The sequence below is a fragment of the Myxococcus eversor genome, from assembly GCF_010894455.1.
In the GTDB taxonomy this organism is placed as follows: Bacteria; Myxococcota; Myxococcia; order Myxococcales; family Myxococcaceae; genus Myxococcus; species Myxococcus eversor.
In genome coordinates this window covers 1-57283 of the sequence record NZ_JAAIXY010000005.1, presented here as the reverse complement: position 1 = coordinate 57283, position 57283 = coordinate 1, and the positions used below count along the sequence as shown (strand labels likewise).

The following is a 57283-nucleotide window of genomic DNA, read 5'->3' as shown; positions in this document are numbered from 1 at the left end:
GGTCGTCATCACCTGCTCTCCCTTGCGCGCGTGCTCCATCGTCACCTGCGTGCTGCCCCCCACCTTCGTCGCCGTGCTGCGCACCGGCTCGAAGCCCTGGCGCGTCAGCTCCGCCCCCACCCGCTGCTGCACGTCCGACAGGTCTCCCGTCACCAGCGACGTGCGGTTGCGCGAACCACCCGGGTCGTCCCGCGTCTCCAGATCCTGGCTGTAGAGCGTGCCCTCCAGCTTTATCAGCCCGGACGGAGTGGACTTCGGGGGGCGGGTCCACAGGTCGCGCAGCGCCGTGAAGCCCACCGTCTTGCCCAGGTGCGTGCGCAACACCACGCCCCGCTGGAGGCCCTCTCGCGTGAAGAGCGCGGAGACGACGGCCTCGTCCTCCAGGTCGCCCTCCACCACAGTGGGGTAGCCCTCGTCGCGCCACTTCTGCGCGAAGTAGGCCGCCACCTTCTTCATGGGGTCCGTCGTCGTGAAGTAGGCCAGCCGGTAGTACTCGCCCCCGATGATGAGGTCGTTGCCGATGCGCGTGTGGATGGTGCCCGGATAGACGGGCACCTCCTGCTCGGCGAGCGCCGGCCAGACGGCCAGGAGCGCGAAACCGAGCAGGAGCCGGCGGGCCACCACGTTACTGCTCACAACGAATCTTGTTGTCCTGCTCATCCTTGTTCGTCGCCTCTTGGGTGGCGTCCGGATCCGACGGGTCGTCGGCCATGGCCCTCTTGCACCCCATGAAGTGCGGACCGCGCGCCAGGAACACCTTGATGTAGTTGCTGTCCCCGTAGGTCATCTCGTCGCGGAACGGCGCGGTGTCGAAGCAGTCCGGCCGGTCGTTGTCCAGCAAGTCCCTCATCGCATGCAGGCCGCTGCTGGCGGCGCCGTCATAGCCCGTGAGGCCGTTGCAGTTCCCCTTCTGCTGGGGATCGATACCGTAGTTTCGCGCGACGACAAAGGTGCCGAAGAAGTTCGGCAGGAAGCTCCCCAGGAAGTCGAGGATGCCGCCGACACTTCCATCCAGGGCCTTCGTCAGGCCGAGGAACACCATGCGCTCCACCTGCACGTGGAGGCCGTGACGGTCGCTTCCCGAGCGGTGGTTGCCTGCTCGCCTGTCGCGAACCACTGCATCACCGCCGTCCGGCATGTGCCAGCCGTTCGCGTACATCGAGAACTTCGACCGCAGGGGGACGCTGGACAGGTTCTGGCCGCCGAACGTGTCCGACTTGAAGAAGCCGCCAGGGCCGGAGTTCTCGTCGAGGTAGCTGCGGGGGATGATGACGTTGTCGAAGTTCATCGTGACTTCGGACTCGACCCAGCCCTTGTTGTTGAAGCCCCAGCCGTTGAGCACCGCGCCCGCGCCCCGGTTGAGCATGCTCAGCACCCCGGCACCCAGGCTGCCACCCTCGCCCGTGCTGCCAGGGTTGCCCAGCATCCCGGACTCGAGGAAGGGAATCTCCTTGTTGGTGATGGTGCCCTGCACCGAGCTGTAGCGCGCGATGAACGACCCAGCGGGCCCGTTGGGCTCCACCGAGTCCATGTCCTTGAAGCGCTCGAGGAGCTCGGTATGCGCCTCCTGCCGCGCGTCCTCGAACGCGGCGTCGTGGTCGCCCTTCGCGAAGTCGGTGAGCGTGTAGCTGGTCATCTCCCAGACGGCGTAGTGCGCCATCTCCTGGAGCTTCAGCTTCGCCCGGACCAACTCCGTCAAGTACATGCTGAACATCAGAATCATGACGAGCAGCGGCACGGAGAGGGCGAACTCCACCGTGGCGGCTCCGCGACGAAAACTCTTTCGGGACATGGGGGTTCTCATCGCGGTCCTCAGTGCGTCATGACCTTCGGGGCGAAGCCCTGGAGCGCGCCAGGCAGCGCGTCCAGCATGGACCCGACCACCGGAAGCTGGTTGCGGCCCTGGTACACGGACGCCAGACGCGGACGCCAGTACGGGTTGAAGAAGTTGGGCTGCTCGGTCCAGTTGCCCGGCCGGTGGTAGTAGCTCTGGCCGCGGGAGATGACGTTGAGTCCCTCGGTGAGGCTGAGGAACTTCTTGCGGTTGTTCAGCAGTTCCAGGCCCTCCGAGTCCGGCGAGAAGGCGAACTTCACCTTGCCCTCGTCATTGAGCAGCGCGGGCGCGTTCGACCCCGTGCCGTCCGTGTTGGCCTTGTTCACGACCTCTTCCGGAGACTTGTTCAGCGCCACCCAGGCGGAGGGCTGGTTGAAGTCCATCGTGCGCTTGGCCATGGCGGCCTTGTCCGCGTTCGCCATCGGATTGCAGGTGCTACCGCCATACTGACCGGGCTCGAAGTGCATGAACGGCGTGACACCACCCCAGGGGTGGTTGCCGTCCTGGGCCGGGCGCACGTTCGCCGTGTAGACGTCCACCTTGAACCAGCAGATGATCAGCTTGAGGACGCAGATGTTCTCGGTGTGGACGCCCACCTCCCGCTCGACGCCCCTCGGCGCCGTGTGGTTGCGCCACCCCTCGCTGTTCTGCGGGTAGTGCACGCGCCAGTGGACGCCACCCTTGACGCCGCCGGTGTCCGTGTCGTTCAGCGCCCAGACGCTGGGCTTGACCGTGTGACGGTACGGCAGCTTGATGCCGCCCTTGTCGTTGAGCCCCTTGCGGTTGTCACCGAAGCAGCGCGTGTACGGGTCCTTGTTGTTGCAGGACAGCGGGTTGTCCGCCTTGCCCACGCCCACGTCGACTTCGGCGGGGCCGAGCTTGAGCCAGTACAGGTCGTCCGCGCCCATGTTGTCGCCCTGAGCCGTCATGCCCCACGGGTTCAGGTTGTCATTCCAGTCACGGATGAAGTTGCGCGAGTCGATGATTTGCCTCGACGAGGGGAACGTCGCGGACAGCATGCGCGTCTGCCCCATCTTCTTGAACTCCATGATTCCGGGGGCATTCACGCCGTTGTTCAGCATGTCGCGCAGGAAGCCGAGCGCGTCCGGCAAGGGCAGGATGTCTCCCAGCTCGCGCGAGGTGGTGAAGCGCTCGGGGCACATGCCGCCGTCGCGATCACACGCGTAGCGGGTCGCGTTGGTGATGCCGCCCATGGACCGCTTGACGCGGGCGATGTCGTCGTTGCGCTGGTACTTCGTCACGTCCAGCGCGCCGAAGGGGTTCTTCCACGTGCCCGGGTTCAACGGCTTGCCGCCGGCGTGCGCGCTGTGTGCCTGGCTGAAGAGACATTGGCTGTAGAAGCCCGTCGCCAGCTGGCTGGCCATCGAGTTGAGGTTCTTGTCGTTCGCGTCCAGCACCCCCTGCGCCGTCTGAATCACGTGCGTGGTGGCCGACATCATCACCGCCTGGGACATGAAATACATGGCCCCGTTGAGCACCCGATGCGCCGGCACCATGTACTTCCCCAACCATTTGTCGGGGTTGGCCCCCTTCAAGAGGCGCTGAAACGGCTGGAGGAAGGCGGTCTTGTACAGGGTGATGATCTTGTTGATCGCCTTGATGACCTGCCCCACGTACGGAATCACCTCGAGGATGGGACAGAGGACGATCCACAGCTTCTTCCTCTTTCCGCCACACGGGTTGAGCGTCTTCATGAACCCGAACAGGTCCGTGAAGAACGCCTCCGCCGAGTAGATGAGCGAGATGAGCGAGTGCCACATCATCGCCGACACGTAGTGGGAGACCTGCGTGCGGTTGGCGTACGCGTAGAAGTTGAACGCGCGCGCCTCCATGGCGGCCATGGAGTAGGCGGCGGCGTCCGAGGTGTTCTGCAGGCGGACGCGCTCGTGAACGGTGTGGCCGATGTTCACGGTGGTCAGCACCGCGATGGACATCACCAGCACCATCAATGCGGCCAGGATGAGGGCCTGGCCCTCCTGGCGCTGGAAGCTCTGTCGGAGGATTCGAGTGAACATGGTGCGTGCGTCCTCTTACAGGCCCCAGTCGGGGTTGAGGTGCATGATCCACTTGCGGTGGAAGTTGGACTGCATGCGCATGGTGTAGGTCGCGGACAGGGGTATGAAGTAGCGCTTGCCCACGAGGCTGGAGACGAGCGGGATGCTGCCAGTGGCCAGGCCCCAGAGCACCCACATCTCGGCGGGATACAGGGAGTTGTAGCCCTGTTCGTGGTCAATGCCCTTGGCCATCGCGGCCAGGGGCGTGAGGTTGCCACCATCCGCCATCATGTTGGAGCGGGGGACGAGGGTGGCCCGGTCGATGGCGCCTCGCAGCGCCACCTGCGCGTTGGAGGCGTACCACGCGGTGAAGATGATCCAGTTCGCGAACGGAATCTTCATCTCGTAGAAGTAGCGCAGGCGGATGGTGAGCCGCGTCGCCTTGCGGTAGACGAGCTCGGAGTCATCCGGCTCCGGCAGGTTGAAGAACTTGCGGATGTTGTTCTCCAGCGACGGCACCTCCGGGAAGCTGTCCGCGCCGTCGAAGTCCAGCTCCTGCCAGTTGTAGCCGGTGCGCAGCTTCCAGATGGTGTCGATGGGCGTGAAGTACGCCGGGTTGATGGTGTCCACCCGGATGAGGCCGAACAGGTTCGAGCCGTTCACCGTCCGAGGCACCACGCCGCCGCCGAAGTTCAGCGTGCGCATCGCGGAGTCGTAGATTTGATGGATGGCGAAGGTCTTCGCCAGATTGCCGATGTCGTCGGTGCGGCCCAACGTGGGAAGCAGCGCGACGATGGCCGCGTCATGCATGCGCTCGTTGTTGCCGTTCCACACGACGCCGGCGCGCGCCGCCTGATACGCGGCGTACTCGGTCATCAGCTTGGCGTGCTGAATCAACGTGAGCTGGATGATGCCGAGCGTCATGAAGACCGCCAGCGGCATGATCATCGCCGCTTCGACCATGGCCTGACCGGATTGCCGGCCTGCCGCCCCCCGCGGCCGCGATTCCTGTTCCATTCCCATGGTGCCATTATCTCGATCAGCGCCCACGAGACGCATCGGTCAAATGGCCAGCTCCACCTGCCTACACCCTCCCATTTACTGAAAAATCGCGGGAGTTTACGGCGCGGGCTGAGAATCCACCGCCGGTGTTTCACCTGAGCCTGGCTCACGGCTCAGCCGACGACGGGCCGCCTGAGCCGCGCTGGAACCCGGGGCTTCCGTCAAAACCTGATTACACGCGGCCAGCCCTTCCCGTCTATGCCCGAGGGCCAGCTCCGCGTCGCACAGGCGATTGAGCAACCCCAGGCGTTCGGCGCTGGAGGCCCCCGCGTCCAGGGCGAGTCGCAACAGCCTCGCCTCCTGGTCCCGGTCTCCAGTCCGGTTCGCGGCCTGGGCCTGAAGCGACAGCTCCGCCACGGACAGCCCCGAGGACCGCTCCTCGGCCTCGGCCTCGGCACGGCGCAGCGCCGACGGCTCGGGCATGGGCAGTTGAGCTCTCGCGGGAGCCTTCGCCGGCTTCATGGTGGACTTGGCACGGGTGGTGGGCGCCTGTGCGAAGTCATCGCTCGCGCCACCGGACGGCGGAGCCACCCCACCCCGGCCTCCGTAGGAGCCTGAAGGCGCGGGAGCGCTGGCGACAACACCCTGGGCCATGGGCTCGGTGACGGCTTCCAGCGCCGGCGCTCCGGGCCCCTCATCCCACGTTCCCCCCTTCGACGAGGCGCCGTCGCTGTCCTTGACCGACTCCTTCTTGGCGAGCGCGCCCCCCAGTCGAAGAGGCTCTTGGGGAGGACTCGCGGGAGCGGGGGGCTGCGACAGGATGGGTGCCCCCTCCGCGAGGGCCTCCTCGTCCAGGTTCGACACCTCGCGCTGGGCCTTCTCGGCGGGCTCGGTCTTCGAAGCGGACGGCTTGCCGCGCATGACCTCCGCGCTCGTCATCTTCTTCGACTTCAGCTCATCGGAGCGGCTCCCGGTGCCGAGGCCGCCGCCGCTGCCCGCCATCTCCCAGCCCTCCGCGCGCCGGGACTCCTCGCTCCGCGACTTCCGCACGTCCCTGGCGCGGGAGTCCGCGGCCCCGCCAATCGTGTCGGCGGGAGGCGGCGGCGCTTCCGCGACGGCCTGGGCCGGCGCGACGGCGGAGGGAGGCACGGGCTTCGGCGCGGGAGCCATCGAGGGCGAGGCCTTGCTCGACTGCACCTCCGCCGCCGCGAGGTTGGGCCGCGTCAGCTCTGGTGACTGCGCGTTGAGGGTGAGGATGCCCAGCGTGCCCACCGAGGCGAGCCCGACGACGGGCAAGAGCCACCGGCGCCAGCGCGACGGCGTGGGAGCGGGCCCGGCGGCGGCGCGGCGCGCGGACTGCTGCGCGTACGCCAGGAGCGACTCCAGCCCCGCGTCGGGCGCGGACTCCTCGGAGAGCTGGGACATGGTGACGCGCACGCCGCGGATGTCATCCAGGGCCTGGGTGCAGCGAGCGCAGCCCTGGAGATGCGACTCCACCACCTGGGCCTCCGGGGCGGGCAGCTCGCCATAGGCGAAGTCGAGGAGCCGGTCCTCGTGCGCATGGAGATTCTGCGGCTTCATCCCACCACCGTCCTTCCATCGTCGGCGAGATCGCCATCCACGCCCAGCTCCGCCAATCGGCGGCGCAAGCCGTCGAGCGCATAGCGCATCCGGCTCTTCACCGTGTTCTCCGAGACACCCGTCACGTCGGCGATATCCTTGAAGGGGATGCCGCTGTACTCACGCAGGATGAACACCTCCCGCTGCTCCTCGGGAAGGGAGGCCAGGGCGCGCTCCAGCAGGGGCCGCAGGCGGGCGTTGTACGCGCCCCGCTCGGGACTGGCGCCGGAGTCCGGCAGCGCCTCCGACAGCGGGCGGCCTTCCTCCCCGTCCACACCACTCACTGGAGACTCCAGGGACGTGGCCTGGCGGTAGCTTTCCTTGCGCGCGCTGTCCACACAGAGGTTCCTCGCGATGGTGTAGACCCAGGTCGTGAACCGGGCCTTCGCCTGATATTCGCCGGCGCTGCGTACCACCTTCAGCCATGTCTCCTGCAGCACGTCCTCCGCCCGTGCCCGTTGCCCGACGAAGCGCAGGATGAAGTTGAACACCGGTGTCCGGTGCCTTCGCACCAACGCCTCGAACGCGCGAGCGTCCCCCGCCTGGAAGGCGAGCATCAATCGCTCGTCTGAGGTCTCCGGTCCCAACTCTCCCCCATCGCTCGTGGAGCCACGTTCACTCCGGCCCACCCTCAACCCGTGCCCTCTTAACGGGCGACGGGCCACCAGGGTCTAATCCGGACGTGGCTTCCGGTAAGTGGCGAGAATGACAGGGAGCGCGACGGCTGTCACGAGCGCCGCCTGTGCCAGCAGCACCCCCGGCAGGGGGCGCTGGACGTGGACGTACAGCGAGCGGCCGAGCGCCATTCCCAACAGGACCCCCGTGGCCGTCCGCACCGCGTTGGAGCCCGAGGCCGGGCGGAAGCGCCCCACCGCCCAGTCCACCAGCGCCGGCAGCGTGAGCAGCAGCACCGCCGGCACATCCCAGGCCCACGCCAGCGGCGCGCGCGCGATGAAGAGCCCCACCAGTGTGGCCATCAGCACCGGATAGGTGCCCAGACATCGCGCGCAGACGCGGAGCCCACCGAGCACGTAGGTGCGGTTGTACTCATCCGGATGATGGTGACTGAGCCAGAACACCGTCGGCACCTCCGGACCGCGGGGCGGTCGATGATTGCTGGGACTCCCCTTCCGCCAGGAAGCACGCGGCGAAATGTCCGGAGCCCAGCGGATACAGCGGCGGCGACTCGCGGCGACACCGCTCCATCGCGTGCGGACACCTCGGGTGGAACGTGCACCCCGGCGGTGGCGCGAGCGGCGAGGGCGGCTCTCCAGGGACCAGCAGGCGCGTACGCGCCCGCTCGGGGTCCGGCACCGGCACCGACGCGAGCAGCGCCTGCGTGTACGGATGACGGGGGCGGCGGTACAGCGGGGCCGACGGTGCCAGCTCCACGATCCGCCCCAGGTACATCACCGCCACCCGCGTGGACACGTGCTCGACGATGTTCAAGTCGTGCGCGATGAACACGTAGGTGAGGCCGCGCTCACGCTGCAGGTCCACCAGCAGGTTGACGATCTGCGCCTGGATGGAGACGTCGAGCGCGCTGATGGGCTCGTCGGCCACCACCAGGTCCGGCCGCAGCGCGATGGCTCGGGCGATGCCAAGCCGCTGACGCTGGCCTCCGGAGAACTCATGCGGATAGCGCCCCAGCGCCTCGCGCGGCAGCCCCATCGCATCCAGCAACGCGGCGACCTCGCGCTCCCGTTCGCCCGGCCCCCGTGCGAGGCCGTGGATGTCGAACGGCTCGCCCAGGATGTCCCGCACCGTCATGCGCGGGTTGAGCGAGGCATACGGGTCCTGGAAGACGAGCTGCATGCGACGGCGCAGCGGCCGGAGTCGTCTCTGGGACAACCCGGTGACGTCCTGCCCATCGAAGTGGATGGAGCCCGCGGTGGGAGGCACCAGACGCAAGAGCGCGCGCCCCAGGGTGCTCTTCCCGCAGCCACTCTCCCCCACCACGCCCAGCGTCTCGCCCCGGAAGACGTCGAACGTCACGCCGTCCACGGCCTTCACCGCGCCGCGCACGCGCCCCAGCCAGCCCCCCCGCCCGGGGAAGTGGACCTGGACGTCCTTCGCCTGGAGGAGCGGCTCGGCGCTCATGACGCGGGCACCGGATGGTGACACGCCGCGAGCTGTCCGCCGCGCTTGCGCTCCAGCACCGGCGTCACGCGCGAACACTCTTCTCGCGCACGCTCGCACCGCTCGCGGAACGCACAGCCCGACGGCAGCTTCCCCAGGGCGGGCACCATGCCGGGGATGGCGCGCAGCCTCCGCCGAGGCCCCTGAGGCGCTTCGCTCACCTCGCCCCCCAGCGACGGGAGCGAGCGCAGCAGGCCCGCGGTGTAGGGATGCGCGGGGCTCGCGAACAGCTCGCGCACCGGCGCGTGCTCCACCACCTTCCCCGCGTACATCACCACCACCGTGTCGCAGCTCTCCGCGACGACGCCCAGGTCGTGGGTGATGAGCATCACCGCCATGCCGCGCTCGGCCTGCAGGCGCTTGAGCAGATCCAGAATCTGCGCCTGGATGGTGACGTCCAGCGCGGTGGTGGGCTCGTCCGCGATGAGCAGCGATGGGTCGCAAGCGAGCGCCATCGCGAGCATCACCCGCTGCCGCATCCCGCCCGAAAGTTGATGGGGCCACGCGTCCACGCGCTCACCCGGAGCGGGGATGCCCACCTGCCGCAGCATCTCCACCGAGCGCTCCCGCGCCTGCGAGCGCGAGGCCCCCAGGTGGAGACGAACGCCTTCGGAGATCTGCTCGCCCACCGTGAAGACGGGGTTGAGCGACGTCATCGGCTCCTGGAACACCATGGCCGCGTGGCGTCCGCGCACCCGCCGCAGCTCTTCATCGGAGAGCTTCAGCAAGTCGCGGCCCTGGAAGAACACCTCGCCCGCGGCCACTCGCACCGGAGGCTGGGGCGCGAGCTTCAGCAGGGACAGCGCGGTGAGGCTCTTGCCGCAGCCGCTCTCCCCCACCACGCCCAGGGTTCCGCCGGGAGGCACCGCGAAGGACACGCCGTCCACCGCGCGCACCCTGCCCTCGTCCCGTGCCAGCTCGACGGCGAGCCCTCGGACCTCCAGCAGGGACCCGTCCCCCGAGGGCGACGCGCCGGGCGTCACTTCTTCGCCAGCTCCTCCAGGAACTCCACCTCCTGGATGAGCCCCTTGCGGATGAGCAGGCGGATGAGGCTGGCCACCATGCGCGCGGGCTTCACCTTCTCCGTGTCCAGCACCGCCTCGTCGCCCCGGGACATGCGCTCCAGGTCGTCCAGGATGGCCAGGTCGTCATCGGAGAAGTCCGGCGTCGGCGTGAGCGCCAGCGCGGGCAGCGAGCCCTTCGCGGCCCCACCGAACATCACCACCGGCACGCGGGGCTTCTCCTCCTCGTCCGCCTCGAAGATGGGCGGAGGCGGCGGAGGCGGCCGGGCCGCGGCGGGCTTCACGCCCAGCAGATCATCCAGCGCATCCCCCCCAGGCCCCTGCCGCAGGGCTTCCGCGGGCGGAGGCGGCGGCGTCCCGGGCCGACGGGCGGCGGGCGCGGCGGCGGGGGGGGGTCTCGCTGCGGGGGGCTTCGGCGTCTCCGGCATCTCCCACTCCAATGGCGTCCCCGCTGTCACGGGAAGAGGGCCGGAGCCATCCTCCTCGTAAAACGGCTCGGCCTCGACGATGTCCAGCGGCTCTCCCCGCGCCCGGGCCAGCGCGGCGTCCAGGTCGTCCGACGCGACGACGAAGACCCGCACCTGCTTGCGGAGCTGGAAGCGCAGCTCGTCCACCAACGTCAAATCCCCTGGGTCTTCCACCGCGACATGGATGCGCTCGCTGCGCCCCTCCACTTCCGAGCGGAAGAGGAGGACGCGGTGCTCCGCCTGGAAGTCCAGGGACACCAGCGAGACCACCGCGTGGGGAATCTCCTCGGGCAGCTCCATGAAGGGCAGCCCGTGCTGCACCGCCAGCGCCCTGGCCACGTGCAACGGCGCGCACAGGCCCTGGGCCACCAGCGTCTCGCCCAGCCGCAGGTTCCCCGGCGCGCCTCGACGCCCGAGCGCCACCCGCACCTGCTCCTCCGTCACCACTCCCGCCTCGACGAGCAGCTCACCAATCTTCTTGCGCATGAGGGCGGGCTACCGCTTGACCTTCGCGAGGTACTCGTCGCGGGAGAACACACCCTTTTCGATGAGCAGTTCCACCATGGCCTTGAGCGCGGCGACTTCCTTGCGCTGCACCTCTTCCACGCTGCGCAAGAGGTCAGCGGGGCTGCCGGTGCCCGCGGTGCTGCGCGGGGCCTCTTGAACCGGCGGCGGCGGACGCGCCACCGGGGGCGGGGGCCTGGGCGCGGAGACGACCGCCGCGGCGGCCGGATCCAGGTCCTTGAGGTTCTTCACCACCGTGCGGCCCTGGGCGTCCACCACCTTGAAGTTGGTGTCCGCGTCCTCCAACTCCACATTCTCCTCGTACATCCGGGCGAAGGCCCGGGCGATGGAGGTGCGCCCCGCCACGTTGGGGATGATGCGGCACTTCGTCACGGCGCGAAGCTCGTCGAGCATCCGCATGTTGAGCGGATCCGACATCGCCACGACCAGCGTCTTGCCCTCATCCCGCAGCTGCAGCGGCAGCACGGAGAAGTCACGCGCGGTCTGCGGAGGAATCTTGGCCTTCACATGCGGAGGAACCACCTGGACCGCGTCCAGGTTCACCGCCGGCATGCCGAGCTGCTTGGACAAGGCTCGCACCAGGATGTCCTCGGAGACGAGGCTCATCCGGACCAGGATTTCACCCAGCTTGCCGCCCCACTTCGCCTGTTCGGCGAGCGCGGCCTTGAGCTGGCTCTCCTGGAGCACATTCGCTTTGATCAGCAGTTCTCCGAGCTTGATCTGTGCCATGTCGTGGGCGCCACTCTACCCGACTCCAGCCGCCGCGCTTCTTCTTCCGTGCCTGCCCGGTCAGGAACCCGGCACCGGGGGCGCTGGCGACTCGGGCCCCCCGGCCGGCAGCTCCCGCCCCGCGTCATCCACCTCCACCACCTTGGCCCCCTCCGGAGGAGTCAACTCGTAGAGCGTGAGGTCCGGCCGGCCGTTGAGCTTGATCTGCTGGTAGCGAAGCTGGAGCTTCGTCCCCGCCTGCTTCGCGATGAGCTCCACCTTGCCCGGGAAGATGAGGCCGCCTCGCTCCAGGAAGTCGTCGAAGGCCAGGTCATACCCGGGGACGCCGCGCACATGGCTCTTCACCACGCGCAGATACTTGGGGTGAACCTGGAGCACCTGGCTGGCGGTGCCCCGGTGGAGGGTGAGCACGTAGACGCCCTCCTTCGTGTCCAGCTCCAGCGTCATGCGCTCCGGAGGGATGAGGGGCACCTGGCCCAGCATGATGGCCACCAGTTCCTCGCCCGGCAGGACGACGGGCAGGAAGCGCGACACGTTCTGCGGGCTCGCCGGGCCCTGGTAGTACGTGTGCGTCTCCGTCTGGTACAGGCCGAAGCGCGTCCCGTCCCCGACGAGGGAGGCGAGGGGCCTGTTGAAGAAATCGAACGTCTCCAGGTGCAGCAGGGCCGGGCGGGTGACGGAAAGGAACATCCCGATGGTGCCGCTCTGCTGGGGGGATTCGACACGCAGCTTCGCGTCCCCCTCCAGGGAGACGACGTTGTCCTGGTTCTGCCGGACACGCTGGTAGACGACCTCGGCGTCGGTGAGTTGCCCCTCCGGCCCGAACTCGATGCGCTTGGGGCAGGCCGAACAGAGCACTGCCAGGAAGATTGCGGCGGCTGCGCGGTTCATATCTCCTAGTCTGGGCCATGGCGCCCTGCCGGGTCACCCACCAATGAGCCTGAACGACATCCTGCATTACCTCCGCCTCGGCGGAGTCACCCTGGCCCTGCTGCTTCTGGCCTCCGTCGCCGCGCTCGTCGTGGCCGTCGAGCGCATCATCGCCCTCTGGGGGGTGAGCGAGCGCTCCCGCCTCCTGGGCGAGGCGGTCAGCAAGCACCTGCTCCGAGGCGACGTGCCGGCGGCCCGCACCGCCGCCGAGCGCTCCGACTCCGTCGCCGCCGACATCTTCCTCGCGGGGTTCGACCGCTGGGAGCGCAGCCGGGGCACGGGCGGCGCGGGCGTGGAGGCCGCCGTGGAGCGCGAGCGCGCCCAGGTGGCCCTCAAGCTGCGCCGCAACCTCTGGATTCTCGCCACCATCGGCTCGATTACGCCCTTCGTGGGCTTGTTCGGCACCGTGGCCGGCATCATGCGCTCGTTCAAGGACCTGGGCCTGGACGTGGAGGCCGGCGGCACCGGCGGCACCGGCGCGGTGATGACGGGCATCTCCGAGGCCCTGGTCGCCACGGCGGTCGGCATCCTCGTCGCCGTGCAGGCCATGGTCTTCTACAACTACTTCCAGGCCCGCCTCTCACGCGTGCTGGTGGAGCTGCGGCTGATGGGCGACGAGTTCGCGGAGATGCTCAAGGAGCGCGCCTCGGGGCTTCCTCCGGAGCCCGCCCCCCGCGTCGACCCCCAGCCCCCCACCTCTCCGGCGCGCGTCGACACGCAGCCCGCCTAGCCCCAGGGGACACGCACCATGGCCATGGGCAAGACACCGGGGTCCGGTGACGAAGGCGAAGAAGGTGTCTTCGCCGAAATCAACATCACCCCGCTCACCGACATCTTCCTCGTGCTGCTCATCATCTTCATGGTGACCAGCTCCGTCATCGTCCAGCAGGGCCCCGGAGGCGGCGCCAAGGCGGGCCTCAAGGTGAACCTGCCCAAGGGCGGCGCCGCGGACGTCACCGCGCGCACCACGGACATGTCCGTGGCCGTGCTCGCGGACGGCCGCTTCGTGGTCGCCGGCAACGTCGTCAGCCAGGACGAACTCCAGAAGGCCTTCGACGCCGCCAAGCTGAAGGACCCGGACACCGTCGTCATCGTCCAGGCCGACGAGGGCGTCCCGCACGGCACCGTCGTCCAGGTGATGGAGCTGGCGAAGAAGGCGGGCCTCGGTCAGCTCGCCATCGGCGTGCGCGAGGGCGAGTAGCGCCCTTCCCGTCACACAGTCCCGGTTGAAACACGAAGGCCACCTCGGGAGCGAATCCCCAGGTGGCCTCGGTGTTTCTGGAGGGCGCCCTAGCCTCGGGGCGCCCGATCAGATGTCGTCGCGACTCAGACGGACGCGAACGCGGCGTCGGTGATCTCCATCGGGGAGGTGTCCTCGAGGGCGATGAGGCGCGCGGCCTGCTCCACGTTGGGCAGCACGTTGCGCGCGTAGTACAGGGCGCTGTACTTCTTGCCCTCGTAGAACGCGCGGTCCGGGTGGTCCGCCGACAGCGCGCCCTGCGCCTTGTCCGCGATGAGCGCCGCGTCCAGGAGCAGCCAGCCCACGGCCACTTCGGACATCATGTTGAGGAAGCGGTTGGCGGACAGCGGAATCAGCGGGAACTTGCCGCCGTCCTGCGACCAGCTGAACACCGTCATCGCGCTGGACATCAGCGCCTCCTGCGCGCTCGCCAGCAGCTTCACGGCCTCGCCGTAGGTGGCGTTCTCGCGGTGCGCTTCCACGAAGGCGCCCACGTCGCCCATGAACTGCTGGAAGTGCATGCCACCGGCCTGCCCCAGCTTGCGGCCCACCAGGTCCATGGCCTGGATGTGGTTGGTGCCCTCGTAGATGGAGAAGATTTTCGAGTCACGCGTGTACTGCTCCACCGGGTAGTCCTGGATGTAGCCGGCGCCGCCGTACACCTGGATGGCCTGCGAGCACAGACGGAAGGACTGGTCCGAGCCGTAGGACTTCACCAGCGGGGTGAGCAGCTCCACCTGGCCCTTGTGGTAGGTGGCCGCCTCGTCGTCCTTGCCCGCCAGCTGCCGCGCCTTGTCCAGGTGCATGGCCAGCTTGATGATGAGCGCGCGGATGCCCTCCACGTGGGACTTGATGTCCAGCAGCATGCGGCGGACGTCCGGGTGCTCGATGATGGCGGCGCGCGGCGCGGTGGGGTCCTTCCACTTGGTGAAGTGGGAGCCCTGCTTGCGGTCCTTCGCGTAGTCCACCGCGTTGTAGTAGGCGGCCGACGCCAGCGCGACGCCCTGGATGCCGACGGCGATGCGCGCGCCGTTCATCATCTTGAACATCTGGCTCATGCCGACGTGCTCGACGGTGCCGACGAGCTCGCCCAGACAGTTGTCGCTCTCACCGAAGTTCAGCACACAGGTCGCCGAGCCGTTGATGCCCATCTTGTGCTCGATGGAGCCCACGGACACGTCGTTGGCCTGACCCGAGCTGCCGTCCTTGCCGATGCGCAGCTTGGGGACGATGAACAGCGACAGGCCCTTGGTGCCGGGCGACGCGCCGTCGATGCGCGCGAGCACCAGGTGGATGACGTTCTGGGCCATGTCATGGTCGCCGCCGGAGATGAAGATCTTCGTCCCGCGGATGTTGTACGTGCCGTCCGCGTTGCGACGGGCGGTGGACTTCGCCGCGCCTACGTCGGAGCCGGCGTGCGGCTCGGTGAGGCACATGGTGCCGCCCCACGTGCCGTTGAGCATGCGCTCCACGAAGAGGTGTTGCTGCTCCTTCGTCCCGCACTCGGCGATGACTTCCGCCGCGCCGAACGACAGGCCCGGGTACATGTTGAAGGCCGTGTTGGCGCCCGATAGCAGCTCCTCCACCGTCACCTGCAGCATCATCGGCGCGCCCTGGCCACCGTGCTCCGGGCTCACCGCCACCGTCTTGAAGCCCTGCTCGTAGAGTTTCTTCCACGCGTCCTTGAAGCCCGTCGGCGTGAGCACCGAGCCGTTCTCCACCCGACAGCCCTCGCGGTCTCCCACGGAGTTGAGGGGCCCGAGCACCTCGCGCGCGAAGCGATACGTCTCAGACAACACCGCCTTCGCCTCATCCGGGCCCCAGGCGTCGTACGGGGCCTGACCGGCCACCTGGCCGAAGCCGAACTGCTCGAACAAAGCGAAGAAAATCTCTCGAAGGTCGATCTTGTAGGTGTTGATGCCGGCGGACATGGCCACTCCTGCGTGACGGCTCGCTGCCCGCCTTCAGGTTCGAAGGCCTCGGGTCAGCGGCGCAAATGACACAGGAAGTGTGGCGGCGACTGATTTTTGAGTCAACCCTGAATGACACCCTGCGTTGAGGGGCCCCCCAGGCCGCCCCTCACCGCAGACCGTCAAACCGCTACTTCTTCGCCTTCTTGGCCGAGGGAAGCGTCGCCGTCTTGGCAGCGGGCTTCTCCCGGGGGACGGTCTTCTTGGACGAGGCACCATTGCGGCGCTCGTCCGACTCGTCGGCCTCCTCGTCGACGGCCGAGGCCTCGCTCGAGCCTCCGCCGGTGGACGTGGCGGGGGCGGCGGCCAGGCTCTCCCGGGGAACTTCGATGACGATGGGGGACTGGCCGGAGCGCTGCCGGTTCTCGTCCTCCAGGGAGTAGAAGAGCTGGATCTGCGCGCCGCCCTTCATCACCAGCTCGCCGCGCTGGTTCTCCGCCCACAGGTCGATGTCCACGAAGTAGCGGCCCGCGGTGCCGTGGCGGTTGCTCACCCGGCCCTTGCAGACGACGGTGTCACCCGGCCACACCATCTTGATGAAGCGCACGTTGTAGCGCCGCATCTGCCCGCCCCGGGCCCAGTCGCTGATGAGCTGGCCGAGCATGCCCATCACCAGCATGCCGGGGGCATACACGCTCGGCATGCCCACGCTCTTGGCGTAGAGCTCGTCGACGTGCACGGGGTTGTAGTCGCCGGAGGCACCGGCGTACCGGGACAACTGGACACGGTCCACCGGAGCCTTCGCCAGCGCCGGCAGCTCGTCTCCGACGCGGATGGACTCGAAGTAGAGCTTGCGCGCGGGCATCACGGGGTCTCCTTTGAGGCGCGGACCACCAACGTCCGGCGGGCTCGGAACACCAGGTTGCCTTCCTCGTCGCGGCCTTCGTCCTCGATGACAGCGATGTCCATCTTCCCGGACATGCCCTGGCGCTCGGAGACGTCCGCGACGCGGGTGGAGACGTAGATGCGGTCTCCGGCGAAGATGGGCCGCTCGTAGTCGAAGCCTTGTTCGGCGTGCAGCAGGCTCTTGATGCCCACGCCAAGCAGCTCCCTCAAGTCCGCGGCCGAATGAAAGGACGCGGGAAACGTGGGAGGAGCGATGATGGTGGGATATCCAGAGGCCCGAGCGTACTCCTCGTCGTAGTAGATGGGGTTGTAGTCTCCGATGGCCTCCGCGAAGCGGCGGATGGCACCCTTCTCCACTTCGTTGAGCGTCGGCGGCGAGGCACGGCCGATCGCATTCTTGTCCAGCATTATCCCTCTCCTGACTCTAACGTCCGGCCGGAAGCTCGAGCACCGTGAGGAGCCCTGCTTCGGCGGCCGTCAAGCGTGGCGCGGCATTCACCAGCGCATTCGCGGTGGCCCGGTCGCCTGCCACTCCCCCCGGGATTTCCAACACCAAACGAGGGTCCGCATCGATTTCAATGCGGTCCTTCGGGTCGTCAGCCCCTACGGCGATGGTCAGCTCCAGTCGCACCCGCTCCTGCCCGTCCTCCAACCCGACCACCGACTGGAACATGCCCGCCACCCGTCCCTTCTTCACGGCGAACGCGCCGCCCGAGATGTCCTCCTCGGCGAATACGGGGGCTACCTCTTCTTCGTAGTCATCACAATCCAACCCCAGGCCCAATGCCGCGAGTGCCGCCGACTCCACCAGCCCCACGTGGCCGAGCTGCTCACCATCCACCAACTCGAAGAACTCTTCCTCCGTCAGACCGGCGCCGACCTTGCGCTGCAAGGCCTCCCGGCGGGTGCGCGCGTCCACCACCCGGGTGACTGTCGCGCGCCGCACCGGACCACACACCTGCCCCGCCGTGGCCACCAGTCTGTCCAGAACGAAACCCGGGTTGACGCCCGCGCCGACGATGGAGACCTCGGCGCGCTGCGCGGCGCGGTCCAGCTTGTCCGCCAGCTCCGGGTACTTCAGATAGGGAAAGGCCAGCTCCTCACAGGTGCTGGCAATCGGCAGGCCCAGCTTCAGCGCCGCCAGCAATTGGTCCATCACCTGCGGCAGCCGGGAGCCCGTCGCGTGCAGCAGCACCGCGCCCTTGCGGCGGCCCACGGCCTTCTCCAGGGAGTCCATCACCTTGACGCGAGGACCGGGACCTCCCAGCACGTCACCCAACGGACGACCGACGAGGGAGGCGTGGGTATCCACGGCCCCAATCAATTCCACTTCCGGGCAGGACAGGGCAGCTCTGGCAATCTCCTGCCCGATGAATCCCAGCCCCATCACCACCACCGGCACCGGCCCTGCTGGGGCTCTAGCCATCGGAGATTGCTCCAGGATTCCAAGGGGTTAGCGTTGATACGCAGCCTTGCCGCGCACCATAAATCACACCTTGGCGAGCAGGCAAGCATCACTTGGTTCTACCACTCTTGCCGCTAGCAAGAACCTCCAAGGATTTCCGGGGCTTGCGAGCGCAAAACGCAAGGGGGCCCCTGTTTGGGCGCAAGGCAAGGCGTGTATAAAGAATGACAGGCCCGCGACCTCCCGGAGATCCTCCAACATGGACCGCATCCTCGTGGTGGATGACGACGTGCTCATCCTCGCCGCGCTCTCACGGATCCTCCAGACGGAAGGCTATGACGTCATCACCTACAGCGACCCGGCCCTGGCCGCTCGCGAGGTGGGCTTCAGCGTCGTGCTGACGGACTTCATGATGCCGTACCTCAACGGCATCGAGCTGCTGAGCGTACTCCGGGAGAAGAACCCGAAGGCCGTGCGGCTGATGCTGACGGCGGCGGCGGACTTCCGCACCGCGTCCGAGGCGGTGAACCGCGGTGAGGTGTTCCGGCTGCTCGGCAAGCCCTGGTCGCTCAGCGAGCTGACGAGCAGCGTGCGGCAGGCGGTGGAGCACTACCGGCTGGTGGAGTCCAACGAGCGGCTGACGCGCGAGGTGGCGGAGAAGAACGCGGAGCTGGTGGCCATCAACCAGGACCTGGAGCGCCGGGTGGTGGAGCGCACCACGGGCCTGTTGGACGGGCTCATCAGCGCGCTGGACTACCGCGACACGGAGACGCAATGGCACTCGCGTCGCGTGGCGCTCTACTCGCGCCGGCTGGCGGAGGAAGTGGGACTGGCCGGGGCCGCGCTGGACGTGGTGGAGCAAGGCGCGCTGCTGCACGACATCGGCAAGATTGGCGTGCGCGACTCCATCCTGCTCAAGCCTGGCCCGCTGACGCCGGATGAATGGGTGGAGATGCGCAAGCACCCGGAGTTCGGCTACCGGATGATGGGGAAGATGCCGTACCTGCACGAGGCGGCGCTCATCGTCCTCCAGCACCAGGAGCGCTGGGACGGCAAGGGCTACCCGCAGCAGCTCGCCGCCGAGGACATCTGCATCGGCGCGCGCATCTTCTGCATCGCCGACACGGTGGACGCGATTACGTCGGACCGGCCCTACCGCAAGGGCCGTCCCATGAGCGTCGCCCGGGATGAGATCAGCCGCTGCTCGGGCACGCAGTTCGACCCGAACCTCGCGGACGCCTTCCTGCGCATCCCCGAGACGGAGTGGCAGCGCATCCGCAACCAGGTGGAGGCGCTGGAGGAAGAGGAGAACCTGCGCTGGCGCAGCCACCCGCTCGGCACCCAGACGCCGCTGACGCGAGCCAGCGGCACCTGACACGTCACCTCACGGGGCCAGCGTCACCGCGCTGACCTCCCGGATGACGTCGCCTTCCAGCAACGCGTCCACCACGTCCAGCCCCGACACCACCTCGCCAAAGGCCGCGTAGCGGCCGTCCAGGTGCGGCTGCGGCGCGTGGGTGAAGAAGAACTGGCTGCCGCCGGTGTCCTTCCCGGACAGCGCCATGCCGAGCACGCCGCGCAGGTAGGGTCGCCGGGTCATCTCGCAGCGGATGGAGTGTCCCGGGCCGCCCTCCCCGTCTCCGCGAGGGTCTCCTCCCTGCGCGACGAAGTCCGGCACCACGCGGTGGAAGGTGATGCCGTTGAAGTAGCCCTTGCGCGCCAGGGCGTAGAGATTGCCCGACGTGAGCGGCGCGTCGTCCGCGTCGAGCCGCACGGTGATGTCGCCCTTCTCCGTGCGCAGCACCAGCGCGGCCCCCCTGGGCGCGGGCTCCGGACGGAAGGCGTACGGCGGAAGCTCCACGCGCGCGGAGCGCACGGGCTGGCCGGTGAGCTGGGTGAGGGCCTCGGCGGCCACGCGGCGCACGTTGGCGTGAGGAAGCGTCAACCACTGCTTCATGCGCGCCTCGGTGCCAGGAAGCTGGAGCGCGACGAGCGCGCTCGCCACGGGGTCCGCGAGGTCCGGCTCGGAGGGGACGCGGTCGGCCAGCGCCTCCAACTCCGGCTGTGCACCCGGGGCCTTCAGCTTCCCCAGCGTCGCGGCGGCCGCGCCGGCCACCACCAGGTCCTCACCGCGCAGGAGCGGCGCCACGGCCGTCGCCGCACGAGGCACGGGGCGCTCGGCGAGGACCTCCATCGCCGTGAGCCGCACGCGCGCCGACGGGTGGCGCAGGTAGCCCACCGCGAAGTCGGCGGGTGTCTTCTTCGGAGAGAGCGCCGCCTCGCGCAGGCCCAAGGCCAGTCGACGCTCTTCTGACACCCGGCCGAAGCCACAGTTCATCGTGTCCGCCACCATGCCGCGCTGACGGTCCAACGCCGCCGCCAGCCGGCAGTCGAGCCACCCCAGGTCCGAGCGCGCCACATCCGACGCCGCGCCCCGCTCCGCGTCCGCCAGCGCGAGACGGAGCGACACGAGCAACGGCGCGCCGAACTCCGGCAACCCCTGCTGCGCCAGGGCCAGCAACGGGTGCCCATCCGCGGAGCGCGCCAGCGTCTCCACGCGCGGCGCCGCGCCCGTGGGCATCGGCGTCTCCATTCCCCGAGCCACGCGCTTCGCTCGGGGCACCAAGGCCTCGAGGGCATCCAGCGGCGCGCAAGGCCCGCCACACGTGGCCGCGAGCTTCGCCAGCGAGCGCGCCGCTTCCGCCGCCACGCGAGGCACCGTGTCGTCCAGCATCCGGCCCAGCACCACCGCGTCCTCCGGTCCACCCACGTCACCGAAGGCCTTCACACACAGGCCGCGCACGTCCGCGTCCTCATCCGACAGACACGCGCGCAGCGTGGGCAGGCTCTCCGCGCGCTTCGCCGTGGCCAGCAGATACGCGCCGCCATAACGGGCCGACACCGGCCGCCCCGCCGCCATCAGCGCCTGCGCGGGCGCCAGGGACACGTCCTTCACCACCGCGGCACCACCGCGTCGCGCCGCCACGCCCAGCGCCAGCGCCGCTCGCCCAGCCGTCTCGACGTCCTCGCCCTGGAGCCGCTGGACGAGTCTCGCCAGCGTATCCGCCGTCGCCAGCCGGCCCAGGGAGTCGAGCTGCGCGGCACGCACCGCCGCGTCGCGCTCGTCCTCTTCGGCCGCCAGCAAGGGCGTCGCCAGGCTCGCCCGCTCGGTCTCCGTGAGCGGCTCCCAGGAGAGCGCCAGCTCGCCCGCCGCGAAGGCGGCCTCACCTCGGACCAAGGCCTCCGAGTCCTTCAGTCCAGCGACGACCGCGTTCACCGTGGCCATGTCCTGGATGCGAGCCAGCGCGCGCAGGGCCCTCGCCCGGATACGCGGATCCGGAGCACTGGTGACCAGCGCCACCAACTGCCCTTCGCCCAGCGAGCGCCGGTCCTCCCAATCGCGGATTCGGGCCATCACCTCCGCGTCGGGCGGGTCCGCGTCGGGGCCCGGCACGGCGCGGACACAGCCTGTGACGAGGACGAGGAGGGCCAGACAGACGCTGGGGAGTCGGACGAGGCTCGGGCGGCTCATGCGCTGGGGCCTAGGCCAATTTCCCGCGAAAATCCAGGGGTTAGGCCGCAGGCAGTTTGACACGCGCGGCCCCGGGCTCCGAAGATGGCGGCTCGCATCTCTCAGCAGGAGCGCTGGTCCTGAACTGCCCTGGCTGCGGCTCGCAGGTAGCCGCCGACGCATCCATCTGTTCCGTCTGCGATTACATCATCGACAGCTCGTTCCTCTCCTCGGAGCCACCTGCCGACAACGATGAGGAATCCACGGGCGCGAGCGAAGACCCTCGCCCCCCTCCTCCCAAGCCCGCGCGTCCTCGGCCCGCGGGCAAGTCCGGAGCCAGGCCCGCCGCGCCGGCCAGCGCGGACGCCACCAACGTCAAGAGCGTGCAGGACATCGCCCGAGGCGCGCCTCAGCGCCCCAGCCGCCCCGCGCCCGCGACTCGCGCCGCGGCAGCCACGGCCCCCAAGCGCACCGCTCCCGCGCCTGCTCCCGCTCCCGCTCCGGTCGCCACGGGTTCCGACCCCTGGGCGCGCAGGGGTCGCGACGACGAGGAGGGCGGCAACCCCATCGTCGACCCCGAAGAGCTCATGCAGGACGCCAGGGATTTGATGGGCGCGATGAGCGCAGGCGACAAGATTGCCTTCTACGGCTCGGGCCTGGTCGTCCTCTCGTGCTTCACGCCCTGGAAGGAGACGGCGGCGGACGGTGACGCCCTGGGATTGATGAGCACGGGCTTCGGCGCATTCGTGCTCTCGCTGATGGTGATGGTGGCCATCGGCGTCCGGGTGCGCAGCTCGTTCCCCAACCTCAATCCCGTGGTGCCGTGGATGGCGCAGCTGTTCACCACCTTCGTGTGCCTCATCTGGTGCATCGTCTTCATCAAGGTGTCGTCGGACACGACGCTGGTGCCCACGCCCATCGGCAACGCGGAGATGATGAACTCCTCACCCAGCTTCGGCGTCTTCATCGGCCTGCTGGGCGCGGTGGCCGCGCTCATCGGCGCGTTCCTCGGCCTCAAGAGCAAGAACGACTGACGACACGGCGCGCGCGCCACGAAAGTGGTGCCGCGCGACTCGACGGCGGTCTACCGTTCCCCGCCACCATGTCCGACGCCACTCCCCTCGCCCGCCTCACCGCCGCGCTCGCCGGCACCGTCTTCGGCCAGCCGCGTGTGCTCGCCGACCTGGTGACCGCCTTCCTGGCGCGCGGCCACGTCCTCCTGGAAGGCGTGCCCGGCGTGGCGAAGACGCTCACCGCGCGCAGCATGGCTGGAGCCCTGGGGCTGCTCTTCACGCGCATCCAGTTCACCCCGGACCTGATGCCGGCGGACATCCTCGGCACCAACATCTTCCAGCCCCAGGACAACGCCTTCCGCCTGGTGAAGGGCCCCATCTTCACCGAGGTCCTCGTCGCGGACGAAATCAACCGCACCCCGCCCAAGGCCCAGGCCGCGCTGCTGGAGGCCATGGAGGAGCGCCAGGTCACCATCGACGGCGTCACCCACCCGCTGCCGCCGCACTTCTTCGTCGTCGCCACGCAGAACCCGCTGGAGCTGGAGGGCACCTATCCCCTGCCCGAGGCCCAGTTGGACCGCTTCCTGATGCGCATCCGCGTGGGCTATCCGGACTCCGACTCCGAGACGACCATGCTGCGCGCCTTCCACCAGCGCGAGGGACGGCCGCCCTCCGTGGACCGCGTGCTGGACGCGCCCACGCTCATGGAGCTGCAGGCCCGCGCGGCCCGCGTCACCTGCGACGACTCCATCCTCCAGTACGTCGTCGCCGTGGTGCGGGACACCCGCGCCAATCCCCGCGTGAGACTGGGCGCGAGCCCCCGCGCCGCGCAGGCGCTCCTGGCCGCGTCCAAGGCCCGCGCCGCGCTGATGGGCAATGACTTCGTCACCCCTGACGACGTGAAGGGCGCGGCGGGCAGCGTGCTCAACCACCGCCTGCTCCTCAAGGCCGAGGCCGAGGTGGAAGGCGTCACCACGGATGACGTGCTGAAGCAGACGCTCGAGCGGGTCCGGGTCCCCCGGTGAGCGTGGGCCGTCCCGTCCCCACCGGCCTCGCCGTCGCACTGCTCGCGGTGGGACTCCTCCCCTCCTCGCTGACGGTGGCCAGCCCCGCGTTCGGCTGGCTGGCGCTGGCCCTGGACGTGGCGGTGCTCGCCCTCTGCGCCGTGGACTTCCTCCGCGCGCCCCGGGTGGAAGACGTGAAGGTGGCACGCGAGGTGGAGCCCATCCTCTCCTCGGGCACCCGCAACGCCGTGCACCTGGCCTTCGAGCAAGTGGACACGGGCCCCGCGCCGCTGCGCCTGGAGGTCCGCGACGAGCCGCCCCAGGTCGTCGCCAGCACCGGCCACCACCAGTCCCTCGTGCTGCCAGCCCTGAGCGGCGCGCCCCTCACGCGCTCCCGGCTGACGTACTTCGTCACCCCTCCGTCCCGAGGAGATGCGAGCTTCGGCGACCTCCACCTCCGGCTCCTCGGCCCGCTGGGACTCTGCGCTCGACAGGTGCGCGTGCCCGCGGCGCAGTCGGTGAAAATCTATCCGGACCTCACCGCGCTCTCTCGGGAGGCCCTGGCCCTGGCCCGCTCCTCGGACGCACCATCGGAGAGGACGCTGCGCCGCCGCGCGGCGGAGGGACGCGAGTTCGAGTCCCTGCGTGAGTACCGCCCCGGCGACGACTACCGCCACATCGACTGGAAGGCCTCCGCGCGCCACGCCAACACCCTGGTGCGCACGTGGCAGCCCGAGCGGCACCAGCCCATGTTGCTGCTCCTGGACTGCGGGCGACACATGGCCGGCAAGGTCCAGGGCCGTCGCAAGCTGGACCACGCGGTGGACGCGGCGCTCCGCCTGGCGCGGGTGGGCCTGGACGCCGGAGACGTGGTGGGAGTCATGGCCTTCGCCAGCGACGTGCTCACCTTCCTGCCGCCTCGCAAGGGCCACGAGCACCTGCGCCTCATCACCGAGTCGCTCTACCGCGCCGAGGCCGCGCTGGAGGAGAGCGACTACGGCCGCGCCTACGACTTCGCCTTCGCCCGACAGACGCGACGCACCCTCGTCGTGCTCTTCACGGACCTGGTGGACCCGGATGCCTCGGCGGGGCTGCTCACCCGCACGCTGGCCCTGCGGCCCCGGCATCTCCCCGTCGTCGCGTCGCTCCTGGACGAGGACGTGCGCGACGCGGCCATCGACGTGCCCGTGGAGGCGCAGGACGCGTACTCGCGACAGGCCGCCACGCGGCTGGAGTCGGAGTTCCGCCGCACCGCCAGCACCCTGCGCGACGCGGGGGCGCTGGTGGTCCGCGCACCGGCCCAGGGGTTTGGCGCGGCCGCGCTCAACGTGTACCTGGACGTCAAGTCGCGCGGGCTGTTGTAGGCCTCGCGAAGATGTCCAGCGGAAAGTTCGCGCGACGCTCATTTCTGGAGTACGCGCGCGTCGCTCGCGAAGAAGCATGCCAATCGCGCGGAGGCCTAGAATTCGGCCTCGGAGACGACCCCCTTTACACCGGAGCCTCCGTCAACAAAATGGCGCGTCTCTCTCGCCCGCTGTGTCGGTGGGCGCCCCGAAACAGAGCGGATGGAGACGGTCTTGGCGGAGGTCGCAAGGGGATTGAGGTTGGAGGTCGAGGCGGACGCGGCGGCCATCGCCGCCCGAGGAGCGGAGGCCACGGAGCCATCGCCCCGGACGACGCTGACCCCCTTCCACGAACGCCTGCTGGCGGAAGAGCTGCTGGCACGCAGTGGTGATACGCAACAACGGTTGGCGGGAGCCCTGTCCGAAGCAAAGGTCGACCTCAACCCGCATCAAGTCGAGGGCGCCATGTTCGCGCTCGACTCGCTGTCGCGCGGCGGCTGCATGCTGGGCGACGAGGTGGGCCTGGGGAAGACCATCGAAGCGGGGCTCGTCATCGCCCAGCTCATGGCCGAGGGGAAGACGCGCATCCTCATCCTCGCGCCGGCCACGCTGCGCGCGCAGTGGAACAGCGAGCTGCGGGAGAAGTTCGACCTGGACAGCGTGATGGTGGACGGGCGCACCGTGCGCGCCACCGGCAACTGCTTCGACCAGCCCTTCCCCGTCATCTGCTCGCACCCCTTCGCGGCGAACAAGGCGCACCTGACGTCGGAAATCGCGTGGGACCTGGTCGTCATCGACGAGGCCCACCGCCTGCGCAACGCGCACCGGGCCAACAACAAGATGGGCCAGGCCCTCAAGGCGTCCCTGGCGGGCAAACCCAAGCTGCTGCTCACCGCCACCCCGCTCCAGAACGACTTGATGGAGCTGTTCGGGCTGATGTCGCTCCTGGACGAGCAGATCCTGGGCCCCGAGCACGCCTTCCGCAGCCGCTACCGCGTGGACGAGGGCGGCGGCATGTCCGAGGCCGCCGCCGGAGAGCTCAAGGAGCGCCTGGCGCCCGTGGTGCAACGCACGCTGCGCCGTCAGGTGCGCGAGTACGTGCGCTACACCAACCGCCGCTCCATCGTGGAGGACTTCACGCCCTCGCCCGAGGAGCATGACCTCTACGAGAAGGTCAGCGAGTACCTCCAGCGCTCGGAGGCCGCGGCGATCGAGCCCGGCAAGAAGACGCTCCTGACGCTGTGCTACCGCAAGCTCCTGGCGTCCTCCACGTATGCCATCGCCCCGACGTTGCGGCGGCTGTCGGACAACCTGGAGAAGCGACTGGCGGCGGCGAAGCTGGGCCAGCAGGCGCTCGCGATGTTCGAGCCCGAGGAGGCCAAGCAGTTCGTCGAGGAGGGCGAGGAGTGGTCCGACGACCCGGCCAAGGCGCCCAACGTGCGCGCCCTGGAGCAGGAGGTCTGGGAGCTGCGGCAGTACGCGGACCTGGCGGACTCCATCAAGGTCAACGCCAAGGGCGAGGCCCTCAAGCGGGGCTTGGACCGCACCTTCACGGTGATGCGCGCGCACGGGTGGCCGGAGAAGGCGCTCATCTTCACCGAGTCCAAGCGCACGCAGCAGTACCTCTTCAACCTCCTGTCGGAGCACGGGTACCGGGGGAAGATTTCGCTGCTGTCGGGTGACGCCGGCACGCCGGAGGACCGGCGCGCGTTGGTGGACGACTTCCGCAACAAGACGCAGATCCTCATCTGCACCGAGGCCGGCGCCGAGGGCCTCAACCTCCAGTTCTGCAACCTGGTGGTGAACTACGATTTGCCCTGGAACCCGCAGCGCGTGGAGCAGCGCATCGGCCGCTGCCACCGGTATGGCCAGCAGCGCGACGTGCTGGTCATCAACTTCCTCAACCGGATGAACGCGGCGGACGCGCGCCTGTTCGAGCTGCTGGAGAAGAAGCTCAACCTCTTCGACGGCGTCTTCGGCGCTTCGGATGAAATCCTGGGCGCGCTGGAGAGCGGCGTGGACTTCGAGCGCCGCATCCTCGACATCTACCAGGGCTGCCGCAAGGTGGAGGACATCAACGCGGCGTTCGACAAGCTGCGCTCGGAGATGGAGGGGCGCATCAGCCAGCGCATGACGGAGATGCGCTCGGTGGTGCTGGAGCGCTTCGACGGCGATGTCCGCCGCCGCCTGCGGGGCCAGGGAGAGCAGACGAAGGAGGCCCTCGCGAAGCGGCAGCAGGAGGCGCGCGCGCTCACCAGCTCCGTGCTCGGAAGCCGCACCTCCGGCCGGCTGGAGATCGCCAAGGCCGCCTACGCCGTCAAGGAGCGCAAGCAGGACGCCGTCAGCTACCTCCAGCTCGACGCCGCGGGCCTTCCCTCACGACTGGCGCGCCTGGCCGGCAGCGAGGGCTGGTGGTTCGCCTACAAGTTCGAGACGACGGGCCTGAAGCCGGAGGAGAAGCTCGTCCACCTGGTGCTGGTGAAGGACCGCGAGGGCAACTTCCGCGCCCTGCCCCTCCAGGACGGCGCGCACTTCGTGAAGCTGGTCGCGAAGGAGGAGAAGCGCCGGCAGCCCGCGCCCGTGTCCGTGCAGCTCATGCAGGAGCAGTCGCTGGTGACGGCGAAGGACGAAATCGTCCGCGCCGCCGAGCGCCGCAATGCCCTGGAGCTGGACAAGGCCAAGGAGCGCGCGGACCGCTACGTCGAGGACTGCCTGATGGAGTCGCGCGAAGCCGTCGAGTCGGCCCGGCAGCAGTGGATCGACGCGCGCAAGCAGGTGTCGTCCGTGGAAGACATCGCGGAGCGCGCGAAGGCGCGGGCGAACTCGGACCGGATGGAGCGCGAGTACCGCCGCAAGCTGTCCTCGCTGCGCAACGAGGAGGAGAAGCGCTACGCCGCCAAGGACCGGCAGCTCGCGGAGCTCGCGAACAAGGCCAAGGTGAACGAGAAGCGCTCGCTCATCGCCTCCGCCTACTTCTGGCTGTCCTGAGGCGGCAGCGGCTTGAGCCGCACCCACGTCGCGCCCCAGCCTCCATCGAACTCGGAGGCGGGGCGGAACGACTCCACCTCCTCCAGCGTGGGCAGCAGGGCCTGCACCGTGCGACGCAGCGCGCCCGTGCCCTTGCCGTGGATGACCCGCACGTCGAGCAACCCCTTCTGGCGACAGGCCCAGAGGTACTCGATGACGAGGGGCTTCACCTCGCGAGGATGGAAGAGATGCAGGTCGAGGGTGCCGTCGATGGGCAGCTCGAAGACTTCATCGTCAGCGGGCGGGGGTTCCGGCCCCTCCGGCGGGAGCGATGGCTCGCTTGGTGGGAGAGGCGGCAGGCGCCGTGGGCTCATTCGTCCATTCCCCCGACTCGCGCTTCTTCTGCTCCGCCTCCAACCGCCGCCGCTCTCGGGCCGCCCGGAACTGGTCCGACACCGAGTCGACCTCCTGCTTCAGCGCGGAGAGGTGCTTGTTCCAATCCTCCGTCGCAGTGACGTGCTCGTTCGCACGTTCATCGCGCGCGCCCGCGCCTCCGGCTGTCGTCATTTGAACCAGCAGTGCGGCGATGAGGACAGACTTCATGCCCCCTCAAGTAAGCAAGTGTTGTGCATGGGCGCAAGGGGCGTTCATGACGCGACGCTCCGCTGGTCCCCCTCCGTCGCCCTGCTCGTGACGATACGTTCCGCCAGTTTGATGGCGGACAGTGGCGCGCTGCCCTCGGCCTTGTTGTTGATGGTGACGAAGACGGGGCGCTCGCGGCGCAGGGCGGCCAGACACGCGCGGGCCAGCAAGTCGCGGGTGGGCACGTCCTCGTCCACCAGCCGGTTGAAGGGCGCGTAGCGAGCGCGAGCCTCCTCGTAGCCCAGGTTCGGCGGCAGCATCCACCGCACCACCAGGGCCCGTGCGTCCAGCGCCCGCGTGCGCTTCGCCTGAATCCCCATGGAGGGCATGTGGGCCCATACCGCGAGCACCGGACATGCCCCCACGTCCGCCAGCGCCTGCGCGAAGCCCTCCGTCAGCAGCTCCTCGTTGCGCACCTCCACCGCGTACAGGGGGCCCTTGGGGAGCGCGGCGAGGAACGCGTGCAGCCGCTCCACGAAGCGCGCGGTGCCGCCCAGGACTTGCGGGTCCTGCGGTGGAAATTGGAAGACGAGCGGACCGCCCTTGTCGCCCAGGCCGTCGACGAAGGGGCGCACCACGTACTCCTCCGCGTAGGCCGCGTTCAGGAACCGCTCGTTGAGCTGTCCCCGGTGCGCGCCGTAGCGCTCGTGCACGGGGAAGCGCGCCAGGGTGCAGGCCTCATGCGCCTTCACCAGGAAGCGGAAGTCCGCGGGCACCTGCTCGGCGTACTCGGCGAAGGCCTCGGCGTTGATGGGGCCGTAGAACGTCCGGTCGATGCCCACGGTGCGCAGCACGGGGTGGCGCGCGTACGCGGACAGGCCCTCACGCGCGAGCTGCGACGCGGCGGCCTCGTGGTCATAGACGAGGCCGGACCAGCCGGGGAACGTCCACGACGAGGTGCCCAGGTAGACACCCGTCGGCAGCTCCCGGCCCAGGTCGGCGAGGGGCTCCGGCACCGGCGCGGGGGCTACCGGCTGGGTCCTGCTCCGGCTCCGCGTGGGCGGCTCGACGGGCGCGCCCGTGAAGAGGTCGAGCTGGGAGGGTCCGCGCTGCTGGGCCATCGGGCATCTCTCCTGTGTCCTACGGACACCGGAACGCGGTGCCGCGCGTCCAGCAGGCATAACGCCGGACGCCACATGATGCAGGAGGTTGCCCCAGAACCCGGGGACTGCCCAAGAGGGATGTACGGCCTACAGACAGCCGAGCTCCATCGCCCGGAGCACCGCTCGAGTCCTGTCCCGGACACCGAGCTTCGACAGGATGCTGGAGGTCTGGTTCTTCACCGTGCCCTCCGCCGTGCCGAGCGCCTGGGCAATCTCCCGGCCGCGATACAGGTCGTGGAGCGCTCGCGGACCTGGGCCTCAGGCTCGCGGGACGTCGGGAGCATGCGCATCAGTCGCACGCCCGCGCGGCCTACACCTTGATGCGGATGGCGGCGGGCAGGAGCGTGAACGTGGCAGGCAGTCGGCCCGGCGTCTCTCCATCGACGTCCAGGTAGACCTCCTGGCCATCCACCGACTCCGCGTGGACCTTCTGGCAGCGCAGGCGGCGCGTGCCTTTCCAGGTGACGTGCGAGCCGTTGTAGACGCCCTTGGACTTGAGGAGGAAGTCGCTCAGGCCGTAGCCGGACCAGATGGTGATGTCGAACACGCCATCGTGGGTAATCGCCTCGGGGGCGACGAACATGCCGCTGCCGAAGTAGCGGCCGTTGGCCACGGCGACGGCGGTGATGTCGAGCGTCTCCGCGGGCCCATCATCCGTGGACAGCCGCACCTTGCGCTCGGTGTACTTCACCAGGCCCTTGAGCGTGCCCCAGACGAAGCTGAAGTTACCGCCGAGGGCCTTGCTGCCGCTGTTCACCTCGCGAGCCACCACCGCGCTCACGCCGAACGAGGCGATGTTGGCGAAGTAGCGCGTCGCGGGGTTGCCATCGTTGTCGATGAAGTCGAGCCGGCCCACGTCGAAGGGCTCGGTGGTGTCCGAGCGGAGCCGCTCCAGGGAGGACTCCAGGTCGAGCCCCCAGCCGAAGGTGCGGCGGAAGTCGCCACCGGTGCCGCGAGGAATGAGGCCAAGGACGGCGTTCGGGTTGATGGCCTTGCCGTCGCGGAAGAAGCCGTTGGTGACTTCGTTGAGCGTCCCGTCGCCGCCGACCGCGACGATGCACTCATAGCCCTGGTCAATCGCCTCGCGGGCGATGCGCGCGGCATCCATCCCGCCCTGGGTGAAGCCGTGCCCGAACTCACCGAGCACCTTCCCCACCTGCGCGGCAATCTCGACCCAGCGCTTCCCGGTCTGGCCATTGGCGCTGCGCGGATTGACCACGAGGAACGTCTTCATCGGCACCTACCCCTCCCTGTAACGCCCCTGTTTACGCGGTTGTGGCGCGGTACTCCACTTCGCGACGCACCCCCAGGGTCGTCCAGGTCCCCCGCCACCCGGCATACGGCTGACGCACCGCACAGTGAGGCCCGGCTCCAGCCAGCCCCCCACGACTGGCCGCCTCTCTGGAATGTGCCTTCAGGGACCCAAGGCCGGGTTCAATCGCCCACCTCACGGCGGGCCCCGACGTTCCACGAGGAAGAGAGGTCTGCATCGCAGAAGACGCAGACGAACCATCCGTCCTTCACCAGGGTGACCTGGCCACACGCCGTACACCGCCGGAACAGCATCTTGGTGGTGAAGCCCGACGGAGGCCTCAGGCCCGCCCGATTCAAGGCCCCCTCCACGGCAGCCCAACAGGTCACATCAGGGCAGTAGCCAGTGGAGAGGTTCGTCACCTCGACAACCGAGGGCTGGGGCGAATCGTCGCGGAAGCGAATCTCGCCAGCGGCGAGGACCTCTTCACCGCTAGCGCACGCGACATGCTCGGACCTCCGAGGCGCGAGGCGCAAGCTTCCGCGCAAGTCGACCACATACGTCGCACCCTCGACGAGTGCATCGGGGTTGGCGGCAAGCCAATCCCGGACGTCCCTTAGGGAGCTGACCGGAGTACCAGCCAGGGCATCCGAGGAACGGCGGCGTATCTCCTCGGGACCAACATAGGGGTAGGCAAGGAATCGCATGCGTCGCGGACGGCTCGGGACTCGGTTTGCGGACGAGGCCTCTCAGTGAGCACTGCACACGGCGGAGCGTCCGTGTGGAGCGAGCAAGGTCCGTCGACGACCGGCGTCCTGGAACAGGGTCGGGCCGCTCCGCTACACGTGCAGCGTGCCGTCGAGGACCGTCACCGCCGCTCCGCCGATGCGAGCCTGCTCGGGCTGCCTGGCGCGTCCAGTGACCTCCACCTCGATGCGCCCCGGTTTGCCCATGGCATCGCCCTGCTCGATGCGAGCGCGCACCGTGCCGCCCTCGGCGGGCAGCGGCAGCACGCCGTGCATCGCCAGGTACATGCCGAGCGGCCCGGCCGCCGAGCCCGTCGCGGGGTCTTCCGGCACACCCATGCCGGGCACGAAGTATCGCGAGTGCGCCACGCTGCCCTCCTCCAACGTCTCGCGCGAGAAGAAGTACGCGCCGCTCAGGCCATGCGGCCGTAACAGCGTGTCCAGCGCGCTCGAACGCGGGGCCAGCGCCCACACGTCTTCCCTCCTGCGGAACGGCACCATCACCCGGTGCGCATTGCGCCGCACGGGCAACGAGTCATCCACCATGTCCACCGTCCCACCCACGAGCGCGAGCACCTGCTCCAGCGGCACCGGCGTCTCCAGCCACGGATGCCGAGGCGTCACAATCCACGCCCGGCTCCGGCGCGCGTCCACCGCCTCCATCTCCACGTCGAGCACCCCCGCCGCGCACTCCAGCTTGAGCGGCCCCGCCCGAGGCACGAGCCCGCGCTCGGCCAGCAGATGGAACGTCGCCACCGTGGCGTGGCCGCAGAAATCAATCTCGCTCGTCGGCGTGAAGTAGCGCAGCCGCACGCCCTGCGACGTGGGGCCCGAGATGACGAACGCCGTCTCCGATGCGCCCACCGCGGCCGCGATGCGCTGCATGGCCTCCCCCCCCAGGCCCCCCGCGTCCAGCACCACACCCGCGCGATTGCCCGCCCCAGCGGTCTGCGTGAAAGCGTCGACGATGGTCACCTGCATGGCGTGCCTCTCCCATCCACGGCGCCAGGCCGAAGCCCGCACCGTCCTTCGAGTGTACCGACACAATCCAGCCCAAGAATCGACACAGTCGATACATTGCGCGAACACGCCCGGCAACTGTATGCATTGTCACCATGACAATCTGGACGCCCAATCTCCGGGGCCGAGAGGGGCCGCTGTATCGAATCCTCGCGGATGCGCTCGGCGCGGACATCGAGGAGGGCCGCCTCGCCGCCGGAACCCGCCTGCCCACGCACCGTGAGCTCGCGGAGAAGGTGGGCGTCACCGTGGGCACCGTCACGCGTGCCTACGCCGAAGCAGAGCGTCGAGGCCTCATTGGCGGCGAAGTCGGTCGAGGCACCTTCGTGCGCCACCGGGACACCCCGCGCCAGTTCCCACAGCCCGCTCAGGACACAGACGACGACACCCTCATCGACCTGGGCCTCAACTGGCCGGCCTCACCCGCGGGAGACCCCGCCGGCTCCGCGCTCAAGAAGTCACTGGAGGCCCTGCAACGCTCCACTCACCTCTCGGCGCTGCTCGACTATCAACCTCACGCGGGACACCCGGAGCACCGCGAGGCTGGCGCCGAGTGGATGTCCCGCTTCGGCCTGGACGTCGAGCCCTCGCGAATCATGGTCTGCTCCGGCGGACAGCACGCGATGGAAGTCGCCCTCAGCACCCTTACGCGCCCTGGCGACACGGTGCTCTGCGAGTCACTCACCTACCCCGGCCTCAAGGTGCTCGCGAACCGGCTCCACCTGCGGCTGCACGGCGTGGCCATGGACGAGCAAGGCCTCCTCCCGGACGCCCTGGAGACCGCGTGCCGCACCGGCGCGAAGGTCCTCTTCTGCCTGCCCAACCTCCAGAACCCCACCGGCGCCGTCATGCCCGAGGAACGCCGGCGCCGCATCGCCACGGTGGCCCGCAGACACGGCCTCGCCGTGGTGGAGGACGACGCGTACGGCCTCCTCCTCGACAAGCGACCACCACCGCTCTGCACGCTCCTGCCGGAGTCCGGCTGGTTCATCGCGGGTGTCTCCAAGCTGCTAGCCCCAGGGCTGCGCATCGGCTACCTCGCGGCACCCGGAGGACCGAGCACCGAGCGACTCGCGGAGGAAGCCGCCCTGGCCGCGCGAATGACACCCGCGCTCACGGCCGACATCACCGCGCGCTGGGTATGTGACGGCACCGCCGATGAGCTGGTGGTGCGCCGTCGCCGCGAAGCACACGAGCGACTGGAGCTGGCGAAGGACGTGCTCGGGGACCTGCTGCCACGTCAGGGCCGAGCCACCACGTACCACCTGTGGCTCAAGCTTCCCTCGCCCTGGCGCGCGGAGGCGTTCACCTCCCAGGCCCGGCGGCGCGGCGTGCTCGTCATTCCCGCCGAGCTGTTCACCGTGGGCCCGGCCACCGCTCCAGCGGCGGTGCGCGTGTGCCTGGGAGCACCACGCACCCGCGCCTCGCTGGAGAAGGGCCTGCATCGACTGCGCGAGACACTGGAGGGGGGGCCGGAGCCCCTCGCCTCCATCGTCTGACTACTTCTGCGGGGGCGGCACCGGACGGACATGCAGCTCGCGAAGCTGCTTGTCGTCCACGTCGCCGGGCGCGCCCGTCATCAGGTCCGTGCCCGTCTTCGTCTTGGGGAACGGAATCACGTCGCGCAGGGACTCGGCGCCGGTCAGCAGGAAGGCGAGCCGATCCATGCCCAACGCAATACCACCGTGCGGAGGCGCGCCGAACTTGAGCGCGTCCAGCAGGAAGCCGAACTTCGCCTGCGCCTCCTCCTCGCCGATGCCCAGCGCCTTGAAGACCTCCGCCTGGACCTTCGGGTCATGCAGGCGGATGGAGCCGCCGCCAATCTCGAAGCCGTTGAGCACCACGTCGTAACGGTGGCACTTCACCCGGCCCGGGTCGGTGAGCAGGAACGGCACGTCCTCGTCATGCGGACGTGTGAAGGCGTGGTGCGCCGCCACCCAGGTGTTGGAATCCTCGTCGTGCTCGAACAGCGGCGGGTTCACCACCCACAGGAACTTCCACTGGCCGCCGCTGCCGTACTCCGGAATCAGCCCCAGCTTCTTGGCGACATGCACGCGCAGGTTCGCCATCACCGTGTGGACCAGCGACTCCTTGCCGAACTGGAACAGGAGGAGGTCGCCCGTCTTCGCGCCCACGGCCTGGTTGATGGCCGCGCGCAGCGCCGGGGTAATCGTCTTGGACAGCGGCGACTGCGTCCACTCGCCACCCTCGCCCACCTTCGCGCGCGCCAGGCCCTTCGCACCGGCCTGCTTGGCGAACTCCTCCAGCTTGTCGCTCTCCGCGCGGCTCATCGCCTTCTCCGCGGGGACGACCATCGCCTTGACGATGCCCTTGTTCTGCACCGCCTCGAACATCATCGGCACGCCGCCGGCTTCACCGTGCTCGCGAATCAGGTCCGTGAGCACCGTGTGCTCCAGCCCGAAGCGCAGGTCCGGCTTGTCGTTGCCGTACTTCGCCATGGACTCGTAGAAGTCCATCCGCGCGAAGGGCGTGGGCACGTCGATGCCGAGCACCTCGCCCCACAGCTTCTTGATGAGCCCCTCGATGATGGTGAAGATGTCGTCCTGGCTGACGAAGCTCATCTCCACGTCGATCTGCGTGAACTCCGGCTGCCGGTCCACGCGCAGGTCCTCGTCACGGAAGCACTTCACGATCTGGAAGTACCGGTCGAAGCCCGCCACCATGAAGAGCTGCTTGTAGAGCTGCGGGCTCTCCGCCAGCGCGTAGAACTTGCCCGCGTTCATCCGGCTGGGGACCAGGAAGTTGCGCGCGCCACCGGGCGTGTACTTGCCCATGAACGGCGTCTCCAGGTCCAGGAAGCCGTGGTCCACCATGTACGCGCGCGTCAGCGAGTGCATCTTCGAGCGCGTCATCAGCGACTTCTGGAGCGGCGCCCGGCGCAGGTCCAGGTAGCGGTGCGCCAGTCGCTTCTCCTCCGAGGTGTCAATCGAGTCCTCGATGGGGAACGGGGTTGGCTCGGAGCGATTGAAGATGGTGAGATCCGTCGCCTTGATCTCGATCTCCCCGGTCTTCATCTTCGGGTTCACGTTCTTGCCACGCGACACGACCTTGCCGCGCACGCCGATGCAGAACTCCAACCGAAGACTGCCCGCCAGCCCATGCGCTTCCGCGTGGTCCGGCTCGAACACCACCTGCGTCAACCCATCCCTGTCCCGGAGGTCGATGAAGACCGCGCCGCCGTGGTCTCGACGATTGTGCACCCAGCCGAAGAGGACGACCTCTTCGCCAACATTGGTCGCGGTGAGCTGACCGCACGTGTGGGTACGCTTGACCTCGGAGATGAACGGGACCGCCATGGAGACCGCCTGCGTGGTTCGTAGAAGGAAAAGGCGCGGCACCATAGAGACCGTGGAAACGATGCGTCAAGGAGTCCGCGCCGTGCTGACTGCTCTCAAACGGTCGACTCTCCACGCGCGTCCTGACGTTCCTCGGACCCGCGCGCGACTTCTCGCCGCCCGCCGTGTTGACCTGCTCATGAAGGGGGAGCCAAGCACGCGCAAGCCCGGGCCCTGGGCCCTGCCTCGCCAGGCAGGCGTCCTGCTGGGGCTGGTGGCCACCCTGCTCACCGCGCCACCAGCCCGCGCCGAGTCCGGAGACACCACCGTCAGCGTGGAGACCACCGTCGGCAAGGACTTCCGCGCCTGGAGCGTCCTGGGTGACGTGGAGCTGCGCGACGGCGCCACGTTCCTCACGCTGGGCTACACGGGAGCCCGCCCCGAAGCGGGCACCGCCCTCACCCACCAGCTCAGCCTGGGCGCGGACCAGGTGCTGGGCGACCACTGGCTCCTGTCCGGCATCATCAGCGCGAGCCTGCCCAAGGACACCACCGTCGAACTCGTCCCCGAGCGCCCCGCCCGCCGCCTCCCCGCGGCGGACGCGAGCACCGGCTACGCCAGCCAGGGCGCGCTCGTGGCGCTCGCCTATGACTCGGCGGGCTTCTCCGACGTGGAGCTGGGCGTGGACGCGAGCGTCTCCCTCACCCGCCACCCGCTGAGCCGGGAGCTGCTCGTCACCAACGCCCAGGGCACCACCACGCGCTTCGCCCGCGAGGACATCCTCTGGGCCGCGCGGCCCGGGCTGGGCGTCCGGCTGCTCCTGGGCACGCGCTGGGAGCTGGGCGCCCGGGGCAGCCTGTCCCTCTACAGCGAGGACCCGCTGTCCGCCGGCCAGTTCACCGAGGAGGAGCAGGCCGCGCTGGTCCGCCGCGTCGAGAACGCCGTGGAGACGCGCCGCGTCCTGCGCCGCTACCAGGCCCGCGTCAACAAGGACTTGGGTACCGCGCTGGCCCGGCGCATGGCGGACGCCAACGCCACCGCGGGCATCCCCACCGCGCCCTCGCGCTTCGACGTCAGGCCCTCCCTCACCTGGAAGCCCGGACGGGACGTGCGGGGGCAGGTCTCCTACGCCTTCACCCGCTACGTCGCGGGCGAGGGGTGGTCCCACCTCCTGGGCACCCGCTGGACGGTGAAGCTGGGGGCGCCACTGAGGGTATGGGCCAGCGTGGCGCTCCAAGAGGACCACCTGGAGGCCATGGACCCGGGGGAGGCCCCGTCCAGGGTCCGTTCCGGCCTGGTGACGCTCGGGGGGGAATACACGTTCTGAGCGGACCGGGGTAAAACGGCCTCCATGCTCCGAACAGTCATCGCCACCACCGCCGTGCTGGGCTTGGCCGCCGGCTGTGCGCCCGACACGAGCGCCCCGGTCAAGATTCGCGCACTGGTGCTCTCCAGCAACGGGCAGTACGTCCCCGAGGAGGTCGAGCTCAAGACGATCGCCGACGTCGTCGGGCTCAGCGGCAGCGTCGCCGACCTGCACGGCGGCGCGCGCATCGTCTACGACTCCAACGACCAGGACCTCGCCAACGCCACCACGCCCGAGGCCTTCGTCAACGCGCTGATCAAGGGCGAGGGCCGCGACGTCACCGCCAGCTACATCTCCCAGGATGACGTCCTGTGGCCGGCGGACTTCCACACCTGGAACATGGTGACGACGTACTACAACCTCGAGCGCGCCTTCGATTACTTCCACGACGTCACCAACATCCCGACGGCCGACTTCAAGAAGCCCGTCAAGACGTACTACTTCCCCGACTTCACCATCACCGACATCAGCCGCGACGCGCTGAAGGACAACGCCCTGTATTTCTCGGCGATGGAGTCCTTCCTCGTGCTGCCCTTCGATGAGCTCCAGCGCGCGCCGCTGGCCATCAACGCGGGCGTCATCACCCACGAGTACTCGCACCGCATCTTCAACCTGAAGGTGTACGCCGGGCAGGCCTTCCCCCTGGCCCTCAGCACGTGGGCCGCCGTGGGTGGCCCCAGCCAGGGCGCCAACATCCTCAAGTCCTTCGACGAGGGCCTGGCCGACCTGCACGCGTACGGCGCCACCTGCCGCACGAAGAACGGCTGCGACACCCGCTTCCTCTCCACGTCCTTCGAGGGCCCCGACTACGGCTCCATTCCGGCCGACCGGGACCTGGCGAAGGCGGACCGCTGCATGGACGCGTCCCTGCGCGACAGCATCCGGGGCGACAGCCTGGATCAGTTCACCGGCAAGGAGTACCGGGTGGGCACGCTGCTCGCCAGCGCGCTGTACCAGGCCGGCGAGGCCACCGGGCAGCGAGACATCCTGCTGCGCTCCATCGTCACCGCCTACAGCGACTCCTCGACGACCACGCCCGGCCTGCTCCAGCTCACCCAGCAGTACCTCGCCGACCAGACGAAGTTCGACCTGGCCGTGGCGTCGAGCGCCATCATCAGCCACATCACGGACCTGCGGCTGAAGGAAGCCGTCTGCAACGAGCTGATGGACCACCTGCAGATTCCCCGGGATTTGCTCGTGGGCACCACCAATCCCAACCTCTGCCCGCCCAGCGCCGCTGGCGGCACCACCTGCCCCCGACTGAGCGTCGACTGATGAGGACCGCCCCCGTGAAGAACTGGCTCACCCGCTGCCTCATGGGCGGCTTGCTCGTGGCGACCCCCGCCTTCGCGCAGGATGACGACGACCCGTACGCCTATCCCGAGGACGAGCCGGGCCCCAGCCAGGAGCAGATTGAAGAGGAGGAGGCCGCCGAGCGCCGCCGTCGCAACGTGGACCAGGCAGACGAGTTCCGGAACGCTTCAGAGCAGGAGGGCGAGGAAGGCGACTTCAAGGAGCTCGCCGGCCTGGACGACCCCAACATGGGCGTGGGCGTGGAGCTCCTCGCCGGAGCGCTCCTCCTGGAGAGCCCCCGAGGCCGCTTCGCCGACACCGTGCTGGGCCTGGGCGTGCGCACCACGTGGGAGTTCGGCCGCACGTTCGACCTCGAGCCCTTTCGCGAGAACCTCTGGGCGGACCTGCGCTGGACGTACGGCAACAGCAGCGACGGCACCGACTTCATCCGCGGCAGCACCAGCCACCACTACTTCACCATCGCCCCGGCCTACGAGTTCAAGTTCGGCAAGTCCGACTTCGGCTTCTTCGGCCAGGTGGGTGGCGGCGTCGCCTACCAGACGACCTCCATCACCGTGGACGCCAACGAGACGAAGGTGAACGGCCTCAAGCCCCTCTTCCAGTACGGCGTGGGCCTCCGAGGGCGTCCTCAATTGTCCCGCAACGGCAACTTCCGGCTCTCCTTCCGCCTGGAGGCCATGGGCTACCGCCGGGGCTACATGAACGACTTCTTCCTGGGCGGCAGCGTCGGCGCCACCTTCTGAAGAACACTTCCCGACCTCACGCTCCCCTCGAGGAGCGTGAACGGGTGGAAGTTTTTCCGCCTCCAACCCTTCGTGCGGCCCCCCGCTCCTCGGCATTCCGGGGAGTTGGGGGTTGGCATATGCCCTGCTTGTAGCCACCGTCGGGAATGGGCGTGGGGCCCCAGGGCGGGGAGGCGAGGCATGAAGGACGTGCAGGGGCAGGGGCAGCAGGGACAGGGCAAGCATTGGGACCCGGTATGCGGCAAGCAGCTCGAGACGCTCGAGAGCCAGCCGTCGTCCGAGTACAAGAAGCGCCGGTACTTCTTCTGCTCGGAACGGTGCCGCCATGCCTTCGAGCGGCAGGCCGAGCGCTTCCGACTCAACGAGCTGGCGCGAGTGGGCGCGTTGATGACGCCGGGCCGGGTGCGCTGGGGACTGGCCTGAGCTGACGGCCGTCACACACAGGGCCCGCGGAGGAGCTTCCGCGGGTCCTTGGCTTCACACACTACGCGGCGACGCGCACGTCCTTGAGGCGCAGCGACAGCTTTCGCTGACCTCGGAAGGTGTCGAAGCCCGCCTGGAAGGCCAGGTCCACCGGCCCATCCGCCATCCGCACGCGGTCCGCCATGCCGAAGCCGATGGCATCCAGCTCCGGCGCATCCGCCAGGGCCAGCTTGAGGTGTCCGCTGCTGCCCGCCGCCTTGGCCGGCAGCACGCGCGAGCGGGCCACCTGGTGACGCAGCACCAGCACCGGCTCCGGATTGCCCTGGCCGAAGGGCCCCAGGCGCTGGAGGGCCTCCACGGCCGTCGCATCCAGCTCCCGGGCGCTCACCACCGCGTCCACGCGGCAGCGGGGGATGAGGTCCTCGGGGGTGAGGCGCTGCCAGGCGATCTTCTCGAAGGCCTCGCGCAGCGCGGGCAGCCTGTCCGCGTCGATGGTGAGGCCCGCGGCGTGCTTGTGGCCGCCGAACTTGGTGAGCAGCTCCGAACATCCGCTGAGCGCGTCGTAGAGGTGGAAGGCCTCGATGCTCCGCGCCGAGCCCTTCCCCACTCCGTCCTTCACGCCCACCATGACGGTGGGCCGGTGGTAGCGCTCCACCACGCGCGAGGCGACGATGCCGATGACGCCCGGGTGCCAGCCCTCGTCGTAGAGCACGAAGCCGCGCGCGTCCTTGTGCTCCTCGGCCTGGGCCAGCGCCTGCGTGAGGATGCCGCTCTCGATTCCCTGCCGCTCCGCGTTGGCCCGGTCCAACACCGAGGCCAGTGAGCGCGCCGACTCCAGCGTCTCCGAGCAGAGCAGTTGGAGACCCAGCGACGCGTCATGCAGCCGTCCGGCGGCGTTGATGCGAGGCCCCAGGCGGAAGCCCACCTGGCCCGCGGTGATGGGGGTGTCCGCGTCCATCCCCGCCGCTTCCTTCAGCGCGCGCACGCCCGGGCGACGGGCGGCCGTCAGCTCCTGGAGGCCATGCGTCACGAGGATGCGGTTGGCGCCGGTGAGCGGCACCACGTCCGCGACGGTGGCCATGGCCACCAGGTCCATCATGGCGCGGAGGTTGGGCTCCTTGCGGGTGGCGAAGAAGCCGTCATCGCGGAGCCGCTTGCGCAGGCCCATGCAGAGGTTGAAGGCCACGCCCGCGGCGCACAGGGCTTTCGTGGGGTACTCGCAGCCGGGCTGATGCGGGTTGAGCACCGCGACGGCGGGAGGCAGCGTGGGCGGCACCGTGTGGTGGTCCACCACGATGACGTCCAGCCCCAGCTCCTTCGCGCGGGTGATCTCCGCCACGGAGGTGATGCCGCAGTCCAACGTCACCAGCACCCGCGTGCCGTCCGCGGCGATGCGCTCCACCGCGGACATGTTGAGGCCGTAGCCCTCGTCCAGGCGGTGGGGGATGTACGTGGCCGGCGGAACGCCCAGCTCCTTCAGGAACAGGAACATCAGCGACGTGGAGCACACCCCGTCCACGTCGTAGTCGCCGTACAGCGTCACCTTCTCGCGCCGGTGCAGGGCACGCACCAGCCGCTCCACGCCCGCCGCCATGCCCTTCATCCGGAAGGGGTCCGGCAGGTCCGCCAGTCGGTCCGACAGGAACGCGGAGGCGGACTCAGGCGTCCGGTAACCGCGGTGCAGCAGCACCCTGGCCGCGAGCGGATGGAGCGACAGCTCCCCAGCGAGCAACCCGACCTCCTCCTCGACCACGTCTGGAAGCAACCACCGCACTCGCAGCTCCCCTCCTCGGCCACCGGGACTCCTCCGTGGCCGGGACGAAATCTTGACAGGCCGACAGTACCTCAGACGTCTGACGAGGATAGTCCAACCTTGGGCACGACATTTCCCTTCCTGCTCAAGCGTTCAGGCGTGCGCTCGGCCTGTCGCCTGCTGGTGGGGAGCGCGCCGTCCATCCGGTGCACAGGTTGATTGCACACCACCTGACAGGGAGGACCGCATGGCTGCAAAGGGTATCCAGGTCGGCGCGCTGGCGCTCGCGCTGCTCGCCGCGGGCACGGCTTCTGCGCAGGAACGAAAGCCGGGCAAGCGAGGCGACGTCAACGTGTTCCTCAAGGGAGGCCTGGGCGATTACACGGGCAACCTGGGAGATCTCACGAGCACCGGTCCGGCATGGGGTCTCACACTCAACGTGCAGCCCACCACGTTCCTCGGATTCGAGCTCGGCTACGAAGGTTCGCAGAACGGCATCGACGACATCCGGCTCTTGGATGAGGGCCCCTCCATCGTCCGCCAGGGTGGTAGCGCCCTGGTGAAGGTCTCCCCGCCCTTCATGACGGCGGTGCGGCCCTTCGTCGGAGCGGGCTTCGGCATCTCCTACGTGGACGTGCGAGGCATCGGCGGCGGGCTCTACGACTCCGACACCATGGAGGAGGTGCCGCTCGCCGCGGGCCTGGAGTTCAACAGCGGCGCGCTGACGGCCGGTGTCCGAGCCACCTGGCGCGTGCTGCTCGACAACGGCTTCGCCAACGGAGCGCTGGACGAGGACACCGACGGCGGCCTCCTGGACGCCTCGGTGACGCTGGGCGCGCGCTTCTGACGCACGGCCCTTGCTGAAAACAACGAGGGCCCTGCCTCCCGTGAGTGGGAGACCAGGGCCCTCGTCGCGTCCGGCTCCCGCGAGCGGGAGTCAGGCGATGTCCGTCACGCCGCCTTCGGCTCGTGCTTCATGCCGTCGCCGTGACGGCCTTCCTTCGCCGCGGCGCGCTCGTCCAGCCAGATGGTGAGCGGGCTGGCGATGTACACGGAGGAGTAGGTACCGACGAGGATGCCCACCAGCATCGCCATGGCGAAGTCGAAGATTTCGCCCACGCCGAAGATGAGCAGACCGATGAGTGACAGCGCCGTCGTGCCGGACGTGAGGATGGTGCGGCCGAGCGTGTCGTTGATGGCGATGTTGATGACCTCCGTCAGCGGCTTGCCCTTGTACTTGGCCATGTCCTCGCGGATGCGGTCGTAGATGACGATGGTGTCGTTCACCGAGTAGCCGACGACGGTCAACAGCGCGGCGATGGCCGTGAGGTTGAACTCGCGGCGGCTCACCAGGTAGTAGCCGGCCACCATGATGACGTCGTGGAGCATGGCGAGCAGCGCGCCCGGGCCGAACTTGAAGTCGAACCGGAACGCCACGTAGATGAGGATGGCCACCATCGAGTACAGCAGCGCCATGACGCCGCGGTTGCGCAGTTGCTTGCCCACCTGCGGACCCACGTAGTCCACGCGGCGCTGCTCGAAGTCCGGCTTCTCCACGCCCATGTTGAGCGCGGAGTTCACCTTGTCCGCCATGCCGCTGGCGACGACCTGGTAGTCGACGCCAGAGCCACCCTGCGACTCGCCCAGGACACGGACCTCCTGCACGCCGGTGCCGGAAGCCTCCACCGTGCTCTTGATGAGCTCCGCCGTCAGCGGGGTGGCCGAGCGGAAGTTGATGATGCCGTTGGACAGGTCCGAGTAGACGTTGCGGATGGTGCCCAGGGCCTCGATGGCCGTCTTGGCCTTCGTGGCGTTCTCCTCGTTGAGCTGGGTGACGCCGCCCATGCGCAACAGGAAGGCGTTCTCGTCGGAGCTGCCGATGTTCTGCACGCTCACGTCGTGCAGGCCGCCCTTCTGGGCGCGCTCACGCACTTCCGCCGCGCTGATGGGGTGGTTGAACTTCAGCTCCACCACCGTGCCGCCGGCGAAGTCCACGCCGTAGTTGAACCCCACCGTGACGATGCCCACCAGGATGGCGAGGTTGATGAGGGTGGAGATGAAGATGGCCGGCTTGCGCTTGCCGATGAAGTCGAAGTTCGTCTTGTTCTTGAGGATCTGCATGGCAGTTATCCGGGCTCCCGCCGGTCAGACCGACACCGACTGCGCGTTACGGCCGTGGACGAAGTAGGTCATGATGACGCGAGTCACCACGATGGACGTGAACAGCGAGGCCAGCAGTCCCACGATGAGCGTGGTGGCGAAGCCTCGAATCGGTCCGGTGCCCGTGAAGAACAGGATGAAGCCGGCGATCAGCGCCGTCACGTGTGCATCGAAGATGGTCCAGAAGGCACGGTCATAGCCCTGGTCCACGGCCGCCTTGGCCGTCTTGCCGTGGCTCAACTCCTCGCGGATGCGCTCGTTGATGAGCACGTTGGCATCCACCGCCACGCCCAACGTCAGCACGAATCCGGCGATGCCCGGCAACGTCAGCGTCGCGTTGAAGAACGCCAGCCCCGCCAGGATGAGCAGACCATTCAGGACGAGCGCGATGTCCGCGATGAGCCCCGCCTTGCGGTAATACAAGCCCATGAAGAGGAGCACGAGGCCCAGGCCGACCAGCACCGCCATGCCGCCCTTCTTGATGAGCTCGTCACCCAGGCTCGCGCCCACCTGACGAATCTCACCCACCGTCACCGGAGCGGGCAGCGCGCCCGCCTTGAGCACCAGCGCCAGCGTCTGCGCCTCACCCAGCCACTCGTCGTGGGAGCGCGCGCCCATGCGGCCCATGGTGATGCGGGCACGACCGCCGCCGATCTTCTCGTTGATGTTCGGCGCGGTTTGGACGTTGTCGTCCAGGACGATGGCCATCCGCTTGCCCACGCCCGCCTCGGTCAGCTTCTCGAACTCGCGCGCGCCCGCCGGGTCGAAGGCGATGTTCACCTCCGGCTCATTCATCTGGTTCACGTTCGCGTCCGCGCCCGCCAGGCTCTCGCCCGTCAGCGGCACGAACTTGTCCAACAGGAAGGTGCGGTAGGACGAGCACTCGTTCTTCTTCAGCGGGTTCGCGATGCACTCGGTGACGACCTGGCGGTTCTCCGGGACCTTGCCCTCGGTGTATGCCAGGAGCGCCTCGCGCGACTTGCTCTGCAGCTGCGGGAAGCCGCCCTCTTCCGTCACGGTGATGTCGCTGCCGGCGGGAGGCGGGTTGGCCTGGAACATCTGCGCGAAGACCTGCGGGTTGGTGTCGTCCACCATCCGGAACTCGAGCTGCGCGGTGGTGCCGACCAGTTCCTTGGCCTGCTCCGGGTTGCTGCGGCCGGGCAGCGAAATCTGGATGGAGTCGGTGCCGAGCTTGCGCACGTCGACTTCGGCGACGCCCCACTTGTCGATGCGGCGGCGGATGACGAGCATCGCCTGGTCGACCGATTCCTCACGGAAGCGGTTCACCTGCGTGTCGTCGGGCGACAGCACCAGCGTCGCGCCGTTGCGGTCAACCCGCTTGAAGTCCCCGAAGGTCGCCAGGACGTCCTTCTCGATGGCGTCCATGGTCGCCGGGTCCTTCGCCGTCAAGGTGAGCTGGAGCTTCTCTGGATCCGTATCCACGGTGACTTCGCCGAGCTTCTTGTCGGCGACGTACGTGGCGATCTGCTGGCCTCGGCGCTCGGTGCGCTTCTGGAGCGCGGTCTTGGTGTCCACGCGCATGACCATGTGGATGCCGCCCTGAAGGTCCAGGCCCAGATTGAGCCGGTACTTCGCGGGAGGTGCCCAGGCGGGAAGCCGCGCTTGCAGCGCCGCCAGGTCATTGCGCTGTGCACGGTCCATGACCGCCAGCGAGTAATACGACGGAATCAGGAACCAGATGGTCCCCAGCGTCACCGCGACAATCAGTCCAAACTTCCACCACCAGCCGCGGTCCATTTACTTCTCCTCCTTCTTCTTCTCTTCGGCGGACACCGCTTGCGCGGGCCCTTCAGCCACCGTGCCCTTGGCACTGATGGACGTCTTCAGGATGCGGACGCGCACGCCACTGGCGACCTCCACCGTCACGGTCCGCTCTTCGACGAGGTGGATCTTCCCGAGCATGCCGCCCGAGGTGACCACTTCATCGCCCTTCTTGAGCGAAGTGAGCAGCGTGCGGTGCTCCTTCATCTGCTTTTGCTGGGGGCGGATCATGACGAAGTACATGATCGCCACCAGGCCCACGAGCAGAGCCAGGGTGTTCAGCGGGTTGGTCCCGCCCCCGGCCTGCGCCAGCATCAAAAAGCTCTCAGCCACAGACTGCCTCGTCGGTTGAGGAAGGCTTGGGATGGGGGACCCCCCACACTACCCGAAGGACCCATCCTGAAAGGGGGCCCTCTTAGCAACAGGTCCCCATGTGAGCAAGTGAACGCGGGAACCCGGGATTCCATCCGGTCGCTCAGCGACCACGGGTCCGTTCGGCCTCCTGGGCTCGAGCCCTCTCCCGGAACTCCCGCGCGAAGGCCGCATATCGGTCCTCCGCGATGGCCTTGCGCACATCCGCCATCAGTCCCAGGAAGTAGTGGAGGTTGTGCAGGGTGTTGAGGCGCATGGCGAGGATTTCCCCCGCCGCGAAGAGGTGGCGCAGGTACGCCCTGCTGAAGTTGCGGCAGGTGTAGCAGGAGCACGCCGGGTCGACCGGCCTGGGGTCCCTGGCGAATGCCGCGTTTCGGATGGTGAGCTTGCCCTCCGAGGTGAAGAGCAGGCCGTTGCGCGCACAACGGGTGGGGAGCACGCAATCGAACATGTCCACCCCGTGCTCCACGCAGGTGACCAGGTCCACGGGGGTGCCCACACCCATGAGGTAACGCGGCTTGTCGCGAGGCAAGAGCGGCGCCGAGTACGCCACGCCCGCGTGCATCGCCTCGGGGGCCTCGCCCACGGAGTAGCCGCCCAGCGCGTACCCCGGCAGGTCCACCGCGCACACCTCCTCCGCGTGGCGCTTGCGCAGGTCCTCGTGGAGGCCGCCCTGGACGATGCCGAAGAGGGACGAACGTCCTCCCTGGTTCCACGCCTTCACGCAGCGGTGCAGCCACCGCGTGGTGCGCGCGAGGGAGTTCTCCAGGTACGGGCGGTCCTCGGTGGAGGGCGGGCACTCGTCGAAGGCCATGATGACGTCGGCGCCGAGCGTCTCCTGGATTTCGATGGAGCGCTCGGGGGTGAGGAAGTGACGCGCGCCGTCGAGGTGGGACTGGAAGGCGGCGCCCTCCTCGGTGATTTTGCGCTTCTCCGACAGGCTGAAGACCTGGAAGCCGCCGCTGTCGGTGAGCATGGGCCGGTTCCAGGAGACGAACTGGTGGAGGCCGCCCATCTCCCGCATCAGCGCTTCGCCGGGGCGCAGCATGAGGTGGTAGGTGTTGCCGAGGATGATTTGAGCGTCGAGCGCGAGCAGGTCATCCGGCCCCACGCCCTTGACGCTGCCCACGGTGCCCACGGGCATGAAGATGGGCGTCTCGATGGGGCCGTGCGGGGTGTTCAGCCGTCCCCGGCGGGCCTTCGTTCCGGAGGCATCCTCATGGAGCAGCTCGAAGCGCACCAGGCCCGGTGCCACCCGCGAGTCGCCCTTCTCGCGCGCCGTCTCCCCTGCTCCCGCGTCCTGCTCACTCATGGCACTCACTCCGACACCAGCATGGCGTCGCCGTAGCTGAAGAATCGATAACCCTCGCGCACCGCTTCCGCGTAGGCGGCCAGCGTGCGCTCGCGCCCCAGGAGCGCGCTGACGAGCACCACCAACGTGGAGCGCGGCAGGTGGAAGTTCGTCAGGAGCGCGTCCACCTGACGGAAGGTGAAGCCCGGACGGATGAAGAGCGTCGTCTCGCCGGGCCCCTCGCGCAGCAGTCCCGTGGCCGGCTCCGTGGCGGACTCCAGCGTGCGCACCACGGTGGTGCCCACGGCGACGACGCGCCGCCCCTCCGCTCGCGCCGCGTTCACCTCGCGCGCGGTGGACTCCGGGATGGTGAAGCGCTCCGGGTGCATGTGGTGCTTGTCGAGCTCCTCCTCGCGCACCGGCAGGAAGGTCCCCGGCCCCACGTCCAGCGTCACCAGCGCGCGGCGCACGCCCTTGGCAGCCAGCGCGTCCAGGGTGTCCTGCGTGAAGTGCAGGCCCGCGGTGGGCGCGGCGACGGCGCCGGAAGCGCGCGCGTAGACAGTCTGATAGCGCTCGGCGTCCGCGGCATCGGGCTCGCGGGTGATGTAGGGCGGCAGCGGCAGGCGGCCAGCGGCGTCGAGCAACGAGGCCAGCGAGGCACCGGGGGGCGCATGGAAGCGAACGCGGTACTCCCCTCCTCCGAGCACCTCCAGCACCTCGGCCTCCAGGCCACCGGCGAAGGTGAGGCGCTGCGGGGGCTTGAGGCCCTTGGATGCCTGTCCCAGGCAGAGCCAGTCGAGCGACTCGGGAGCGCCGTCCAACGCGGCCGAGGTCAGCGTGGAGGCCGCGGGGCGCACCACGAGCAGCTCCACGCGGCCACCGGTGCCCGCCTTCTGGCCCAGCAGGCGCGCGGGGATGACGCGTGCGTCGTTGAGGACGAGCAAGTCACCCGGGCGCAGCAGCTCCAGGACATCGGAGAACTGGCGGTGGCTCACGTCACCGGTGGAGCGGCGGACGAGCATCAGCCGCGAGGCATCGCGCCGGGCGAGCGGTGCCTGGGCGATTTGGGACTCGGGGAGCTCGAAGTCGTAGTCTGAGAGGCGAGACGACACGGGGTTGGCGCTTGTAGCAGCCCCCGCGCCGCCGCGGAAAGCGCGCCGACACAGGGGACGTCAGTAGAGGTGCTGCAGCTCGGCCCCTGGGTAGTAGTGGGTGAGGATTTCCAGGTACCCCCTGCCCTTGTCGGCGAGCGCCTTGGCGCCCCACTGGCAGAGCCCGGCCCCATGGCCATAGCCGCGACCGGAGAACACATAGCCGTGGTCGGTTCGCTCCACCTCGAAGTCGAGACTCTTGAGGCGCGTGTAGCCAAGCCTGCGGCGGAGCTCCACTCCGTCCACCGTGCTGCCATCGCCCATGGTGATGCGGGTGACGCGGCGGGTGGGCGTGCGCGCGGACACCTTCATGCCCTGGGCGGGGCGCTTGAGGGCGGCCTTGATTTCGGTGTCCGACATGGAGGCGGACCAGCGGCTCGCGGGCAGTCGGCCGCACGGACAGTCGACGGGCTGCAGGTAGGGCAAGTCACGGTGGAGGGCGTCCTGCCCGGACTCGGTGCGGCCCCCGCAGGAGGCGTGGAAGTAGGCCTCGATGGGAGCCAGCTCGTAGGTGAGCACCTGGCCACGGGTGGCGTCGACGGCGGCGCGGGTGCGAGGGTCCTCGCGATTGACGCCGCCGTACACCTGGTGGAGCACGCTGCTGCCCAGATGAAACGCGTTGCTATAGCTCTCCAGTTTCTTCTGCAGGGCGTAGGTGCGCGCGGCGATGGCCTGGGCCTTGAGGGCCTCTGGCGGGAAGGACACGGGCATCTCGCTGCCAAGCACCGCGGCGAGGTAGTCCTCCAGGGAGATGACGTTGATGAGCTGGAGCCCGTCCTTGAACGGACGCACGACGACGTCACCGCGCACCTGGGCACCGCCGGCCTTGATCGGCTGTTCTCCCGGAGCCGAGCCCGCATCCTCGGAGGCGCCGAGGCCCGCGCGGAAGCGCACGGAGTCTCCGATGACGGGGGCGCCGTTCACCTCGAGCTTGCCGGCCTTGCGACGGACGGTGGCGACATCGGAGGGGATGGGGACGAAGGTGGCCTCCTCGCTGTCCACGCCGAAGCCAAGTCCGCGCCCGCTGATGCGCACCTCCACTCCCGTGTCCTCGATGGCGATGCGCAGGGTCTCCACCGCGAGCGAGCGCAGGGGGGAGAGCAGGAGCAGGAGCAGTGCAACAGGTCGCAACATGGCCTGGGAGTGTAGGTGCGCGGCCACGTGCCTCAAGAAAACGGCCGGAGGATGGGAGAGGATGGCGCGCCCGTGACACCTCCCGAGCCGCCCATCTCCCGTCTGCCCCCCGCTGTCTTCGTCCAGGCCCTCAGGGCGCTGGAGCCCCGTCCGGCCGCCCTGCTGAACCGCCGGCTCGTCGTGGGGGCCTCGCTGGAGGACTGTGCGAGCTTCTACGGGGTGTCGGAGCAGGCCCTCTCGGTGCTCCTGCTACGAGCCGCGGTGTCGCTGGCGACGAAGACAGGCACGGCGGCGAGGGAGCCCTCGGGCAGCGAGGAGGAAGCGGCCTGGGCCCGGATGCTCGTGGCGGCGCTGGAGCGGGAGGACGCGCCAGTGCCCGCGGGCCTGGTGCCCGTGGTGGAGGTCTGCCGTCGTCTGCGAGCGGTGAGCGCCGACGTGGCGGCGGGCCTTGAAGCCGCGACGCGGGAGGACCAGGCGTCTCCCGTGCGGCAGCGCGAGGACTGGATGCGGCGGCTGGCGGTCGCGGCCCTGCTGGCGCTGACGGCCTACCTGTACCTGTCGCGCCCCGAGGAGCCACCGCGCCGCCCGCGTCCCCCACCCCAGCAGCAACAGTCGCCGCCTGATGCGGGGTGAGGTGAGCCCCACGTCCGACACTCGTGGAGGCCCCTGCTGGACGGAGGACCGCCCGCACGAATATGGAAAGGCCCATGCGAGTCCCCTTCGTCGCGCTTCCGCTGCTCGTGGTCATCCACCTCCTTGCGGGCTGCGCGAAGAACGTGGACACGCGCGTCGCGGGTGACGACGACGCGGCCATCGACGGAGCGTCGGCACGGCTCGAGGAGCTGCGAGCGCGCGCGGCCCAGGACGAGCTGGCCTGTCAGGACCGTTGCGAGGTGGCCACCGGCACCTGTGGCGTGGCCGAGGAGCTGTGTTCCCTGGTGGACCGAAACCCGGACCGGGATGACCTCCCCCCGCGTTGCGCCCAGGGCCGGGAGCAGTGCTCCGATGCCAGGAATGGTTGCGCGCGTTGCCAGAACGGCTGACGCCCTCAGACGTGACTGGGAGCAATCACGGATTTCAGTGACAGTCCCCGCCACGGAAGGCGACCGGTGCGCGCCGAGGGCGGACCGTGGTTAGATACGAGTGATTCCACCGTCGAGGAGCCGCGTCATGTCCCGTCCGATTTCCCTGCTCATGGCAGCCCTGCTGGTCCTTCCGGGCGTCGCCGGCGCGGACGAAGGGGGCGAGCTGACCCCCGAGAAGGTGGCGCACATCCGCCGCGACGAAGCGGCGGCGATGAAGAAGGTGGACGACGAGTACGGCAATCGCAAACCCTCGGAGATGAGCAACGAGGAGCGCGGGCAGGCCACGCGGAAGCAGTCTGCGGCCACCACCTCGGTGCTGGAGAAGCACGGCGTCACCGCGAAGGAATACGACCGCTTCACCGCGCGGATGGGACGCGAGGGCAATGAGCGGGCGAAGGCGGAGGGGCAGCGCCTGGAGGAGCAGTCCAAGGCGTCCAAGCCGGCCGCGGCGAAGCCCACCGAGGAGAAGGAAGTCTCGATTCAGAACGGCTTCGACAACGACAACCCCGTCGAGCTGGAGTCCAACGAGGGCGACAACCCCGAAGTCCAGATTGGCATCCCCGTGGAGGGTGAAGAAGGCGGCGAGGAGGGTGGCGCCGTGGGAGCCCAGGCCGCTGCGGCGGGCGAGGACCAGGTGCCCGTGGAAATCATGGGCGGAGGGGACGACCAGCCCGCCAAGAAGGCCGCGCGTCGCCCCAGCTCGCAGACAACCAAGGTGAAGAAGAAGGCCCGGAAGAAGTCCTCGGACGACGAGTGAGCTTCCCGGGCGTCCGCTCCCGGTAGCACAACGCCGGGAGCCACTGCCGCTCAGCCTCAGCCCTTCCGAAGGTAGCCGTACTCCTGGGCACGAGCGCGCCACGTCTCGTCATACGGACAAGAGCAGTCTGTTTCTTCCGGCTCCGGGTAGGCGTAGCGCTCGCCCTTGTAGTTGCGGAACACCGTCTCCCGCTCGCCCCGCTCGACGACGTAGTCCGGCTGGAGTGTCACCTTGCCGCCGCCGCCGGGCAGGTCCACCGCGAGGTGCGGCACTGCGAGTCCGGTGGTGTGGCCGCGAAGCTGCTGGATGATTTCCAGGCCCTTCGCGATGGGCGTGCGCAGGTGCTCGCAGCCTTCGGCCACGTCCATCTGGTGCAGGTAGTACGGCCGCACGCGGCTGCGCAGCAGCAGGTGTGAGAGTTCCTTGATGATGCGCGCGTCCGAGTTGAGCTGCCGCATCAGCACGGCCTGGTTCTCCACGGGGACACCGTGGTCCACCAATCGCTCACACGCCTCGCGCGCCTCGGGCGTCACTTCCTTCGGGTGATTGAAGTGCGTGACGACGAAGACAGGCGCATGGCGGCGCAGCGTGCTCGCCAGCGCATCCGTGACGCGCATGGGCAGCACCACGGGGACGCGGGTGCCAATGCGAATCATCTCCACATGCGGAATCTCGCTCAGCGGCGCGAGCAGCTCATCCAGGCGCTGCTCGCTCAGCAGGAACGGATCTCCGCCCGAGATGAGGACGTCACGCACCTCGGGGTGGCGCCGGACGTAGTCGATGCCGCGGCGCATCTGCTCCTTGGACAACTCCGCGACGCCGCCCTGGGTGATGCGCCGCCGCGTGCAGTGGCGGCAATAGACGGAGCACGTATCCAGCGCCAGGAACAGCACCCGGTCGGGATACTTGTGGACGATGCACTCCTCTGGCCGCGTCTTGTCCTCGCCGAGCGGATCCTCCAGCTCGCCGGGACGCACGCGAGCCTCGGCCCGCACGGGAATGGACTGCATGCGGACCGGGCAGAACGGATGCTCCGGGTCGATGAGCGACAGGTAGTACGGGCTGATGCCGATGCGGAACAGCGAGGACGTCTCCTGGACGCCCGCGCGTTCATCAGCGGTCAGCGGGATGAAGCGCTCCAACTGCTCCAACCCGCGCACGGCATGGCGCTGATGCCAGCGCCAGTCGTTCCACTCCGCATCGGTGGCCTGGGGAAACAGGCGACGGCGCCCCGCATCACTGAGCGAGGTGCGCTCGGTGCGCAAGTCCGCCGCCACACTCATCGCAACCGCGGGGGTGTCCATCACGCCGCCTTGATCTGCTCCCGCCACCACGCCTGACCCTCTTCGGGCAGCGAGTCGATGGGGTCGAAGTACTCGTACTTCCGCTCGAGGGCCTCGGGGTCATTCGCCTCGATGCCGGTCCGGTAGTTCTTGGTCCAGTAGGAGATGCCGCGGGTGCGGTCATACTCCGCGACTTGATGGACCCAGCGTTTGCCCACGAAGGGCACGTCACAGACGATGCGCGGCGTCGCGAAGCCGGGCATGTAGCCCATGATGTCGTGCTGGAGCCGCTGAGCCTGAGCCACCGACAGCCGCCAGTGCTCGCTGTTGGGGATCATGTCGCACATGTAGAAGTAGTACGGCAGGATCTTCGCGTGGTCGAGCAGCGTGAAACACAGCTCGAGCAGTGATTGCGCGCTGTCATTGATGCCACGCAACAGCACGCCCTGGTTGCGCACGTCGCGGAAGCCCATGTCCAGCAGCTTGCGCACGGCCTTGCCCACCAGCGGGGTGAGCTGCGCGGCGTTGTTGACGTGCGTGTGCATCGCCAGGTCCACGCCCCGCTCCACGGCCTTCTTCGCCAGCCTGTCCAACCCCTGGAGCACCGAGTCCTGGAGGAAGTGCTGGGGGATGGCCATCAGCCCCTTGCTGGCCAGACGGATGTCCCGGATGTTCGGAATGTCCATCAGCGAGCTGACGAAGGGCTCGAGCTGCTGGATGGGCAGGTTCGCGATGTCGCCGCCGGAGACCACCACGTCGCGCACCGTCGGGGTGCGGCGCAGATACTCGAGCATCTGCTCGTAGCGGTCCTTCGGACCGATGGAGAACTTGTGCTTGCTGACCTGGGGGACGTCGTTGCCCACCAGGTCCATGCGCGTACAGTGCCCGCAGTACTGGGGACACGTCGGCAGCATCTCCGCGAGCACCTTCGTCGGATAGCGGTGCGTCAGACCTTCGACGACCCACATGTCCTGCTCGTGGAGGCTGTCACGGCTGGCCTTCGGGTGATTGGTCCACTCGGTGAGGCGGTCCGCGAAGGCGGGCAGCATGTAGCGCCGCACCGGATCCCTCCACAGGTCCTGATAGTCCATCGTGTTGAGCATCTGCGGCGGGACGAGGATGGACATCGTCGCGCGCTCGCGCTGATCCCGCTCGAGGCTCTCCGCCAGGTCGTCCGGGAGCAGCGCCCCCAGGGTGGCCTTGAGCTCCTTCAGGTTCTTGACGGTGTGCTTGCGCTGCCAGACGGAGCTCTCCCACTCCGCCTGCGTGACGTCCTTGTAGCCGGGGATGCGCCGCCAGTCGGGTTCCACAAACTCACGGCGGAGCGGATATGAAAACGGCTGTTGCGCGGGACCGGCCTCGGCCTTGCCCCGGATGGGCGTCGATTGCATGGCGCATCACCTCAGCATGTAGCGTCGCGGGCCGGGCGTCATACCGCGCCCGGCACCACTTCATTCAACAATTCGACGACGACGCTTGATGCCCGACTGCGTCACTCGATGGCGACGTTGACCAGCTTCTCCATCTTGTTCTCGGAGATTAAGACCACCTGGGGCTTGGTCGTCTTGCCATTGAGCTTGAAGGAGATCTTCCTCTTGCCCACTGGGAGCACGAGGGGGCTGCCGAGCGTCACCGGCGTCTGACGTCCCGTCTTCTTGCCGTCGACAAGGATTTCCGCGCCTGCGGGCTTCGTGCTGCACGCCAGCATGCCCGTGGCCTTCGACTTCGGAGGCGTCGGGTTCGAAGGAGGAGGCGGGGGCTTCACCACCGTCTCGACGGGGCGCTTCTCCTCCTTGATGAGGTCGAAGGAGATGGTCAACTCGTCCGCGTCGCCCTTGGCGAGGAACTGTCCTGCGTACGGCTTGTAGCCCGCGAGCTTCGCGGTGAACTGGTAGGTCTTCCCCAACTCCAGGTTGGCGAGACGCGCATCCGGAGTGCGTCCGACCTTCTTGCCGTTCACGGAGATCTCCGCGCCCGCCTCACCGTCGAAGATGGCGGCGAGCTTCCTGGCCGGCGGAGGCGGAGGCGGCTCCACGGGCTTGTTCTCCACGACAGGGGCCTCGGGAGGAGGCTTCTGGGTGGGCGGCGGCGTGGGGGTCTCCGTGCCTTGGGTGGGAGGGTTCTCCGGAGGAGGCGGGTCGTTGGCCGCGACGGGCTGAGGATCCGGGTTCTGGGCGGGAGGAGGCACGACCGCCTGTCCGGGGTCCACGGTGGTGCCCGAACCCGCGTTGGCCACGGGCTCCGAGGGCCTCGCGGGTGGCTCCTCTGGCGGGGCGGCAGCCGCCACCTCGGGAACCAGGTTGAAGGACACGGCGAGGGGCGGGCCTTCGACGACCGTCACGAACTTCTTTTCGGGTTTGTGCCCGGGCGCACTGGCCACGACCTCGTAGTCGCCCGGCGGCAGAGCCAGCATCATGTTGGGCTCGACCCGCTGCCCGTTCACTTCGACGACGGCGCCAGGCTGCGGCACGGAGAAGGAGACCTGCTCGCCGGAAGGGCCGCTGAACAACACGACCAACAGGAGCAGCACCACCACGGCGATGCCAGCCGCGGAGCCGAAGAGCACCGGCTTGGGAAGGTTCGCCAGCGACTGCAGGGGCGAGCCCTTCGCGGCGGGCCGTGACTTGGACTTGGCCTTGACGGGAACGGGCTTCGCGGTGGCCTTGGCGCCCTTCTTCGGCGCGGGAGCGGGAGTCTTCGTCCCGGTGACCTCGTCGTGGTCCTGCGAGTCGTCGGGATAGGCTCCTTCCTGCGAGCCATAGCCGTCCGTCGCGTAGGCACCATCGTCAGGCGCGTCATAGGCCCCGGACTCCTGGTGCTGCGGAGACGGCGCACGCTGCGAAGCACGATTGCCGCGCCCGTTGTTGGCGGAGACGGTGATGTTTCCGGTGGTCTCCTCGGGCGGCTCCGCCGAGGGCTTCGAGCGCGTGGGGGGCGCGGTCGGCGCGGGGCCGATCATCGTCGCGCCCGCGTAGGCCTCGCCGTCCTCGCTGGCGATGACGACCTGGGACTTGGGGCCACTCTTGCCCTTGCGCATCGAGGGCTCGGGCTCTCGCGACGGGTACGCCGCATTGGTGCCACTGCCCTGCAGGGTCGGAATCTCCGAGCGACCCGTGATGCTGTCGTCCACGAGCACGCTGCTCTCGGCGACGCGCGTCTCCGGGGACATGAAGGTCTGGGTCGAGTCGACGATCTGCGTCTTGTCGGCGCCACCGCCGTCCATCGCCTCCAATTCCTCGTCCGTGGGAGGAGGAATGTAGTTCGGGGCGGGATGGGCCGGAGCGGTGGGCGCGCGGCCGGCGGGAGAACCCGCGACGACCACCGAGGGAGGCGCGCGCTTTGGGCCCTGACGCGCCTGCGCGGAGGGCGGCGCGGTGACGCCGGAGGCCTCGATTTGATCCGGGCGCTCGATTCCCGCGTAGCGCTCCATCTTCTCCGCCTCGCGGAGCATGTCCTCGGCGAAGGCCTCCTTCATGTAGGAGGACAAGTGCTTCGACGAGTAGATGGCATCCCCGGCCAGCAGGAAGCGCATCAGGTCCTCGGCCAGGTCCGAGCCCCACTGGTAGCGGTCCTCGGTCTCACGGGCGAGCGCCTTGAGGACGACCTTCTCCAGCCCCGCGGGGATGTTCGGATTGAACTCGCGGGGCAGCGGGACGTCCGCGTTGCGCACCTTCTCCAGCGTGGAGAAGTCCGACTCGCCGACGAAGAGCTTCTCGCCGGTGAGCATCTCGTAGAGCAGCACGCCCACGGCGAAGATGTCGCTGCGCCGGTCGATGGGCATGCCCCGGACCTGCTCCGGGCTCATGTAGCCAAACTTGCCCTTGAGGATGCCGGCCTGCGTCTTCTGCGAGCGGTTGGCCGCCTTGGCGATACCGAAGTCGATGACCTTGACCTCACCCTCGTAGGAGATGAGGACGTTCTGCGGCGACACGTCGCGGTGGATGATGTGCAGGTCCTGCCCGCGCGCGTCCTTCTTCCGGTGGGCGTAATCCAGGCCATCACAGAGCTTGGAGGCGATGAACACCGCCTGCGCGGTGGGCATGATCTCCTTGCGCCGCCGGTAGCGCTCCAGGATGGTCCGCACGTCGCGCCCCGCGACGTACTCCATGGCGATGAAGTACGCGTCGTCGTGCTTCCCGAGTTCGTGGATGTGCACGACGTTGGCGTGGTTCAGCTGAACGCTGATCCGCGCCTCATCGATGAACATCGTGATGAACTCTTCGTCCTCCGCCATCGTGGGGAGGATCTTCTTGATGGCGAGGATTCGCTCGAAGCCCTCGACGCCGAAGGCCTTCGCGATGAACACCTCGGCCATTCCGCCGACGTTGATGCGCTCGAGGAGCAGGTACTTCCCAAAAAGGGTCGGCTTCTTCATCTCGTGGAGCGTCCGGGGCCGGGGGGAGCACCGCGGCAGGCGGAGCGCAGACCGGGCGGAGGACTGGACTCTAGTCTCAGCCTTTGTAGCGAGTCAAACATGCGTACACCCCTGAAACCCCAAGGAATCCGGCAACTTGAGCGCCTCTGAGGCCCCTGGAAGCAGGAGCAGGAAGGAGGCGGCGCGTCACATGTCGGACATCCCCTGCTCCGAGCCTGGAGGTGGCGCCCCACAGGGTCCATCGCCGCGTGCCTGATCCAGCGACGCAGAGCGCCGCGCGAGGCTGCCCGGCGGGGAGCTGATCCACCCAGGAGATCCCGGCAGCCGCCCCAGCAGTTCGAGGGGGACGTTCGGGCTGGGAGAGGCGGTGCGGGCGCACCAGCAGCTCGAGTCACGCGCGACGGTGGGCAAGGTGGTGCTGCGGCTGCCCTGAAAGCCAGGCGCGAGCCCCACCGGGCACGAAAGAGGCGCCCCGAGTCCCCACGGGCCCGCGGCGAGCCGTGGAGGCCGCCCTGACCAAAGCCCGGGCACCCCGCCGTCGAGGCAGGGGGACTCCGTAGCCCGCAAAAGGAAAAGCCCCCGTCGCACGAGGCGACGAGGGCTTCTCTCAAAAAGAATCCGGCAGCGACCTACTCTCCCACGCGGTTTCCCGC

50 protein-coding genes (1 of these 50 cut by a window edge) are annotated in these 57283 nt (G+C 68.7%); 16 read left to right on the top strand and 34 right to left on the bottom strand.

Annotated features, from left to right (window positions below):
• From G4D83_RS11725 to G4D83_RS11670, 12 genes are all read right to left on the bottom strand, one after another.
• Positions 1-636, bottom strand: partial view of a hypothetical protein gene (locus tag G4D83_RS11725; RefSeq protein ID WP_240356284.1) — the 5' portion only. It extends 162 nt beyond the left edge of the window; the window shows 636 of its 798 coding nt (coding positions 1-636); it begins with the start codon at positions 634-636; the stop codon falls past the left edge of the window.
• Positions 626-1792 carry a TadE/TadG family type IV pilus assembly protein gene (locus tag G4D83_RS11720; RefSeq protein WP_240356283.1) on the bottom strand — a complete coding sequence of 389 codons (1167 nt, stop codon included), beginning with the start codon at positions 1790-1792 and terminating at the stop codon, positions 626-628. Before G4D83_RS11720 ends, G4D83_RS11725 begins: the two co-directional genes overlap by 11 nt.
• A 20-nt stretch (positions 1793-1812) precedes the next feature.
• The gene (locus tag G4D83_RS11715; protein ID WP_163864814.1) at positions 1813-3870 is read right to left on the bottom strand and encodes a Tad domain-containing protein; all 2058 of its coding nucleotides are present in this window, start codon (positions 3868-3870) and stop codon (positions 1813-1815) included.
• 15 nt (positions 3871-3885) lie between these two features.
• Positions 3886-4872: a TadE/TadG family type IV pilus assembly protein gene (locus G4D83_RS11710; RefSeq protein WP_163864813.1), complete on the bottom strand. Its 987-nt coding sequence runs from the start codon at positions 4870-4872 to the stop codon at positions 3886-3888.
• Positions 4873-4968: 96 nt separating this feature from the next.
• The gene (locus G4D83_RS11705) at positions 4969-6432 is read right to left on the bottom strand and encodes a zf-HC2 domain-containing protein (protein ID WP_163864812.1); all 1464 of its coding nucleotides are present in this window, start codon (positions 6430-6432) and stop codon (positions 4969-4971) included.
• Positions 6429-7100 carry an RNA polymerase sigma factor gene (locus tag G4D83_RS11700; RefSeq protein WP_163864811.1) on the bottom strand — a complete coding sequence of 224 codons (672 nt, stop codon included), beginning with the start codon at positions 7098-7100 and terminating at the stop codon, positions 6429-6431. The genes G4D83_RS11705 and G4D83_RS11700 overlap by 4 nt, the downstream gene beginning before the upstream one ends.
• A gap of 42 nt (positions 7101-7142) precedes the next feature.
• The gene (locus G4D83_RS11695) at positions 7143-7550 is read right to left on the bottom strand and encodes a DUF2085 domain-containing protein (RefSeq protein WP_163864810.1); all 408 of its coding nucleotides are present in this window, start codon (positions 7548-7550) and stop codon (positions 7143-7145) included.
• Positions 7519-8571, bottom strand: coding sequence for an ABC transporter ATP-binding protein (locus tag G4D83_RS11690; RefSeq protein ID WP_163864809.1), 1053 nt, complete (start codon positions 8569-8571; stop codon positions 7519-7521). Before G4D83_RS11690 ends, G4D83_RS11695 begins: the two co-directional genes overlap by 32 nt.
• Positions 8568-9593, bottom strand: coding sequence for an ABC transporter ATP-binding protein (locus G4D83_RS11685; protein WP_163864808.1), 1026 nt, complete (start codon positions 9591-9593; stop codon positions 8568-8570). The genes G4D83_RS11690 and G4D83_RS11685 overlap by 4 nt, the downstream gene beginning before the upstream one ends.
• A complete protein-coding gene (locus G4D83_RS11680; protein WP_163864807.1) occupies positions 9590-10585 on the bottom strand; it encodes a GspE/PulE/PilB domain-containing protein in 996 nt (331 codons plus the stop codon). Before G4D83_RS11680 ends, G4D83_RS11685 begins: the two co-directional genes overlap by 4 nt.
• Before the next feature lie 9 nt (positions 10586-10594).
• A complete protein-coding gene (locus G4D83_RS11675; RefSeq protein WP_163864806.1) occupies positions 10595-11353 on the bottom strand; it encodes a cyclic di-GMP-binding domain-containing protein, MshE-related in 759 nt (252 codons plus the stop codon).
• Between the two features lie 60 nt (positions 11354-11413).
• Positions 11414-12244, bottom strand: a complete 831-nt coding sequence (locus G4D83_RS11670) for a DUF4292 domain-containing protein (RefSeq protein ID WP_163864805.1) — start codon at positions 12242-12244, stop codon at positions 11414-11416.
• A 43-nt stretch (positions 12245-12287) separates the two neighbouring features.
• Here G4D83_RS11670 and G4D83_RS11665 point away from each other — a divergent pair, with 43 nt between their 5' ends.
• Both G4D83_RS11665 and G4D83_RS11660 read left to right on the top strand, forming a co-directional pair.
• Positions 12288-13013 (top strand): MotA/TolQ/ExbB proton channel family protein, encoded by a 726-nt coding sequence (locus G4D83_RS11665; RefSeq protein WP_163864804.1) that lies wholly within the window; start codon positions 12288-12290, stop codon positions 13011-13013.
• Positions 13014-13031: 18 nt separating this feature from the next.
• Entirely contained in the window at positions 13032-13484 is a 453-nt protein-coding gene (locus G4D83_RS11660; RefSeq protein ID WP_163864803.1) for an ExbD/TolR family protein, read from the top strand.
• A 125-nt stretch (positions 13485-13609) separates the two neighbouring features.
• Here G4D83_RS11660 and G4D83_RS11655 read toward each other — a convergent pair whose 3' ends face one another.
• From G4D83_RS11655 to G4D83_RS11640, 4 genes are all read right to left on the bottom strand, one after another.
• A complete protein-coding gene (locus tag G4D83_RS11655; RefSeq protein ID WP_163864802.1) occupies positions 13610-15454 on the bottom strand; it encodes an acyl-CoA dehydrogenase family protein in 1845 nt (614 codons plus the stop codon).
• Between the two features lie 169 nt (positions 15455-15623).
• Positions 15624-16298, bottom strand: a complete 675-nt coding sequence (locus G4D83_RS11650) for a MaoC family dehydratase (protein WP_163864801.1) — start codon at positions 16296-16298, stop codon at positions 15624-15626.
• Positions 16298-16747, bottom strand: coding sequence for a MaoC family dehydratase N-terminal domain-containing protein (locus tag G4D83_RS11645; RefSeq protein WP_141643258.1), 450 nt, complete (start codon positions 16745-16747; stop codon positions 16298-16300). The genes G4D83_RS11650 and G4D83_RS11645 overlap by 1 nt, the downstream gene beginning before the upstream one ends.
• Before the next feature lie 16 nt (positions 16748-16763).
• Positions 16764-17765, bottom strand: a complete 1002-nt coding sequence (locus G4D83_RS11640; RefSeq protein WP_163864800.1) for an NAD(P)H-dependent amine dehydrogenase family protein — start codon at positions 17763-17765, stop codon at positions 16764-16766.
• Between the two features lie 238 nt (positions 17766-18003).
• On the opposite strand from G4D83_RS11640, the gene G4D83_RS11635 reads away from it, so the two are divergent.
• A complete protein-coding gene (locus tag G4D83_RS11635) occupies positions 18004-19119 on the top strand; it encodes an HD domain-containing phosphohydrolase (protein WP_163864799.1) in 1116 nt (371 codons plus the stop codon).
• Between the two features lie 9 nt (positions 19120-19128).
• Here G4D83_RS11635 and G4D83_RS11630 read toward each other — a convergent pair whose 3' ends face one another.
• Positions 19129-21276 (bottom strand): peptidylprolyl isomerase, encoded by a 2148-nt coding sequence (locus G4D83_RS11630; protein WP_163864798.1) that lies wholly within the window; start codon positions 21274-21276, stop codon positions 19129-19131.
• Between the two features lie 56 nt (positions 21277-21332).
• Here G4D83_RS11630 and G4D83_RS11625 point away from each other — a divergent pair, with 56 nt between their 5' ends.
• The 4 genes from G4D83_RS11625 to G4D83_RS11610 all read left to right on the top strand — a co-directional run bounded on the left by G4D83_RS11625 (position 21333) and on the right by G4D83_RS11610 (position 27603).
• The gene (locus G4D83_RS11625; RefSeq protein WP_163864797.1) at positions 21333-22289 is read left to right on the top strand and encodes a hypothetical protein; all 957 of its coding nucleotides are present in this window, start codon (positions 21333-21335) and stop codon (positions 22287-22289) included.
• Positions 22290-22357: 68 nt separating this feature from the next.
• The gene (locus G4D83_RS11620) at positions 22358-23293 is read left to right on the top strand and encodes an AAA family ATPase (protein WP_163864796.1); all 936 of its coding nucleotides are present in this window, start codon (positions 22358-22360) and stop codon (positions 23291-23293) included.
• Entirely contained in the window at positions 23290-24636 is a 1347-nt protein-coding gene (locus G4D83_RS11615; protein WP_163864795.1) for a DUF58 domain-containing protein, read from the top strand. The genes G4D83_RS11620 and G4D83_RS11615 overlap by 4 nt, the downstream gene beginning before the upstream one ends.
• A gap of 201 nt (positions 24637-24837) precedes the next feature.
• Positions 24838-27603 (top strand): SNF2-related protein, encoded by a 2766-nt coding sequence (locus G4D83_RS11610; RefSeq protein ID WP_163864794.1) that lies wholly within the window; start codon positions 24838-24840, stop codon positions 27601-27603.
• Here the strand turns inward: G4D83_RS11610 and G4D83_RS11605 are convergent.
• The 6 genes from G4D83_RS11605 to G4D83_RS11580 form a co-directional block, all read right to left on the bottom strand.
• Positions 27585-27956: a Smr/MutS family protein gene (locus G4D83_RS11605; protein WP_163864793.1), complete on the bottom strand. Its 372-nt coding sequence runs from the start codon at positions 27954-27956 to the stop codon at positions 27585-27587. The genes G4D83_RS11610 and G4D83_RS11605 overlap by 19 nt on opposite strands.
• Positions 27877-28185, bottom strand: a complete 309-nt coding sequence (locus G4D83_RS11600) for a hypothetical protein (RefSeq protein WP_163864792.1) — start codon at positions 28183-28185, stop codon at positions 27877-27879. The genes G4D83_RS11605 and G4D83_RS11600 overlap by 80 nt, the downstream gene beginning before the upstream one ends.
• 44 nt (positions 28186-28229) lie before the next feature.
• On the bottom strand, positions 28230-29285 hold the full coding sequence (locus G4D83_RS11595; RefSeq protein ID WP_163864791.1) for a DUF72 domain-containing protein: 1056 nt from the start codon (positions 29283-29285) through the stop codon (positions 28230-28232).
• A gap of 129 nt (positions 29286-29414) precedes the next feature.
• Positions 29415-29540, bottom strand: coding sequence for a LuxR C-terminal-related transcriptional regulator (locus G4D83_RS11590; protein ID WP_275902366.1), 126 nt, complete (start codon positions 29538-29540; stop codon positions 29415-29417).
• Between the two features lie 97 nt (positions 29541-29637).
• Positions 29638-30561: a diacylglycerol/lipid kinase family protein gene (locus tag G4D83_RS11585; RefSeq protein ID WP_163864790.1), complete on the bottom strand. Its 924-nt coding sequence runs from the start codon at positions 30559-30561 to the stop codon at positions 29638-29640.
• An 857-nt stretch (positions 30562-31418) separates the two neighbouring features.
• The gene (locus G4D83_RS11580; protein WP_163864789.1) at positions 31419-32306 is read right to left on the bottom strand and encodes a PhzF family phenazine biosynthesis protein; all 888 of its coding nucleotides are present in this window, start codon (positions 32304-32306) and stop codon (positions 31419-31421) included.
• A gap of 134 nt (positions 32307-32440) precedes the next feature.
• Here G4D83_RS11580 and ehuR point away from each other — a divergent pair, with 134 nt between their 5' ends.
• A complete protein-coding gene (ehuR, locus tag G4D83_RS11575; RefSeq protein ID WP_163864788.1) occupies positions 32441-33844 on the top strand; it encodes a MocR-like ectoine utilization transcription factor EhuR in 1404 nt (467 codons plus the stop codon).
• Here ehuR and aspS read toward each other — a convergent pair whose 3' ends face one another.
• Positions 33845-35662: an aspartate--tRNA ligase gene (aspS, locus tag G4D83_RS11570; RefSeq protein WP_163864787.1), complete on the bottom strand. Its 1818-nt coding sequence runs from the start codon at positions 35660-35662 to the stop codon at positions 33845-33847.
• A gap of 178 nt (positions 35663-35840) precedes the next feature.
• Here aspS and G4D83_RS11565 point away from each other — a divergent pair, with 178 nt between their 5' ends.
• The 4 genes from G4D83_RS11565 (at position 35841) to G4D83_RS11550 (ending at position 39487) form a co-directional block, all read left to right on the top strand.
• Positions 35841-36968, top strand: a complete 1128-nt coding sequence (locus G4D83_RS11565) for a hypothetical protein (RefSeq protein ID WP_163864786.1) — start codon at positions 35841-35843, stop codon at positions 36966-36968.
• 24 nt (positions 36969-36992) lie between these two features.
• Positions 36993-38282 (top strand): hypothetical protein, encoded by a 1290-nt coding sequence (locus G4D83_RS11560; RefSeq protein ID WP_163864785.1) that lies wholly within the window; start codon positions 36993-36995, stop codon positions 38280-38282.
• Positions 38283-38296: 14 nt separating this feature from the next.
• On the top strand, positions 38297-39064 hold the full coding sequence (locus tag G4D83_RS11555; protein WP_240356280.1) for a hypothetical protein: 768 nt from the start codon (positions 38297-38299) through the stop codon (positions 39062-39064).
• Between the two features lie 180 nt (positions 39065-39244).
• Positions 39245-39487, top strand: coding sequence for a YHS domain-containing protein (locus G4D83_RS11550; protein ID WP_163864783.1), 243 nt, complete (start codon positions 39245-39247; stop codon positions 39485-39487).
• 61 nt (positions 39488-39548) lie between these two features.
• Here the strand turns inward: G4D83_RS11550 and recJ are convergent, their stop codons facing one another.
• A complete protein-coding gene (gene recJ, locus G4D83_RS11545; RefSeq protein WP_163864782.1) occupies positions 39549-41261 on the bottom strand; it encodes a single-stranded-DNA-specific exonuclease RecJ in 1713 nt (570 codons plus the stop codon).
• 226 nt (positions 41262-41487) lie between these two features.
• On the opposite strand from recJ, the gene G4D83_RS11540 reads away from it, so the two are divergent.
• Positions 41488-42087, top strand: a complete 600-nt coding sequence (locus G4D83_RS11540; protein WP_163864781.1) for an outer membrane beta-barrel protein — start codon at positions 41488-41490, stop codon at positions 42085-42087.
• A 104-nt stretch (positions 42088-42191) separates the two neighbouring features.
• On the opposite strand, the gene secF is transcribed toward G4D83_RS11540, so the two are convergent.
• From secF to G4D83_RS11510, 6 genes are all read right to left on the bottom strand, one after another.
• On the bottom strand, positions 42192-43361 hold the full coding sequence (gene secF, locus G4D83_RS11535; protein WP_163864780.1) for a protein translocase subunit SecF: 1170 nt from the start codon (positions 43359-43361) through the stop codon (positions 42192-42194).
• Between the two features lie 24 nt (positions 43362-43385).
• Positions 43386-45158, bottom strand: coding sequence for a protein translocase subunit SecD (secD, locus tag G4D83_RS11530; RefSeq protein WP_163864779.1), 1773 nt, complete (start codon positions 45156-45158; stop codon positions 43386-43388).
• A complete protein-coding gene (gene yajC / locus G4D83_RS11525; RefSeq protein WP_163864778.1) occupies positions 45159-45515 on the bottom strand; it encodes a preprotein translocase subunit YajC in 357 nt (118 codons plus the stop codon).
• A gap of 142 nt (positions 45516-45657) precedes the next feature.
• Positions 45658-46866, bottom strand: a complete 1209-nt coding sequence (tgt, locus tag G4D83_RS11520) for a tRNA guanosine(34) transglycosylase Tgt (protein WP_163864777.1) — start codon at positions 46864-46866, stop codon at positions 45658-45660.
• A gap of 5 nt (positions 46867-46871) precedes the next feature.
• Entirely contained in the window at positions 46872-47957 is a 1086-nt protein-coding gene (gene queA, locus G4D83_RS11515) for a tRNA preQ1(34) S-adenosylmethionine ribosyltransferase-isomerase QueA (RefSeq protein ID WP_163864776.1), read from the bottom strand.
• 60 nt (positions 47958-48017) lie between these two features.
• On the bottom strand, positions 48018-49130 hold the full coding sequence (locus tag G4D83_RS11510) for a SpoIID/LytB domain-containing protein (protein WP_163864775.1): 1113 nt from the start codon (positions 49128-49130) through the stop codon (positions 48018-48020).
• Positions 49131-49202: 72 nt separating this feature from the next.
• Here G4D83_RS11510 and G4D83_RS11505 point away from each other — a divergent pair, with 72 nt between their 5' ends.
• The 3 genes from G4D83_RS11505 to G4D83_RS11495 all read left to right on the top strand — a co-directional run bounded on the left by G4D83_RS11505 (position 49203) and on the right by G4D83_RS11495 (position 50972).
• Complete coding sequence (locus tag G4D83_RS11505; protein WP_240356279.1) at positions 49203-49763, top strand: hypothetical protein; 561 nt, start codon at positions 49203-49205, stop codon at positions 49761-49763.
• Positions 49764-49837: 74 nt separating this feature from the next.
• Entirely contained in the window at positions 49838-50173 is a 336-nt protein-coding gene (locus G4D83_RS11500) for a hypothetical protein (protein WP_205522616.1), read from the top strand.
• 127 nt (positions 50174-50300) lie between these two features.
• Positions 50301-50972, top strand: a complete 672-nt coding sequence (locus tag G4D83_RS11495; RefSeq protein ID WP_205522615.1) for a hypothetical protein — start codon at positions 50301-50303, stop codon at positions 50970-50972.
• A gap of 56 nt (positions 50973-51028) precedes the next feature.
• On the opposite strand, the gene G4D83_RS11490 is transcribed toward G4D83_RS11495, so the two are convergent.
• The 3 genes from G4D83_RS11490 to G4D83_RS11480 all read right to left on the bottom strand — a co-directional run bounded on the left by G4D83_RS11490 (position 51029) and on the right by G4D83_RS11480 (position 56630).
• Positions 51029-52255 carry a KamA family radical SAM protein gene (locus G4D83_RS11490; RefSeq protein WP_420826630.1) on the bottom strand — a complete coding sequence of 409 codons (1227 nt, stop codon included), beginning with the start codon at positions 52253-52255 and terminating at the stop codon, positions 51029-51031.
• Positions 52256-52275: 20 nt separating this feature from the next.
• Positions 52276-53646 carry a KamA family radical SAM protein gene (locus G4D83_RS11485; protein WP_163864773.1) on the bottom strand — a complete coding sequence of 457 codons (1371 nt, stop codon included), beginning with the start codon at positions 53644-53646 and terminating at the stop codon, positions 52276-52278.
• Between the two features lie 101 nt (positions 53647-53747).
• Positions 53748-56630: a serine/threonine-protein kinase gene (locus tag G4D83_RS11480; protein WP_163864772.1), complete on the bottom strand. Its 2883-nt coding sequence runs from the start codon at positions 56628-56630 to the stop codon at positions 53748-53750.
• Positions 56631-57283: the final 653 nt, after the last annotated feature.

Coding starts and splice junctions, on each gene's coding strand:
- G4D83_RS11705 (WP_163864812.1), bottom strand. CDS start 6,432: ATGAAGCCGCAGAATCTCCATGCGCACGAGGACCGGCTCCTCGACTTC.
- G4D83_RS11560 (WP_163864785.1), top strand. CDS start 36,993: ATGCTCCGAACAGTCATCGCCACCACCGCCGTGCTGGGCTTGGCCGCC.
- G4D83_RS11675 (WP_163864806.1), bottom strand. CDS start 11,353: ATGGCACAGATCAAGCTCGGAGAACTGCTGATCAAAGCGAATGTGCTC.
- G4D83_RS11645 (WP_141643258.1), bottom strand. CDS start 16,747: ATGCTGGACAAGAATGCGATCGGCCGTGCCTCGCCGCCGACGCTCAAC.
- G4D83_RS11565 (WP_163864786.1), top strand. CDS start 35,841: ATGAAGGGGGAGCCAAGCACGCGCAAGCCCGGGCCCTGGGCCCTGCCT.
- G4D83_RS11690 (WP_163864809.1), bottom strand. CDS start 8,571: ATGAGCGCCGAGCCGCTCCTCCAGGCGAAGGACGTCCAGGTCCACTTC.
- G4D83_RS11550 (WP_163864783.1), top strand. CDS start 39,245: ATGAAGGACGTGCAGGGGCAGGGGCAGCAGGGACAGGGCAAGCATTGG.
- G4D83_RS11680 (WP_163864807.1), bottom strand. CDS start 10,585: ATGCGCAAGAAGATTGGTGAGCTGCTCGTCGAGGCGGGAGTGGTGACG.
- tgt (WP_163864777.1), bottom strand. CDS start 46,866: ATGAGTGAGCAGGACGCGGGAGCAGGGGAGACGGCGCGCGAGAAGGGC.
- G4D83_RS11595 (WP_163864791.1), bottom strand. CDS start 29,285: ATGGCCCAGCAGCGCGGACCCTCCCAGCTCGACCTCTTCACGGGCGCG.
- G4D83_RS11510 (WP_163864775.1), bottom strand. CDS start 49,130: ATGTTGCGACCTGTTGCACTGCTCCTGCTCCTGCTCTCCCCCCTGCGC.
- G4D83_RS11500 (WP_205522616.1), top strand. CDS start 49,838: ATGCGAGTCCCCTTCGTCGCGCTTCCGCTGCTCGTGGTCATCCACCTC.
- G4D83_RS11660 (WP_163864803.1), top strand. CDS start 13,032: ATGGCCATGGGCAAGACACCGGGGTCCGGTGACGAAGGCGAAGAAGGT.
- G4D83_RS11600 (WP_163864792.1), bottom strand. CDS start 28,185: ATGAAGTCTGTCCTCATCGCCGCACTGCTGGTTCAAATGACGACAGCC.
- G4D83_RS11630 (WP_163864798.1), bottom strand. CDS start 21,276: ATGAGCCGCCCGAGCCTCGTCCGACTCCCCAGCGTCTGTCTGGCCCTC.
- G4D83_RS11720 (WP_240356283.1), bottom strand. CDS start 1,792: ATGTCCCGAAAGAGTTTTCGTCGCGGAGCCGCCACGGTGGAGTTCGCC.
- G4D83_RS11580 (WP_163864789.1), bottom strand. CDS start 32,306: ATGCAGGTGACCATCGTCGACGCTTTCACGCAGACCGCTGGGGCGGGC.
- G4D83_RS11485 (WP_163864773.1), bottom strand. CDS start 53,646: ATGCAATCGACGCCCATCCGGGGCAAGGCCGAGGCCGGTCCCGCGCAA.
- G4D83_RS11650 (WP_163864801.1), bottom strand. CDS start 16,298: ATGCCCGCGCGCAAGCTCTACTTCGAGTCCATCCGCGTCGGAGACGAG.
- G4D83_RS11710 (WP_163864813.1), bottom strand. CDS start 4,872: ATGGGAATGGAACAGGAATCGCGGCCGCGGGGGGCGGCAGGCCGGCAA.
- G4D83_RS11585 (WP_163864790.1), bottom strand. CDS start 30,561: ATGAAGACGTTCCTCGTGGTCAATCCGCGCAGCGCCAATGGCCAGACC.
- ehuR (WP_163864788.1), top strand. CDS start 32,441: ATGACAATCTGGACGCCCAATCTCCGGGGCCGAGAGGGGCCGCTGTAT.
- G4D83_RS11490 (WP_420826630.1), bottom strand. CDS start 52,255: ATGAGTGTGGCGGCGGACTTGCGCACCGAGCGCACCTCGCTCAGTGAT.
- G4D83_RS11635 (WP_163864799.1), top strand. CDS start 18,004: ATGGACCGCATCCTCGTGGTGGATGACGACGTGCTCATCCTCGCCGCG.
- secF (WP_163864780.1), bottom strand. CDS start 43,361: ATGCAGATCCTCAAGAACAAGACGAACTTCGACTTCATCGGCAAGCGC.
- G4D83_RS11605 (WP_163864793.1), bottom strand. CDS start 27,956: ATGAGCCCACGGCGCCTGCCGCCTCTCCCACCAAGCGAGCCATCGCTC.
- secD (WP_163864779.1), bottom strand. CDS start 45,158: ATGGACCGCGGCTGGTGGTGGAAGTTTGGACTGATTGTCGCGGTGACG.
- G4D83_RS11655 (WP_163864802.1), bottom strand. CDS start 15,454: ATGTCCGCCGGCATCAACACCTACAAGATCGACCTTCGAGAGATTTTC.
- G4D83_RS11670 (WP_163864805.1), bottom strand. CDS start 12,244: ATGAACCGCGCAGCCGCCGCAATCTTCCTGGCAGTGCTCTGTTCGGCC.
- G4D83_RS11610 (WP_163864794.1), top strand. CDS start 24,838: ATGGAGACGGTCTTGGCGGAGGTCGCAAGGGGATTGAGGTTGGAGGTC.
- aspS (WP_163864787.1), bottom strand. CDS start 35,662: ATGGCGGTCCCGTTCATCTCCGAGGTCAAGCGTACCCACACGTGCGGT.
- G4D83_RS11620 (WP_163864796.1), top strand. CDS start 22,358: ATGTCCGACGCCACTCCCCTCGCCCGCCTCACCGCCGCGCTCGCCGGC.
- G4D83_RS11715 (WP_163864814.1), bottom strand. CDS start 3,870: ATGTTCACTCGAATCCTCCGACAGAGCTTCCAGCGCCAGGAGGGCCAG.
- G4D83_RS11640 (WP_163864800.1), bottom strand. CDS start 17,765: ATGGCTAGAGCCCCAGCAGGGCCGGTGCCGGTGGTGGTGATGGGGCTG.
- G4D83_RS11540 (WP_163864781.1), top strand. CDS start 41,488: ATGGCTGCAAAGGGTATCCAGGTCGGCGCGCTGGCGCTCGCGCTGCTC.
- G4D83_RS11665 (WP_163864804.1), top strand. CDS start 12,288: ATGAGCCTGAACGACATCCTGCATTACCTCCGCCTCGGCGGAGTCACC.
- G4D83_RS11495 (WP_205522615.1), top strand. CDS start 50,301: ATGTCCCGTCCGATTTCCCTGCTCATGGCAGCCCTGCTGGTCCTTCCG.
- G4D83_RS11480 (WP_163864772.1), bottom strand. CDS start 56,630: ATGAAGAAGCCGACCCTTTTTGGGAAGTACCTGCTCCTCGAGCGCATC.